The following is a 57,671-nucleotide window of genomic DNA, read 5'->3' as shown; positions in this document are numbered from 1 at the left end:
AGCGGAAAACGGTTTATTAAAACATTCACAACTACTAATTACTAAAAATTATCATGGTTCAGACATTAGGCGAGTTAAAGAAAAGCGGCTATCAATCAAAAAGCATTAAAGAAGAAGTAAGGCAAAACTTAATTGCGAAACTGAAACAGAACGAAAATGTTTTTCATGGCGTATTGGGTTATGAAGATTCGGTAATTCCGGATGTGGAGCGTGCCTTATTATCACGCCACAATATTTTATTTCTCGGGTTACGTGGGCAGGCCAAAACAAGGATGGCCCGTTTAATGACAGAGTTATTGGATGAATACATTCCTATTGTTGCAGGCAGTGAAGTGAATGATGATCCCTTTCATCCGATTTCGCATTACGCAAAAGAACTGATTGCAGCAAAAGGCGATGATACGCCCATTGAATGGATCAGCCGTACACAACGTTATGGCGAAAAGCTGGCCACACCTGATGTGAGCGTGGCCGATTTGATTGGCGATATCGATCCTATTAAAGCAGCCAATTTAAAACTGAGCTTTGCTGATGAACGGGTGATCCACTACGGTATTATTCCACGCAGCAACCGTTGTGTATTTGTTATTAACGAAATACCCGATCTGCAGGCACGTATACAGGTATCGCTCTTTAATATTTTAGAAGAAGGTGATGTGCAGATACGTGGCTTTAAACTGCGTTTGCCACTTGATATCTTGTTTGTGTTTACAGCTAATCCGGAAGATTATACCAATCGTGGATCGATTGTTACGCCGTTGAAAGACCGGATCGAAAGCCAGATATTAACGCACTACCCAAAAACAATTGAAACAGGGTTAGCCATTACCGAGCAGGAAGCGGTTATTCATCCTGAACAGGAAAAGATTGTTGAGGTTAGTGATCTTGTAAAACGCATTGTGGAGCAGGTTGCTTTTGAAGCACGTAACAGCGAATATGTAGATAAGAAAAGTGGTGTGAGTGCAAGGCTTACCATTTCTGCGTATGAAAACCTGATAAGTACAGCCGAGCTGCGTGCTATTCAAAACAAAGAAAAGAAAACGCAGGTGTGGATGAGCGATCTGATTGGTATAATTCCATCGATTACCGGTAAAATTGAGCTGGTGTACGAAGGTGAGCAGGAAGGTCCTTTTCAAGTAGCATTTCATTTGCTCGACAAAGCCATCCGTGCACAGTTTCTGCAGTACTTCCCCAATCCGGAACAAATAAAAAAACAACGCAGAGGCGATGCTGCAACCGATAATCCGTACAAGTCTATTACCAACTGGTTTGATAAAGGAAATAAGCTTACCCTTTTGATGAATACAAAAGATGAAGAAAAAATTCAGCAGTTGTACAGTGTAGATGGTTTGTATCCGTTGGTGAAAAAATACTTTAAAGGAGCCAACGAACAACAATCGGCATTGTTGATGGAGTTTGTGCTGCATGGGCTTTCGGCGTATTCTCTCATCAGTAAAAAAGTAGTGGAAGGCCGTATTGAGTTCAACGATCTTGTTGGCAGCATGATCAATCTTGGACCCACTGCACACGACGATGATGATGCAGAAGATTACAACGATGATGATCTGAATTAAAAGCTAAAAAGCAGAAATAAAAAACGGAATGCATTGCATTCCGTTTTTAGTTTAGTTGAATAGTTTGACTTAAAATTTGTAACCCAGCGATAGACCGCCATAGTAAGGCCAGAAAAAGTTTTGGCCAAAAATGGGGTTGATAGTTGCCCGGAAAAACAAACCACCTTTTTCGGGTTGAAAGCGGTAGCCAAAATTGAGGTGACCGGATGTGTTTTTAAATGGTCCCGATTCCACGGCAGATGAAGAAGGAACAAGCGTTGCGCCTGCACCAATTTCAAAATAATTGGCTTTGTCTTTACTAACAATGTAGTTTAATGTAAGCGGAACAAATACAGCGCCTTCACCATTAACGTTAAAACCACCAATACCAATACGGCCACCAATACCACCTTCTTTTCCGGAGAAACGGGTGTCGAAGTTGAACGATGCAAGACCCGGGCCGCCACCTTCAACAAAAACAGCTTTGGCCGATTGCGCATTACTTGTTTGCATAAAGAATAATGCAAATGGGATGATAAGGAATTTTTTCATAAAAAAGTTTTTGCAAAGATGCGGTAAACAGGAAATAATATTCATGAAGAGAATGTTAAAGCAATTCAGACCGTTAACGGATCTTGGTTCAGCACCACGCAAATAGCATCGTATAGTTTTGGATATTGCAGTTTAAGTTCTGCAGGTTTTTCAAAAAACAATTCAACCGATGTCGCCCAGAATTCATTTTTGTTCTTGAGTGCATTGTCATCAAAAAGGCGATTGCTTTTTAAACGTTCGTTTTGTTGCACCTCATCATCTAACCGGTCGTAATGTTCATAGTCTACTTTAAAATCGTTATGCCGGTTCGGTTTTCGAAAAAGATATTGTACCTGTAATGCATGTGCCATTTCATGCAAGCCCACATTCTTACCATCTGTTGGGTTCTGATAATCGTGCAGAAAATGTTTCCATGAGAGTGTAATCACATCGCCCTGTACATTACCCACTAATACACGCAATGGTTCGTACGCAAAATATTCTGCCGGATGGATAACGATGGTAGAGAAATGCGGTAACAGGTAATCTTCTAATCCAAATGTGATTTGTACTGCAGATGAAGAAACAAGAATGGGCATTTCTTTATAAGCCACAGGTGCATGAATATAGAAATCTTTACTGCGGATAAACTGTTGCAGCCGTTCAAGAAACAATTGCTGATTGTTTGGCGCAAGTTGGTTGTAGTACGCATTATACTTATTGCAGACGTTGTGCAGTTCAGCAGTACTAAAACGTAATTCTTTTCCCCTGTACACATAACAGGCAGGTGAGGTATTACTGTTGCTGTTATCTGCATCGGGATTAAACGGAGTTGAAGGCCTGTATTTTTCTTTTTTAAGATCTTTTATAATATGATAAAGAATGAGAATAATGATGGCTATAAACCAAAAGAATGCAAACGGCAAACCATCATCGTTTGTTTCGGTTGATGCTTGGAAAGAAGATTCGATAAGTTTACGTTCTTCCGGTCCGCCTTTTACAGAATCGGGCAGCAAATCATATTCCGCAAGGGAATAGATGGTGTACGTAGAATCTTTAAAGGTGATTACAACAGGAGTAGGGTCTTGCGGCATTTTAATCGTCGGTTAACAGATCGGTTGAATCTTCCAAAAGATTGATATTTACATCGCTGCCTGCAATACCTTCTACCGAGCCACGTATATGTGCTGCGTTCAGCAAAACTTTTTCCAATTGTTTCTCCCGTTGTTTCCAGAGTTTTTCCATCGCATCACGTTCTTTCTGAATGGAAATTTTCATACTCATAAAACCTTCACGAATGGCTTTCCATTGCTCGGCAAATTCATTACCGGTTAAATAGTCGTACAGCATCTGCATTTTTTCGCCTTTGTTTTCCTGGCCTTTTGTTGCCTGTGCAATACGCACAATACTGTCTCTTAAAACATGTGTGAGTGCTTTTACCTCGCTGAAGCTGCAGACCCACACACCGTCTTTTTCGCCAAAGCTGTCAAGGCCTTTGGGCATGGCTTGTGTAACAATCACAGCAATATCGGCCGATTGACTGCGCATATCGGCTTTCAGTTTTTCTATCCACTGCTCGGAGAAATCTTTGGTACGTTTACTTTCAAAAATAATTTTACCGCATTCCTGTCCAAACTTATTGCGTACAAGTAAAATACAATCGGCGCCCTTTACACCTTTGCCTACTTCTGCAATGGAATCGTAGGGGAACGATTGCTTTAACAAATCTTCCAGCAACAATTCCTGCACCTCACCCTGCAGCTGCATGGAGCCTTGCTCGGCTTTCCGTTTCATTTCTTCGGCCAGTTTTTTCTGGTCTTCCAGTTGCTTTTCCATTTCTTTTAACCGCAGCTGGTATTCGGTTTCTTTGGCGGCAATACGTTGCTCTTCCAGCTTGCGTATTTCGCCCGATAGTTTTTCCCGTTCTTCCTGCAATTTTTTCTGTACCGACAGTTCCAGTTCTGCTTCTTTGTTTTTCAGCTCCTGTTCACGCTTTAAAATTTCAACCTGTTGCTGTCGTGCTTCTTTCAGTTTTTCTTCGTTGTCTTTATTGTTCTGTTCCAGCAGGCGAAGTTTGTTTTCAAAATCGGAGGCAATGTTTTTGCGGATGAGTTCTTCGGTTTCTTTTTGTGTTTTCTTTTTCTCTTCCAGCAACTGCGCATCAAATTTCTGCTGCTGTTGCTTTTGCCATTCGGTCATTTTCGTACGCAATTCTTTCTGCACTTCCTCCCGTATGCTGTCGGTTGGTTCAAATTCGTGGCCACAGTTAGGGCATTTTATTTCGGTTGACATATTTAACAGTTCAAAAATTAAAGAAAAACAGGTATCCGGGCGCTCATCGTATTTACTTATAATGGCAGGTAAGGCAGGCTGTAGTAACGCCAGTGCTCTGCACATCGGAAAAATAGCAATGCGGTCCGAAATCCCGGACAAATTAATTAAATAAATCAGTAAAGAAAGCAGCGTTAAAAACAAAAACTCCCTTCGTAATCAGTACCTTTACCGGATTAAGAAACGTGCATTACCTGGATATCTTTAAACACTAAGCACATACAGAATATTACGTATGCAGTCTATTGCCGAAGCAAAACTTTTTCAAACATTATTCGATCATGCCAGCATTGGAATTATTCTTGTAAACGCCGAGGCAACCATTGTATCGGTTAACCAGTTTGGCGTTGCTCAATTCGGGTATGGATCGAAAGATGAAATACTGGGTAAAAAAATTGAAATACTTATACCTGCCCGTTTTCATCACCGCCATGTGCACCAGCGTGAGCATTATATGCACGAGCCTAAAAGCAGGCCGATGGGCATTGGTCTTGATTTGTTTGCTACCAAAAAAGACGGCACCGAGTTCCCGGTAGAGGTGAGCCTTGGTAATTACGAGGTGGAGAATGAATTTTTTGTGGTGGCCTTTGTAAACGATATTACCGCACGCAAAAAAGCAGAACAGGCATTGCTGCAGTTGAACGAAGAGTTGGAAGAAAAAGTGGAGGCCCGTACCATATCGCTGCAGGAAACAGTGCAGATACTGAACGAAAAGATTGATGAAATTGAAGAGAAAGATAAAGACCTGCGTGCAGCGTTGAACAAGGAGCGGGAGCTGGGCGAACTGAAGTCGAGATTTGTTTCGGTAGCATCGCATGAGTTCCGCACGCCGCTAAGTACCGTGCTGTCGTCGGTGTACCTGCTGCAGAAATATACCAGCAGCGAAGATCAGCCCAAACGGGAGAAGCATATTCAACGGATCATTTCATCGGTAAACCTGCTCACCGATATTCTGAACGACTTCCTCAATGTAGGCAAGATCGAAGAAGGAAAAATACAGGCCCGTTTCAGTGTGTTCGACCTGGAGAAAAATTTATCCGATACCATTTCCGAAATGCGCTCGATGTGTAAAGTGGGGCAGCAAATTACCTATAAGCACAGTGGCGAAACACAGGTAGAACTCGATCCCGGCATGTTCAAGCACATCAGCCTCAATTTACTTTCGAATGCCATTAAGTTTTCGCCTGAAAACAGCGAAATAAGTCTTGCTACAACCGTTACGCCTGCTGCAATTGAATTGCGGATAAAAGACAGCGGTATCGGTATTTCAAAAGAAGACCAGGAGCATTTGTTTGAGCGCTTTTTCCGTGCGGCCAATGCGATTAATATACAAGGCACCGGTTTAGGACTGCATATTGTATCGAAATACGCCGAATTAATGAATGGAAAAATAACCTGCCACAGCGAGGCTGATAAAGGCACCGAATTTATTATTACTTTTCAGAAACGTTCTGCACAATAAAACTCAACAGAAGAATGAAAAAAATTCTGCTTATTGAAGATAACGACGACATCAGGGAGAACACGGCCGAAATACTGGAACTGGCCAACTACAAAGTAGTAACTGCTCCCAACGGAAAAATTGGTATTGAAACAGCTTTGGCCGAACAGCCCGACCTGATTGTGTGCGATATTATGATGCCTGTGCTGGATGGTTATGGTGTGTTGCATGCATTGCATAAAAACGAAGCCGTAAAAAATATTCCTTTTATTTTTCTTACAGCCAAAACTGAACGCAGCGATTTGCGCAGGGGTATGGAGCTGGGTGCCGATGATTATATTACCAAACCTTTCAGCGGTACCGAATTGCTCAATGCCATTGAAGGCCGTATTAAAAAAGCCGATCTGTTGAAAGAAGAATACGGTTCGGGTCTGGAAGGTGTAAATAAACTGCTGGCTGCAGCAGGATCGAAAGATGCACTGGAATCGCTTACAGCCGACCGGGATATCAACAAATACAAGAAAAAGCAAACAGTTTATAACGAGGGTAACCGAGCTGCACGTTTGTTTTATATTGTAAAAGGAAAAGTAAAGACGTTTAAAACCAACGACGATGGTAAAGAACTGGTGGTTGGTTTGTATACCGAAGGCGATTTTCTGGGTTATGTTGCTTTGCTCGAAGGTGGATCTTACAAAGAAACGGCAGAGGCAATGGAAGACAGTGAACTGGCCATTATTCCCAAAGCTGATTTTGATGAACTGATGAACAGCAACAGCCAGGTGGCACAAAAATTTATTCAGCTGCTGGCAAAAAATGTTGCAGAAAAAGAAGAGCACCTGTTGGGGCTCGCTTACAATTCGCTGCGCAAAAAAGTTGCCGATGCACTGATTAGTCTGCAGCGGAAATACCAGGTAGGTGAGGGACAGTTCTCCATCAACATCAGCCGGGAAAACCTGGCAAGCATTGCCGGTACAGCTACTGAATCGTTGATACGTACATTGGGCGATTTCCGTTCGGAAAAACTTATCGATATTAAAGAAGGCAACATTGTTATTATTAACGAGAAGAAACTTGAAAACCTCATCAATTAATTACAATCGCTGAAACTTGTTCAACTAGAAAACGGGCTGCAACAATGCAGCCCGTTTTGTTTGACATACTTTTTTGCAACCTGCATAAAAAGGAACAGCACCTGAATGCTCCCTCGATGCACCAGATGCTGCTGTATTTCCTGCGAAAATTATTATAAGCTGTCTGCTAAGTACGTATTGAAATCAGTTTTCAGTTTGTTAAACTGGCGTTCAACAATCTCCATATCCTTGTTCATCTTCTTCAGCTTCTTCTGCAGTTCTTTTATAAGTGAAGAATCTTCCACTTTATCTTTCGACAGCATTTGATCAATTTCATGAATATCCTGCCGTAACATGTTCACAGTATCGTCTTCAGCAATAAACTTGCTTTGGAAGTACTCTGCACGTTCCAGGAACTCCTCATCTGTATCGTGTTGCAATACCTGCGAGAGACGTGTTTTCAAGTGGTTGTTCTCCTGCTGTATAAACTGCAGGTACCGCTTCCACGTATCACTTTCGTGACGGTATTGAAAAAGCTTTTTATTATTACCCATAACAATAGTGATCATTGTTTTTTTGTGTGAACAATTGAGTTCCACAAGTAAGCAAATCTACATTTTGCCTCAGCGGTTCTCTATAACAGTTGTCAATAGCGTTAATGATCCTCATCACTTGTACCTTTTTTAATGACATTGTACCGGAGCAGCTGTTGCGCCTGCCAAAACAGGACTTATAAACGGAATACCCAGGTTTAAACCACGTAAAATCAACAGTACAGCCATAACCGTCATAATGTACGGAACGGCTTTTCTTATCTTACTGCGTAACGAAAATGAAACGCTGTGCCCCAACACCGTTAACAGTAATAATAACGGTACAGTACCTGCTCCGAAGCTGCTCATGAACACAACACTGTTTTCTACTTCCCGGAAATTGAGTGCCGCTGCAAGCGCAACGTACACCATACCACAAGGAAGTAATCCGTTGACCATGCCAAACAGTAAATAGGTTTTAGCGGTTTTATTATTCAGCAGGCGAATCATCAGTTGCTGTACGGCTTGATTTAGTTTTACTGTAAATGCAGGTTGCCAGCTTTTACGTAACAGGTAGTAGTTCACGATAAAAAATAAAATAACTGCACCGCTGATGATGGATAGCCACTGCTGAAAACCGGCCAGTTGCAAACCACGTCCTGCAAAGCCAAATAATAAACCAAACAATGCGTACGTAACAATACGGCCAAGGTTATGCATAATGGCTGCAAAACGTTGCTGCCAAACAGGTAAATGCTGTACCGGTAACGCAAGAGCCAGCGGTCCGCACATGCCTATGCAATGCAAACTGCTGAATGCGCCCAGCAGCAAACCTCCTGTTATTGCTTCGAGCATCATTTTACTGTAAAAGGTTGTTCGTTGTAAAATGCAGTACCATCTGCTGTCCAGTTAATTTTAACTACATAGTTGCCCGCTGCAACACTTTTCCTGTTTAGCTGGTAGCGGGCAGCTGCATCGGCGGTAAAGGTTAACCGCTGATCCAGCTTGTCATTGGTTGGACAGTAAAGCCAGATGTTACCGCTTATTTTTTTGCCTTTCATTTCTTCGGGCAGCTGAATGGTAATGGCTTCGTTGCTTTGTGCCACACTTACTGTTGTACTTAATGCGTTGGCACGATTGGTGCCATCAATTACCTGCTGATAGGCAAGCTCATCTTTGTAATATTCTTTCGATACCAGTTGAAAATCGGTATGCACGCTTTTGTACACCATAAAAAACATGAATAGTACAAAAGCACTAAAGCCCAGTGTTACTTTATGTCCCCAGTTAAGTGTCATAGTGCATTGTTTTAATTGGTTGATGAAATGGGTCCGAGAAAATTTGTTTTCACAGTGGTGATTTTTTTATCGCCTTCGTACAAGCTTACATGTACTACTGTTTTACGTTGTTTAATTTGCTCCTTGGGAAGGATGATGAAGAATGATCCTGCACCTTGTCCTTCTTTCTTTACATGAATGGTATTACCTACCTGTTGAATTGTTCCGTTGTGGTCTTCAAGCTTAACAGTTAACGGAATATCGTTCATGGTTTTGTTAACGATCTTAATGTTGTACAGGTTTGAAATACTGTCTGTTCCTTTTTCCTGGAACAATAACCCTGGTGTACGCATTACGGTTGCTTTTACATCTTTCTGCGAAAGCAGGAGAGTAGTCAGTAAGCCGGTTAAAACAATCAACAAGCCGGTATACATTTTCATACGGCGTGTGTAGTGCAGCTTTTCATGATTGGCAATACCGTTTTCGCTGGCATAACGAATCAATCCTTTTTTAAAGCCTACACTTTCCATCATATGATCGCAGGCATCGATGCAGGCTGTACAACCTACACATTCCATTTGTGTACCGTTGCGGATATCGATACCGGTAGGACAAACTTTCACGCATTGATGACAGTCGATACAATCGCCTGCTGTGCGTTCTTCACTCTTGTTAATTTTTTTGCGCTCTTCGCCACGTTTGTAATCGTAAGCAACAATCATGGAGTTTTTATCGAGCAACACACCTTGTAAACGGCCATAAGGACAAACAACGGTACAAGCCTGTTCACGAAAGAACGCATACACCGCATAAAATACAGCAGAGAAAACCATCAATGCGGCAATGTTGCCCACATTGTCGGCCGGATGATGCATCATGGCCCACAACTCTTTTACACCAATAATATATGCCAGGAAAAAGTTGGCAATAATGAATGCCAACAGGTAAAACACAATGTGCTTGGTAGCCTTGCGTGCAATTTTTTCGCTGGTCCAAGGGCCCGCAGCCATCAGTTTTTGTTTGGCTGCATCGCCTTCAATGGCATATTCCAGTTTGCGGAACAGCATTTCCATAAAAATGGTTTGCGGACAAACCCAACCGCAGAACAATCGACCGAATGCTGCTGTAAACAATACAATGAACACGATAAACGTGATCATGATAATACCGAAGATGAAAAAGTCCTGCGGCCAGAACACTTTACCGAAGATGATGAATTTCGCCTGCGGTATATTAAACATAAACAGGGGCCTTCCGTTTACGTGAATAAACGGAAGGGTTACAAAAATGAGGAAGAAGAAAAAGCTTACATATGTGCGGATATTGTAAAACTTTCCTTTCGGTTTTTGCGCAAAGATCCATTTGCGTTTTCCCTGTGCATCAACTGTTGCAATCCGGTCACGGAAAGATTCCTTTTTTTGTTCCTGTTGTATATTTTCTTCGTTGTTCATAGTATCATCAATTCAACATCACTTAATAACTACATCTTTTTTTGCAGTACTGTCTGCTGCAGGTGCTGCACCATCTTCTTTATACAAATCGCCTTGTTTTTCTTTTGCATTTGGAGGGTTAGTGCCGTGCAGGGATTTAATATAGCTGGCGATCTGCGCAATCTGTACAGGTGAAAAATCATCCTGCCATGCTTTCATCCCTTTTTCGGGCCAGCCGTATTTAATGGTTTTAAATACATCTTTAATACTGCCGCCATGGATCCAGTAATCGTCTGTAAGATTGGGTCCAACACCACCTTCGCCGGCTTTACCGTGGCAGGCTGCACACATTTGTACAAAGGTTGCTTTGCCCGCATCGAGTGCAGCAGGTTCTTTTAAAATTGTAACGGTGTTTTCGTCAACGTTGTTTGCCGATTTTGCGAGGTAAGCGGCTTTTTCTTCATCCGCTTTTTTCATGGCAATTTCAAATTCCTGTTTGCTCAACGGAGCTGTTTCAGAAATGTGGTAACGCCATAAATAAATTGCACCAATAATGATGGTTACATAAAAGCCATACAACCACCATGGGGGTAAACGGTTATCCAGTTCACGGATACCATCGTAGTTGTGACCAAGATCGATGTCTGCTTCTTTTTCCATTGGTTTAAAGCTGTTGAGCTTATCCCACCACACTTTAAAGCCCGATGGTTTTGCTTCAGCAGCAATACCTGCTTCGGCAGCAATGGCAATTTTTTCTTTTGCAAGGAAACGTTTTACAAACAATCCCATTACAAGAATAACCAGCAACTCAACTGCAATCACACCTGCCAGTACCCAAAAGGTAAGCGGTGTTAAACCACCAATGGATGATGGTGCTGCAGCAGCTGCATCGGTTGCTGCATCCTGTGCATGCAGCAGAGAAGGTGCTAAAAACAAAAGCAGTACAGCAACAATTTTTGTTGCACTGTCACTTTTCTTTTGTTTATCGAAATGAAGTTTGGCAGTACCTAATACCACGTTGGCGAGTAATGCAATTACCAGCAATAATACCAGGCTGATGATGAGCATGGTTAACGCCAGTGCATTATCCCAGATGGAAGGGGCGGGTGCTCCTCCTGTTTGCTGTGCCGTTGCTGCTGTACCCAGCAATAACAGCGGTGCAGCTATGTACAATTTGCGTAAGAACGATGAAAGAAAATGTTTTTTGTATGTGAACATGGTTCGTTGTTTTAAAAGTTAGTCCAATGGAATACGACTTTGTTCATTCATATCACTCTTCTTTGCACTGATAACATAAATGAAAACAGCGCAGAAGAAGATGAAGAAGATGAGAAACGAGCTTAAGCCATATATGCTTACGTTGCTGATCTTTTCGAGGTAGTGTATAAATTTCATGACAGATATTTTAAGGAGCGGAACCGGGGTTCCGCTCCGGTTGATTAATTAGAGGCAGCAGTTTCTGTTTTCTTTTCTGCTTTAATATCCTTGCCCAAACGCTGCAGGTAAGCAATCAATGCGATGATTTCCTTGTTGGCAGGCGTTTCAATTTTATCCATCTTTAAACTGATGCGGATACCATTGGCCTGTGTCATTAAATCTTTGTTTGCTTTTGCATCGAAACCTTCTGCGTAAGGAACACCCAGCTTTTGCATCGCCCTGATTTTTGCAGGTGTTGATGCCGTATCCAGATCGTTATCTAATAACCAGGGATAGTTTGGCATAATAGAACCGGGCGACATACTGCGGGGGTCCATCATGTGGTTGTAATGCCAGCTGTCGGGATATTTTCCACCTTCACGTGCCAGATCCGGACCTGTACGTTTACTGCCCCATTGGAATGGATGATCGTAAATAAATTCACCTGCTTTTGAATACTCGCCGTAACGTGCAACCTCATCACGGAACGGACGGATCATTTGTGAGTGACAGGTATAACAACCTTCACGGATGTAAATATCACGACCCTGCAGTTCCAGCGGAGTGTACGGCTTAACGCTTGTAATTGTTGGTACGTTCGATTTAATAAGGAATGTAGGTACAATTTCAAGTATACCACCAATTGCTACAACAATTAAACTGAACACTAATAAGGTGGCAGGCTTTCTTTCAATCCAGCGGTGCCAGTATTCTTTTACATGCGATTCGTGTTTGGCAAGTGGAGCAGCTTCTGCTTCTTCATTTGCAATGAACGTACCTTGCTTCGCTGTTTTAATTAAATTATACACCATCATAAATGCGCCAATGAGGTACAGTGTACCACCTACACTACGTGTAATGTACATGGGTATGATGTTGGTAACAGTTTCCAGGAACTGGAATTTTAACTGACCTGATTCGGTAAACGTCTTCCACATTTCGGCTTGTGCAAAACCTGCCCAGTATAAAGGAATAGCATAAATAACGATACCGATTGTACCCAACCAGAAGTGGTTGGTTGCAAGTTTCTTTGAATACAAAGTAGTGCCCCACATTTTTGGTACCAGCCAGTACAGCATACCAAAGGCCATAAAACCATTCCAGCCTAAACCACCAATGTGTACGTGCCCGATAATCCAATCGGTAAAGTGTGCAATAGCATTTACACTTTTCAAACTCAACATCGGTCCTTCAAACGTGCTCATACCATAACAGGTAACAGCTACTACAAAAAATTTCAACACCGGTTCTTCACGCACTTTATCCCACGCACCACGCAGTGTAAACAAACCATTCAACATACCACCCCAACTTGGTGCAATCAACATTACACTAAACACCACACCCAGCGATTGTGCCCAATCGGGTAACGCTGTATATAATAAGTGGTGCGGGCCAGCCCAGATGTAAATGAAAATGAGTGCCCAGAAGTGAATGATGGATAAACGATACGAATAAACAGGACGGTTCGCTGCTTTTGGCAGGAAGTAATACATTAAACCGAGAATAGGAGTAGTTAAGAAGAAAGCAACGGCATTGTGACCATACCACCATTGTACCAACGCATCCTGCACACCTGCATACCAGCTGTAACTTTTAAACAGCGATACGGGCATTTCGAACGAGTTAACAATGTGCAACATTGCAACGGTGATCCAGGTAGCAATGTAAAACCAGATGGCAACATACAGGTGACTTTCTCTTCTTTTGAAGATGGTACCAAACATGTTAACACCAAACACCACCCAAATGAGTGTGATCATGATGTCGATGGGCCATTCCAGTTCTGCATATTCTTTACCGGTTGTAAAACCGAAGAATAAGGTAAGTGCAGCTGCAACAATAATGGATTGCCAGCCCCAGAAATGGATCCAGCTTAAGGTATCGCTGAACATCCTTGATTTACAAAGACGCTGCAACGAATAATAAATGCCGGTAAACATGCAGTTGCCAACAAAAGCAAAGATGACGGCATTGGTGTGAATGGGACGAAGGCGGCCAAACGTTGTACCTGCATAATCGAGCGATGAAGCAGGTAAATAAAACTGGATGGCAACCCACAAACCTACAATCATACCTACTACTCCCCAAAGCGCTGTGGCATTGGCAAAGTATTTTACAATCTTGTTGTCGTAATAAAACTTTTCGGTTTGCATAATTTCAATTTGTCTGTTGTTTATTGTTGGGTTGAATTGGTTTCGCTTGAAGTGCCGGAGGAAGAAGGCGGCGGCGGATCGAACAGCATACGCATAGGTGGAGATGTTTCATCGTCGTACTGACCACTTTTCACACTCCACAAAAATGCTCCCAAAAAAAGGGCAGCCACAGATACGCTGGCGATAAGCAACAGGAAGATGACACTCATAAAAGATTATTTTCGGCTGTAAAACTATCGGGAGGGTACGTAGTGAGAGATGACGCAAATCAGATAAATCATTGACTCTTGTCAAACTCCGGTGATCATGGTCAGGAAAAATTTAAAATGGAAGGTGGGAAGACCGGAAGACGGAAAGTCTGAAAGATTCGAGACCAGAAGTTAGAAGACCGAAAGTGCAGATACTCCCTATTCACTATTCACTATTCACCACTCACCACCACTCACCACCACTCACCACCACTCACCACCACTCACTCATCACTTCTTTCTTCCCATTCCAATCAAACGAGCATACAACGAAGAAGCGCCGAAGGTGAGCAAGATAATACTGAGCGAGCTGGAAGGCATTAAAATAGCTGCGATCATGGGCGATAAAGCTCCTTTCAACGCAAAGCTTAAACCAATAACATTGTACAAAATAGAAAGTACAAAGCTGGCCAATACCACACGTTTGTTGGCTTTGGTAAACTTCAAATAAGCAGTAAGCCGGCTGAGTTGTGTAGCTTCCAATATACCATCGCTGGCAGGTGTAAAATTGTTAGTGCTTTCGGTTACGGCAATACCCGCATCGGCTTGTTTCAAGGCACCGGCATCGTTCAGGCCATCACCAATCATAATCACTTTCTGACCTTTTTGCTGCAACTCCCGGATATAGTTGAGTTTATCGTGTGGTTGCTGGTTAAAGAACAACTTCACATCCATACCCAATTCTTTCTGCAGGTTTAACCGTTCGCTTTCATTATCGCCCGAAAGAATGGAAATGCGGTATTGCTTACGTAGTTTATTTATCTGATCGAAAATGTGTGTACGATAATGATTGCGTATGCTGAAGTAGCCAAGCAGGCTGCCATCAACCGAAACATACACGATGCTGCCTTCAAATTTTTGCGAAGCATAGCCGGTTACAAATTCGGCAGAGCCCATAGTAATGATGCGCTGGTTAACAATACCGCTGATGCCTTTGCCGGTAGTTTCCCTGTATTGCTTTACGTCGAACACACCGTTTTGCTTAAACTCTTTTGCCAGCAGTTTACTTAACGGGTGTGTGCTTTGTGCAGCTAATGCAGCAATGCTGCCTGCTATCTCGTCACTGAAGGGTTCGCCTGAAAATAAAATATCCTGTGCTTCAGTTGTGGTAAGCGTACCTGTTTTATCGAATACGATATGGTTGGCATCGGCAATTTCTTCAATGGTTTGTGCATTACGCAAGTAGAATTTGTTATTGCCGAGTATGCGTAACACATTGCCATTGGTAAAACTGTTGCTTAGCAACAATGCACAAGGACAAGCTACAATTAAAATGGTGGTTACCACATTCCATGCACGGCCTCCATCGTAGAAGCTCCAGTACAAGGCACCCGCTGCAGCCAGTGCAAAAACAATCCAGGTAAAGTAGCGGCTCAGCGCATCTACAAACGAAACCTTGACTGTTTTTTGCTGATCATCGTTGTTCCAGAGACGGGTTAAATAGCTCTGCGCCACTTCTTTCATTACCAGCAATTCAATATTGCTGCCGGTTTGTTTTCCACCTGCATACAACAGTTCGCCCATTTCCTTCAGCACAGGTAAGGATTCGCCGGTAACAAAACTATAATCGATCAACGCTTTGCCTTTGGTAAGTAATCCATCAATCGGAATCAGTTCTTCGTTGTGGATGAGAATGGTATCGCCTACTTTGATATCGGGCAAGGCAGTAGGAGTTTCTTTGTTGTCTTTGATAACGGTTACTGCAATGGGAAAATAAGAAGTGTAATCCCGCTCGAACGAAAGTTGCTGATAGGTTTTTTCCTGCAGCACACGACCCACCAGCATAAAGAACACAATGCCGCTCATGGAATCGAAATAGCCACTACCGGTGTTGCTCAGCACTTCGTATAAGCTGCGGCCAAAGGTCATGATGATGGCCAATGCAATCGGCGCATCAATATTGAGGTACTTGTGTTTTAAACTGCCCCATGCACTTTGGTAAAACGGAAGCGAGCTGTACAGCAGCACAGGCAGCGATAAAATCAGATTGAAATAACGAAACAGGTACTGCATGCTCTTTTCAGCTTCTTCGAGTCCGAGGTATTCGGGAAAGCTCATGAGCATGATGTTGGCAAAACAAAAACCAGCCACACCGAGTTGATAAATTAAACTGCGTTGGATGCGTGGTTTTGCCTGCTGCAGATTTTGTAAGCTGATGTAGGGTTCGTAACCGATACTGGTTAACAGCTCGGCAACAGTACGTAATGAAGTGCGGTTATGGTTGAACACAATTTCAACTTCCTTACGGGTAAAGTTTACTCTCGATGAAACAACATCACTGTTTAACCGGTGCAGGTTTTCCAGCAGCCACAAACAGGAGCTGCAATGGATTTGCGGCAGATAAAACGTTACATGTGTTTGCTCTTCGTTGCGGAAGGATACAATCTGCTGTTGAATTTTTTCGTCGTCGAGGAAAGAGAACTTGTCTTTGCGGACGGTGATGCGTTGTGTGGTGCCGGGGTTTTTGTTGAGTTCGTAGTAGTTGCACAGGTCGCTCTGGTTCAGCACCTGGTAAACGGTTTTGCAACCGTGGCAGCAGAACGTTTTATCGGCCAGCTGAATGGTTTCGGTTACACAATCTTCACCGCAGTGATAGCATTGAACGGTTGGTTGAACACTCGTACTCATAACAGGCTGCAAATTAGAAATGACCCGTTTGCTGCTTTCTGACCATCATCAGAAAATAAACTGACGATGCTCATGCATACAAAAAGCCCCGCCACAAATCTATTGCGGCAGGGCCCGGGTTACAATCCCGCCATCGGCGAGATTATTTTACAGCGATATGTTTGCCCGCTGCGAGCTTCTTCGCTTCCTCTTTTTTAGGAAGCATCAGTTTCAACACACCATCTTCGTATTTCGCTTCAATTTTTTCTTTGTTTACTTCATCTGGTAAAGTAAAACTGCGGCTGAAAGAAGAATAGTTGTATTCCTTACGGGTGTACTTATCTTCTTTTTCTTCTTTGCTTTCTTCTTTTTCGCTGCTGATGGTGAGCATGTTGCCTTCAACATCAATATTGAAATCATCTTTTTTCATTCCGGGTACAGCAAGAGATACCATGTAGTCCTCTTTGTTCTCAACAATGTTTACAGCAGGCATTGTCATAGTGCGGCCGAGGAAAGAACTGCTGTTGTCGAACCATTCGTTCCAGGGTTTAAAAAAATCATCGAACATTGTTGGTAACATGCCAGGTTTTGTAATAGCTCTTGTTGACATATACACCTCCTTGGTTTATGTGTGAGTAATTGTTTGAACGGTTTGAAGATACGTTTACAGCAACGCTTTTTTCAAGAACAAACATCAACGAATGCTGTGATTGAGGTCAGAAAAAAATGCTGTTGACGCAAGTGATTTTAACAATTGGATTTTTGAAAGCAGCAATGTTGTTTGCCGTTGCTTTTAAACAATCAAATAGCCACCCGGTTGGGGGCGGCTACTTGCAATTGCATACAGGGTTAGTCGGGCTTTATTTCTTTTTATGCATCCATTCGGCTACTTTTTCTTCGACTTTTTCAACGCCGATTTTTGTAAGCACAGCTGCCAGTTGCGATAAGGTTTCTGCCAAAGATGATTCGCCGTTTACTTTTTCTTTCTCGAACATACTTGCAAACACCTGCCCGGCTACATTCTTTGGGCGAATACTTTCTTTTACATCCAGCCAATCGTAACGGATGGCTTTTTCCAGCTCAGCCTTTCGTTGCTCCAGTTGTTTGCGCCTTGCTTTTAATTGTTTTATGTTTTTAATTTTCTTCATCGTCTTCCTCTTCGTTCCGGAACAACTGCTGCAGCAATGCATTCATAATGGGCAGTTGAATAATGCGGTCTTTCAATAGCCAGATAATAATGCCCAGCAACAGGTAAATGCCACCTACAATTAAAAAGCCCCAAGCAAGCGAACCGGTTGTTCTTGAAAAAACAAATGCCAAAGCCACGCTGGCAAAAAACAAGAAACTGAAAATAAATACTGCAACGGTTATAGCTGCGATAACGAATGCTGCCACTTTCGATGTTTTTTCAGCAGTATCAAGTTTCACCACATCCATACGGTTATGGATGTATTCCTTTACGTGTTCGGCCAGTTCTTCGGCTTTGGCAAATGTGTCTTGCATCATGAACAGTTTGTGTTATACCAGTTCACCCATTTCTTCTTTCATTGCTTCGGCTTTACCACGAACGTTCACCTTCAGCCCGTCGAATTTGCCTTTAACAGTGTCGGTTAGCTTTTTGCCGCTGTCCATAATTTTTTTACGTGTGTTTTCACCTTTATCGGGTGCTAACAAAATACCTGCAACTGCACCTGCAACAACACCTGCTGCTGCAGCGATGGCGATTTTACCAATTGTGTTCATAAAAAATATTTACAGGTGAATAAACTGTTATATCGGTTCTAAGTTACTGTTTACAAAAGCTGTTTGCAATGATGAGCATCATGCAGATCAATGAAGTTGGACTATTCTTTTTCGTAACGCCCCGTTTTTTCTGTAAGGAGAATGCGGTAAATAACCGGTTTGGCAGAACCGCTGTTGTGTGTGCGTTCAGGTTCCAGTTCGGGTGGATGTGCAGTAGTACTGATTTTTAATTTCAGCATACGGTCAACAAACAGTTTCATGGCATCGTACCGTTCACGTTCGCCGGTAAGTTCCATGTAAGTACCTTGTGCAATGACGCTTTGCCAGTTTTTATTATTGCTTACAGCGTCTACTTCAAAACAAACCGATGGATTCTTGCGCATGATCTGGATCTTCAATCCTTCTGTTGAATGTGCTATTACACTGCGGCCATCGTAAATATAATTAACCGGCACTACATAGGTTTTACCATTGTAGCTGCAACCAATACGACCGAGGGAACTGCTGTACAGCAGTTCCTCGATCTCTGTTTTACTGAGTATACCAAGCATGGCAATATCATTAACGGAACAATAAAGTTATTCAGCCTTTTGTTGTTTTGTAATGATAGGTGTCATTACCGGTTTTGATGCTGCTCATAGCTACCGGATAAAGCCGGGCAATTCATCAAACTGCTGCGCCTCTTGTTCGGTTAGTAACAGGTCTTTCACCGCAAGCAGCAGCGATTTGTAGGCCGTGTACAGCTCCCGGTTGTAATTGATGATGGTGGAGATTTCTGTTTCGTTTAAATGTTCAATACTGCTTTGCAGGTAGAGTTTTTTCAGCTCCTGCGTATATCGTTCAATGATGTGTTTGTAAAGTTGAATGAGATCTGCTGCTGTTTGTTCTGTTTTTTGCTGCAGCAGTATTTCGTTGAGCGTAGTAAGAATATGTTTGATCTGTTCCCTGCTTTCGGTATAGTAACTGTATTTTTTATCGTTCGATGAGTTGCGCAGGAGGATCGCATCAAGCGAAGCATCTTTAATACTCTTTGCTGCATACATGCCATTGCGTACTGCAGAAATAAAACGTTGCAGGCGCATTGCATCTTCCGGTTGCAACTGTGCAGCCTGTTGCTTTACATAAAAAGCAAGGATATCGCCATGCAGATGCTTAATGAATTCGTATTGCTCTTCTACCGGTTTTTTGTTGAAGGAAGTATTGTTGGCATTTTCAAGATGATTCAGCTCAAAAATCCGTTTGGCGTAATCCGTCACCAGCTGCAGAAAATAAGCCGCTTCTTTTTGCAGCGCTTGCGCTGCCAACTCTGTTTCGCCCGGTTTTATTTTGTGAATGAACAATGTTTCATCGTTACTGCTTTGAAAGCGGTCCGATAAAAATTTTCCAAACGGCTGCAGAAACGGGTAAAACAGTACAATGCTGAAGAGGTTGACGAATATTTGAAACACCACTAAGGCATACACAGGATCGGTAACGCCCAGTTGTTTTGTAATAAGCTTGTCGATTGGAGCGAGTACAAAAATCAACAGCAGCGAAACAAGCACGTTCATTAAAAAATTACCCAGCGCTACACGTTTTTTGGCCGCAATACCTTTTGCCGATGCAATAAAAAGTTTAATGGTGGTGCCAATTTCTGCACCAAGTACAATCGCCATAGCCGGTTGTAATTCGATGGCATGTGCATGTAATGCAGCAAGTACTAATGCAATGGTTGCAGAACTGGCCTGTATCAAAGCAGTGATCAAAACACCGATCAATAAAAACAGCAATACCGAATAATCGTTAAACCTGCTGAGATCGGTTTGCTGTACCATCGATTCTACAGCGGTTTTCATAAAGTTCAACCCCACAAACAGGAAGCTGAAGCCCAGGAAAAATTTACTCAGCTGAAACCATTTGCTGTGCTTGTTCAGCAACATCATAGCAATACCGGCAATGCCGGTGGCTGGCAGTGCAAGATTTTCTAAATTAAATTCAAAGCCAACTGTTGCCACAATCCAACTGGTAAATGTTGTACCGATGTTGCTGCCCAGCATCATGGCCAAACCATTTTCCATTTGTATAATGCCACTACCAACAAATGCCAGCAGCATCAGGTTTACAACGCTGCTGCTTTGCAATACAGCTGTAACAAGAGCTCCTGCACCAATGGCTTTTAATTTATGCGTAGTGTGTTTACGCAGAAATAATTTAAACGGCCTGCCCGCCAGCAATTGCAATGCTTCTTCCAGCATCATCATGCCTAACATAAAAATGGCAACACCGGCAAGCACTTTCCAAAAATCGAATAATGAGATCATGCGGAATTAAGGTAAGCAAAAACAGTTATAAAAAAGCCGGGCCAAAGCCCGGCGATAACCAGCTGTTCTGAAAGCAATTCAGCTCATCACTGTATTGAGGTATTGTAATATTTCGTGTGCAGGTACCACGCCGCTTTTACGCCAGATGACTTGTCCGTCTTTAAAAATCATAAGCGTTGGTACTGCCTGTACTCCATAGCGATGAGTAAAACCGGGATTCTTATCGATATCCATTTTCAAAACAGTTATACGGTCGCCTGCCGCATCTTTCACCTGTTGCAGTACGGGAGTCATCAACTTGCAGGGCCCACACCACTCTGCAAAAAAATCAACAACCACCGGCTTGCTGCCGTATATATGTGATTCGAAATTATTCATACACTAAATGTATTATTTAGAACTGCATTTTGCTATGAGATGTGTCAACAGAGCAATTGATGCTCATCAGCAACAGCCGGAAAAGGTAAAAGTAGATTTATAGAATCAACAATTCCTCACCCTTTAATATCGATTGCCATGCTGGGAAGTTTAAATGAGCAGCAGATGAACAATTTGCTCGCAAGCCAGGTTGTAGGCCGTTTGGCCTGTACCGATACGGTGCAACCTTATCTCGTGCCCGTTACCTATGCATTTGATGGTGTAACTATTTACGGACAAACAAACGAAGGCATGAAGTTGTCGTTGCTTCGCAAAAATCCAAACGTATGTTTTGAGGTGGATGTAATGCATGATATGGCCAACTGGCAAAGCGTAATTATCCGGGGCCGCTTTGAAGAGCTGAAAGATGAAGCTGCAGAAAAAGCACGCACAGTTTTGTTTAACCGTGTGTTTCCGCTAATGACGAGTGCTACAGTGCATGGCGAACATCATGAAGTGGATCATGAACTGGATGATGAAAACAGGATAAAGCCCATCATGTATAAAATTGTTATAGAAGAAAAAACAGGAAGGTTCGAAAAAAGATAATCTGTAAATTGGCTGCATGTCGGGTGGTAAACTATTTCCTGTTTCTTCAGCCTACAGTACCCATAACGAGGTGCAGTTAATCCGTGGCGGTACAGCTTATTTTACTACGCTTCTTCAACTTGTAAACAATGCACAACATACGGTGCATTTACAAACCTATATTTTTGATGCAGACGAAACAGGTACGTTGGTAGCTGATGCATTAATGGCTGCAGCAAAAAGAGGTGTGCAGGTTTTTTTATTACTGGATGGTTATGCATCGCAACATTTACCAGAAGCATTTATTCTGCAACTGAAACAGTCCGGTATTTTTTTCCGTTGGTTTGAACCGGTTTTTCGCAGCAGGCATTTTTATGTTGGCCGCAGACTGCATCATAAACTGCTGGTTGTTGATGCGGTGCACAGCATGGTGGCAGGTGTAAATATTTCCAACAGGTATAACGATATGCCCGGGCAGAAAGCATGGCTCGACTGGGCAGTTTATGCAAAAGGCGAAGTAAGCGCCGAGCTGTTTAATTTGTGTATAGAAGTATGGAACAAAGCAGGCTGGGGCAAAAAAAAGAAACAGCAGTTGCAGATTGAAGCGCAACTGCATTTGCGTGGCGAAGAATGTTTGGTGCGTGTGCGGCGTAACGATTGGGTGCGCAGAAAAAACCAGATCAGCCGCAGTTACCTCGAGATGTTCCGAAAAGCCAACTCGCATATAACCATGATGTCGAGTTATTTTTTGCCGGGTACTCCCTTTCGCCGTAACCTGGCGCAGGCTGCAAAACGTGGTGTTGTGATAAAAGTAATTACTGCAGGCACCAGCGATATATCGATGGCCAAACATGCCGAACGTTATTTGTATCGCTGGATGTTTCGCAACAATATTCAGCTGTACGAATACCAACCCAATGTATTGCATGGGAAACTCAGCACTTATGATGGCAAGTTCGTAACCATCGGTTCGTACAACATTAATAACATCAGCGCTTATGCAAGTATTGAATTAAATCTTGATGTACAGCATGCAGCTTTTGCCCAACAGGCCGAAAAAGTGTTGGACGAGATTATCCAAAATGATTGTGTACAGATTACCGAAAAAGAATTTGAAAAACACAACACCCTCATCAAACGTATCTGGCAACGGCTTTGCTACGAAATGATAAGGCTGATCTTTTTCCTGTTTACATTTTATTTCCGGCAAAGAAGCTGAGGATGGTCGATGGACGATAGTCGACAGACGACAGTGTTACGCTGCTTGCTTCAAGCTGTACGCTGTACCCATAACCAGAAACAATAAACTAAAAACAAGAAACCAGAAACCGGCAACAGTTTCCTCAATTCCCCCTTACTCTCTTCAACAAGTAGAGCACTTCTTCTTTGTTCCATCCGGTGAAGCGACCACGTTGTACAATCAGTTCGTTGTTGTCGGGATGTTGTAAAAAATAATGGAAGACGAATTTCTCCCTGGGATTACGCCAGCCGAGAATTTGTCCGAAGCGGAGATCGTTGAACACCAATGTATCGTTCCATTTTTCAACTGTATAAAACTGTTGCGAAAAGCGAATGAGTTGCTGCAGATCTTCATGATCGGCTACCGGCTTTAATAACGAATCGTTACGGGGAAAGAAAGTAAAATCAATTTTCGGATTGCTGTCGAACACCGAACGAAAACCAACATAGTATCCGTTATCATCACCACTTACTACATACCACAGCCAATTGTTCAGCGGTGATGGGGTAGTGAAGTAACGTTGATGCGGAATGTGCTGTTCTGCAAACTGCTGCCGTACATCTTTATCAATACTCAGCTTATTGGTTACGCAGTAAGCCAGATAAATGAAGGGAATAAACACGCCGATTTTCCATAATAACGAACGCAACCGATGATGACTGTGAATGATAAATAATACCAGAAATGCAATGCCTGGCCATATTGAAAAGAACGGATCGGCTACATACAAGGTATTGAACGAAAAACGCACATCGCTGAAAGGTACCAGCCAGCCTACACCATAATTATTGAAGCCATCGAGGAACAAATGCATCAACACTTCGGCTGTAAAAAACAACATCCACTTTTTAAACGTAATGTTATGCGGACGATGAATTTTCTCTGCTGTCATTGCCATAATGGGTACAATCAGTATCGCAAATAAAAGCGAATGGGTAAAACCCCGATGCGCCAGCAAATCATCTGCTGTACTCATCCAGAACGAAGCAACAAAATCAATATCGGGAATACTTTGCGCCAAGGCACCCCATAGCATAGCTTTTTTGCCGAAGCCTTTTTCAAAAAAAGCTTCGCCAATACAGGCACCCAGTGCAATGTGTGTAATTGAATCCATAGTACTGTTTACCCTGTGAAATTACAGGAAACTACGGTTACAAGTAGTTGCAGTATGGCTGGCTATTTTGTTTTTGTACTGCAGGTGTTTATACCAAAGAGTGTATACAGTGGACAAAAACTTACCAGGCTGGTTAATGCAAATACAGCAGCCACAACAAGTGCTACAATACCCCATGTATCGGTAATAATATTCTGGAACCAAAGGAAAGCCAATACACCTGCAATTACGAGGCGAATAATTCTGTCGGTATTACCCATGTTCTTTTTCATATACTTCTGTTTTTTATTTCAGTAAAACTATAGAGCAGAAAATCCAGTCTGTGTGAAGTTTGTCACAAACGATACTGATTCAGGTTGTGGCAAATACTGATCATCAACATAAAAAAAGAGGGGCCGATTGACATCGGCCCCGAACAATCACCAACCAAATTGCTATCTATCTGTGTTATCTGTGTGCAATAAATACCGGAAGCTTATGCTCGGTAATAACATCTTTCACCATGCTCTTTCTTACAAGTTCCGAGAGGGCAGAGCGGCCAAAACTTCCGGCAACCAGCATGGCTGCATCCCGGTTGTTCATCCACGTGCTGAAGTACCTGTCGGCACTCATATCCAGTTTCATCAATGTAAGATCACTGAAGTGTCTTGCAGTGAGCTCTTCGATGTTTACCTGTTGTGGAAGATCGTTTGTGCCATCTTTGTGTATGTACACCAGCAGTGTTGGTTTCTTCGCCAGATCGGGGAAGAGGTAGGCAAACTGCTTAATGGCATATACACTCGAATCGCTGCCATCGTAACAAAGAACATTGGTTTTTGGAAATTCATAGTTTTCCGGAACCACAATTACCGGGCACTCCGATTTGTGTAAAACATCGTGCAGATAATCGTTGAGCTTACCACTCAGTTTTTCATAAAACACTTCACTGCCTATAATCAACACATCGGCAAACCTGGTTTCTGCTTTAAGCTCAGGTAAAGCAAAATCAAACGTGTCTTCGTGAACACGGTATTCAATATTGTGTTTTTGACAAAGGGTTTCGAATTTTGAAATATTCGCCTTCATTACTTCGGTATCACGTTCTTCCACCAGCGGAACAAACATGGGGCCACTCATACCATCGGCATAACTCCACATATTTGCTGCCTGTGCTTGTGGTAAGAAAGCGCCGGTAACCAGTACAGGCTCTATCTCATTCAGCCAGCGGGCAAATTCAAATGCTCCGTTCGAAAAATGAGTGCCGTCGAAAGCCAGCAAAATCTTTTTCATAACGAATGATTTTGTTTGTTAAAGATGAGGTTGTTTGCTGCTACAGTTTATGACCCGCAACAGCGTATTTGCTGATTCCAGTCAGCAGCATTTTTTATTTAATATGTAGCTCCATTGGACAATTGTTTAGCCCGTTCAATTTCGCCTTGATTAACTCGTTGTTCGGGTGGTATATAATGTAAGCCCAGGTAATTGTACATTTCTTGTTCGGTTGCGCCGGCTACCCGTTTGCCTTGCTTGGTAAAAATGCCGTACTCGTTAATTTTTAATCCACGTTCTCTGGCAATGCTGCGCAGCTGAATGTTATGTTCTTTCGATCCGGTAAAATAAAGCATCGCTGCTCCAAACTCGTCATCCCTTACAATCCTTGCATCAACCTGTATATGCTTCGGCGCCAACACAATACTGATCTTGGTAGTTCCTGCAGCAATCACTTTTTCGATACCCGGCAATGCAATCAATTTGCGTACAATTTTTTTCCTGTCTTTTGCATCTGTTGTTATAACCAGGTCAATATCGCCGATCGTTTCTTTTCTTCTTCGCAAACTGCCTGCCAGTTCTGCACGTTGTACACCCGGTATGCTGCGCACTTGTTCAACAAGTTTATTTGCAATTTGCTCGGCTTCAGCTAAAGGAAGTCGTTGACGATCTTCTTTTTCCAGTTTTAAGGCCCGCAGCATATTGCTGATTTTTTTTGACCCGAAACCTTTCAAATGCTGTAACCTGTTTTGCTGCAGTGCTTCTGCTAATTCTTCGAGTGTGCCAATGTGCAGCTGCTTATGTAAAGTTCGTAAAGTTGCCGGACCAAAACCTGTGATGTTCATCAGTTCCAGCAATGCAAACGGTACTTTCTTTTTCAGCTGCTCATAAGTTTTAATGGTTCCTGTCTGTAAAAATTCAAGAATCTTTTCAGCAATACTTTCACCTACGCCCTGCAGTTCATCGAGCTTGGCAATGTTGTTGTACACTGCTACATCTTCGGGCATGTTGTAGAGCATTTTGGCTGCGTTTTCATACGCAAGGGCACGAAACCGCTCTTCCTTGCCAAGGTAGTTGTAACAATCGGCCATGCTGTGAAAGATGGCTGCGAGTTGCAGGTTATGTGCAGGATGTAACATGTATTCAACAAAGAAACTCTATTCTGCAGGCTGTTTACGATGAGTTGAATCAAAGAATTCTGTGATGTCAATCATTTTTATTGTAAATAATTGCAAGTAGCTTACCTCTCTTAAATACAGCGTTATGAATACAACAATTGCTCCCGAAATAAGAGAAGTATTAGAAGCGCTTCATTACAGGCCTGCCGTTTCTATCATTCTTCCGTTTGAACCCAAGATGGGTTTAAAAGCCGAACTGCAATACAGTCTTAAGCATGCTGCTAAAAAAGTACAGGATACTTTGCAAGCCGATTATCCACCTGAATTATCAGGACTTGTGATGCAGAAGTTGCAGCAGTTAATTGATAAGATCGATTACACTACTTATAAAAAAAGTATTGCGCTTTTTGTATCGCCTGTTTTTCAAAAACTGCTATACCTGGATGTGCCGGTTGAAGAGAAGATTATTGTTGATGAATCATTCGAAATACGTGATCTCATCTACAGTAAAAAACAATTGCATAAATACCTGGTGCTGCTGCTGAGCGGAAAAGAGATGCGGATGTACCTGGGTAATGGTGGCGAAATGGTACGCATTGTTTCCGACAAACCCGAGCATGTGGAAGCATACGAAAATGAAATGCCCGAACGTGTAGCTAATTTCTCTGATGTATCAGACCGGAAAGAAATTATGCTGGAGAAATTTCTGCGTCATGCCGATCAGTCATTAGATATGGTATTGAATGCATATCCTTTGCCTTTGTTTGTATTGGGTACCGAACGTGTAATCGGCAGATTTAGACAGTTAACCAAACATGAAAAATCAATTGTAGATGTACTGCATGGTAATTATGAAGAAGCTACAATGCCGGTGTTGGGTAAAGTGCTTGCGCCGGTAATTAGTGATTGGAAGAAAGTGACGGTGAAAGATCTGCTGAACCGTATTGAAGAAGCTGCCAATAAAAAGAAGCTGGCTGTGGGTATTAAAGCTGTCTGGCACGATGCTATCCGCAAAAAAGGACAGTTACTGATTGTAGAAAAAAACTACATGTACCCGGCACAGCACAGCGATACTGCAGAGCATATTGAAGGTACAGAAGGGCTGTATAATCGTTTCTCTTATATCAAAGATGCAGTGGATGATGTAATGGAAAAAATACTGGAGTATGGCGGCGATGTGGAGTTTGTAGATGAAGGAGTGTTGGATGCGTATGAGCACATTGTACTGATTAATTATTATTGATGGACGATACCGGATATCCAAGACAAATTTGTAAGCAGGTACTTGTTATCATCGGGTGCCTGCTTCCTTTTGTACAGTTTGCGCAAACCGCTGCAGAAATTGTACAGAAGGCCGATGCGAAGATGAGAGGTAAAACAGCAATTGTCGAAATTTCGATTAAAACCATTCGGCCGGGCTGGAGCAGAAGCATGGATGCAAAAGCATGGACCAAGGGAACAGATTATTCGCTTATACTCGTGCAGGCACCTGCAAAAGATAAGGGCATTGTTTTTCTGAAACGTAAAAAAGAAGTATGGAACTGGATGCCTTCGCTGGAGCGTACCATTAAACTGCCACCCTCGATGATGAGCCAGAGCTGGATGGGTACTGATTTTACCAACGACGACCTGGTAAAAGAATCGTCTGTTGTAAATGATTACGACCATACCCTCCTTGGCGATACAGTTATCAGCGGCCGCAACTGTTACATCATCCGTATGATTCCAAAAGCAACTGCCGCAGTGGTATGGGGAAAGCTGATTGTTTGTATTGATAAAACAGATTTCCTGGAACTGCACACCCGTTTTTACGATGAAGAAGGCGTACTCATCAACATCATGAATGGCTATGATATTAAGCTGATGGATGGGCGGTTGATTCCTACACGTTTTGAAATGATTCCGGTTGAAAAACGAAATCATAAAACAGAAATGATTTACCGTTCAGTACAGTTCGACCGTTCAATTGAGGATGGATTTTTTACAACCGAAAAAATGAAGACGATTCGTTGATGCCGAAGCATAAACAAACAACAAATGAAATGGCTGGCAAAACTGGCATGGAAGAATATCTGGCGCAACCGCAACCGAACGATTATCACAATGGCATCGGTTTTTTTTGCGGTCATTTTATCGGTTTTAGCAAACAGTCTGCAAACAGGCACATTCGATAACCTGGTGAAAAATGTAGTTAGTTTTTATACCGGTTACCTGCAGGTACACAAAGCCGGTTACTGGAACGAACAAATACTGGATAACAGTTTCGAAGTTTCTGCTTCAACCAAACAAAAAATTCTTTCACAACAAAACATCCGTGCAGTAGCTGCAAGGCTCGAATCGTTTGCATTGGCTTCGTCGGCCGATGTAACCAAGGGATGCCTTGTTGCAGGTATTGATGCTGAAGAAGAAAATAATGTAACAGGATTAAAACAAAAACTTATCGCCGGTTCTTATTTGCAAGCTGCAGATGCCGGTGTGTTACTTGCACAGGGACTTGCTGATCGACTTCAACTGAAAGTAAACGATACCATTGTATTAATTGCAAAGGGCTATCACGGTGCAACAGCTGCAGGTAAATATGCTGTAAAAGGAATTTTAAAATTCGGATCGCCCGATTTAAACGACAAAGCGCTGCTTATGGCACTCGTAACAGCACAGGATTTTTATGGTGCACCGGGTATGGTTACTTCGTATGTGCTTTCGTTAAACGAAACAAAATCATTACAGGCAACAGCAACAACCGTTCAACAGGCATTGGGCAGTAATTATGAGATAATGACCTGGGAGCAACTTATGCCCGATATTAAACAACACATCAAGGCCGATGCCGATAGTATGCGGTATGTGCTGGGTGTGTTGTATATGCTTATTTGTTTTGGTGTATTCAGTACACTGCTGATGATGATGGTTGAAAGGAAATATGAAATGGGGATGCTGGTAGCCATTGGTATGCATAAACGGTTGATGATGCTGTTACTGTTAATAGAATCGCTGCTAACAGTGCTCGCCGGTTGTGTGTTGGGTATTCTTACAAGTGTACCCATCGTGTACATCATGCAGAAGTATCCCATTCGTTTAAGTGGCGAAAGTGCAAAGGCCTACGAACGGTTTGGATTCGAAGCTATTTTTCCAACATCAACAGATGCTTCTATTTTCATCAGCCAGGGATTGATTGTGCTGGTGATTGGTTCGGTGCTATCGCTGTACCCCGTGTATAAAGTTTTTCGCTTGCACCCTGTTACAGCAATGAAACGATAAATAAAGTGCGTATGGTTTTACGTATGGCATGGCGGAATATCTGGCGCAACAAAATGCGTAGCCTGGTGATCATGTTCTCCATTGCTACCGGTTTGCTGGCAGGCATTGCCGTACTTTCTTTGTACGATGCCATGATGAACAGCCGTGTGCGTACAGTGATTGATTCAGAAGTGGCACATATTCAACTGCATCATACCAACTTTAAAAAAGATTACGATCCGAAGTATGTTATTGCCAATGGCGATGACGTGTTGCAGGCAATAAAAAAAATGCCGCAGGTAAAAGCAGCAACGGCACGAAGTATTACGACAGGTATGCTGGCAACTGCAACCGGTAGTGCAGGGGTAACCATTAACGGAATTATACCGGAAGAAGAATACAAGGTGTCGCAGTTAAAACAAAAGTTAACAGCCGGGAAGTTGTTCGATGAAAATAAAAAAAGCCAGGTGATGATCGGGAAAAAACTGGCAGTAAAAATGAAATTAAAGCCGGGATCAAAATTAGTGCTGACGTTTACCGATACATCAGGCGCCATTGTTTCAGCAGCATTTCGGGTTGCAGCCATTTATGAAAGTGCTAATGCGCCACTTGATGAACGCAATGTGTATGTGCGTATGAATGAGCTCAACGAATTGTTGTTAAGCAACGCTTCTTTTCATGAAATAGCGGTGTTGCTGAGCAAAGATGAAACGTTGAAAACTGTACAGCAAAACATGCAGCAGCTGTTCCCTTCTGTATTGGTTGAATCGTGGAAAGATATTTCGCCTGAAACAGATCTGATGGTTGATACGGTAGATCAGTATTCGTACATCATCATGATCATTATTATGCTGGCATTGGCCTTTGGCATTATCAATACCATGCTGATGGCTATTCTTGAACGCACTCGGGAAATAGGAATGATGATGGCGCTTGGCACCAATCGTTCAAAGCTTTTTATCCTGGTATTATGTGAAACATTGTTGCTTACGCTGGCAGGTACACCCATTGGAGTGCTGATGGGTTGGTTGCTTACTGCTTACTTTCATACAAAAGGGCTTGATCTTTCCGGCTGGGGAAAAGAGATGATGAGCAATTTTGGTTTTGGCACTATGATTTATCCCGAATTTCCTGCCGAACGATTACCGGCTGTACTGCTGATTGTAACAGCTACTGCACTTGTTTCCTGTTTGTTTCCTGCTGTAAAAGCATTGAAGCTGCAACCTGTTGAAGCATTAAGAAGATAAACTACAGAACATGAACAACACAGTCATTGATGTACATAATATCAGCCGGGTTTACAACCCCGATACCATACCTGTATATGCTGTAAACAATGTGCATCTGCATTTGCAACGTGGTGAGTTTACTGCGTTGGTTGGTCCTTCGGGTTCGGGTAAAACAACATTGCTGAACATGATTGGCGGATTAGATAAGCCCGATGCAGGCACCATTATCATCAACGGAATGAATATTACAGAACTGTCGCCTCGTGAGCTGGTTGATTTTCGTTTACACAATATTGGCTTTGTGTTTCAGTCGTACAATTTAATTCCTGTGTTAACAGCAAAAGAAAATGTGGAGTTTATTATGTTGCTGCAAGGGAAAAGCAAACAAGAACGGGACCAACGTGTACAACAGCTGTTTAAAGAAATTGGAATGGAAGATAAACTCAATGTACGTCCTGCACAATTATCCAGTGGTCAGCAGCAACGTGTAGCAGTTGCAAGAGCATTGGCTTCGAAACCACAGTTTATTTTAGCCGATGAGCCAACAGCTAATCTTGATTCAAAATCTGCTGCTAACCTATTAGATATTATGGCGCTGCTGAATGCAGACGAAAACATCACTTTTCTTTTTTCAACACACGATCAACGGGTTATTAACAGGGCAAGGCGTGTAATTACATTGGTTGATGGCAAGATTGCTTCCGATACTGCAGCAGTTGATATCAGTCAACCGCATAAGTTTGAAACGGTATAAATGAAAACGATATGTTTGATAGCAGTTGTTTGTCTTGCTGCAGTTTGTTACGGGCAGGATAGTGCTTCACAAAAATCAAAATGGGAAGTAAACGGCTATCTCAAAAATATGCAACACATCAGTTTCGATCATTTGTACAAACAGGATGTATCGGGTAACCTGCTGCACAACCGCATCAATCTGAAATGGATGCCTGCTGATGAAATAACTGTCGTAGCACAGTTGCGTAACCGTATGTTTTGGGGTGAGGAAATAAAACGTACGCCTCAGTTTGCAACCTTGCTCCGAAACAGCAATGAGAAACTGAACATGCAGGTGCTTTGGATCAACAGCCCGTCAGTAATAATGCACAGCAACACCGAGCGTTTGTATATCGACTACCGTAAAGAAAAGTGGAATGCACGGCTTGGAAGGCAACGCATCAACTGGGGTGTAAGCACTACCTGGAATCCGAATGATGTGTTTAACTCGTACAACTTTCTCGATTTTGATTATGAAGAACGTCCCGGAGTAGATGCCGCAAAACTGCAATACCAGTTCAGCGATTTTGGAACGGTGGAGTTGGCTTATGCTTCTTCTGCAGGAAAAAAAAGCGATATTGTAGCAACACGTTTTTCTGCAAACAAATGGAATTATGATTTGCATGCAATAACCGGAGTAGTGCAACAGCAAATAACCATTGGAGCAGGATGGGCCGGAAGTATAAAGGAGAGTGGATTTAAAGGCGAGTTACAATATTATTTTACGCATCATGCCCTGAAGGAGCGATTGAATATTGTGCTGGAATGGGACAGGGTGTTTAAAAAAGGCTGGTATACCAATGCAAGTGTTTTGTACAACAGCCTGGGTATCGATACAGTAGTTAATAATTTTTATACAATCGATCTCAAACTGTCACCACAAAACCTGATGCCTACCAAATGGAATCTGATTGCTACCGCTTCGAAAGAAATAACTCCGTTATTATCAGCGAATACAAGTGTGTTGTATACACCGGGTACCAATTTACTAATCCTGTTGCCTTCACTGCGTTACGATCTTGCAACCAATTTAACCGCCGATCTTATCGGGCAGAGTTTTTTTGCCCAACAGGAAAACAGGTTTCGTGCAATCAGCACCCGGTGCTTTTTACGGATCAAATGGAATTTTTAGAATCACTCGCTGCAAGTGTTTATTGTTGCAGCAGAATATTATTCTTCACAATGTCTGCAATAATCAATCTGCCGTATTCATGTCCCAGGCTTTCGGAATTTGCAGGGTCGAACGATTTTGTTTGTACCGAGTACAACAAGGATTGTGTGCTTACTTCGTACACATTGCTTTCCCAGAAATACCGTGTATCGGTTACATAATAGCCGGGTTCGTAAATACGATAGTTCAATGTACCGTAATATGGCCAGAAACGGTTATAGTACATCACATAAGGTGAGTAGTACATGCGGCCGGGCACATAGTTGCGTTCTTTTTGTTTGTCGAGTAGCACAATGGTTACCACTGCATCAATATTGCTTTGCTTTAGTCTTGCAAGCGCTTCTGCTTCGGTTACATTGCTGAATGCTTTTGGGCCAAACTCCTGCAAACTGCCCACAGCATTGTAGCCTTTGCTTTTCAAATCATCCACCAAATGTGCTTCCATTTTTTCCTGCAGGCTGCGGTCGCTGTCTTTAATTAACCCCAGCACCAGTATTTTGCTGTAGTGTTTGGGTTGAACATTGGCAGCCTTCCAGCTGCTGGTAATTTTTGTGGTGCTGCATGCTGTTACAAACAACGATGCCAGCAGCAACAAACCGATCTGTTGAATCGTTTTCATATAATTGCTTTTTAAATTGTTCTTCAGCAACTCAATTGGTGCAGGATTGTTCTAATACAATACAATACGCAGTTTTTGTTTGGGAGCAGATTCTTTTTCTTTTGGCAGGTATACATGCAGCATGCCGTTGTTGTAACTGGCAACAGCTAATTCAGGATTTGCATTTGGGGGTAACACAACCTGCCGGTTAAAGCAGGCATAGTTAAACTCGTGCAGCTGAAAGTGATTATCCTGTTCTTCCTCAGCAGTACATTTCATCAGCAATGCAATGGATAAAACATGATCTTCTGCTTCAATTAAAAAATGTTCCCGCCGGGCTCCGGGTACCGCTGCATCTATTACAACAGCAGTTTCATCTTCTTTCATATTAATGAGCGGCTGTAAAACAATTCCTTCCCGGTGTTTCCGTAATTCATCTGAAAGCAACTCCAGATCAGGAAGAAGTTTGTATTCGCCGGGGTAACAATAATGTACTTCTTGTTTGGGCGCATAGTATTCCATACCGTTGTTTTTAGTGGAGAGCAATTGCAAACCTGTATTTTCTTTTCAACGGACGGATTAACGCATCACTGATTGCTGTTTGTTTCGGTGTGTTGATAGATGTGCTCCATTTCGTTAAGGTAGTTGTTTACTTCTTCATCAGTTACTTGTGCAAAGTCGTCGTAAAACGCACCAACACCGGTAAAGTATTCGGCAATGTGCAGACACACTACTTCGTCGGCATCTTTTTGTAAATGTTGATACGCCTGCGATGAAGCTACCGGTACAGCTACCACAATTTTTAATGGCTCATCCTTTCGCAACAGTTGAATAGTAGCCAGTATGGTATTGCCGGTAGCAACTCCATCGTCGACGATTATTACGGTTTTTCCTTTTAAGCTGAATTTCGTTTTGCCTGTAATGAACTTATCCTGCATTTCCCGTAACCGTGTTTGTATGCGTTCTACTTCGGCTTTTACATAGTCTTCACTAACATGTTCATCGGCCCATACAAAGTAGCTGTGTAAACTGGCTGCACCAATGGCGTACTCTTTATTTACCGGGTGACCAATCTTTTTTGTTAGCACCAATTGCAAAGGAAAGTGCAGCGATGCTGCTACTTCAAATGCCACCGGTACGCCGCCACGTGGTATAGCACAAATCACGCAATCGTCCATTACAAACTTGCGTAACTGGAAAGCCAGTTTCAGCCCGGCATCTTTTCTGTCTGCATAGGTCATAAAGCTGATTTGTGAACATGATGATCGGCCATGAGCAAATGCTGTTCGAACCATTTACAGGCCAGCTTTTCTACTATTTCCATTTTACCGTCTTCTTCAAACAGGTGTGTTGCATTTTCAACAATATCCAGTCTTCTTCTGCAGGTGAGCATGTTGTAGGCATTGCGGTTCAGTGCCAGTACATCGGTATCGTAACTGCCAACAATCAGCAATACAGGAGCTTTTACCTGTGGAAGATCCTGCGCTGCAAGATCGGGTCGTCCGCCTCTGCAAACCACTGCTTCAATTTCGGACAGGCGTACCGATGCTTTTAATGCAGAAGCTGCACCTGTACTTGCACCAAAAAAACCGAGTGTGCAGTTGTGTGCAGCAGGTTGTTTCTGCAGCCATCTTGTTGCGCCATACAGGCGTTGGGCAAGTAAAGCAATATCAAAGCGGGTTTGGTATTGCAAGTCTTCATCCGGCGTAAGCAAATCGAACAGCAATGTGCCGATGTTATGCTGGTGCAGGTAAGACGCTACCATTTTATTACGTGGACTGTTTCTGCTGCTGCCGCTTCCATGCGAAAAAATAACAATGGCTTCTGCGGAAAGTGGAATCGTTAATTCACCTTTCAGCAATACATCGGCCAGTGGAATATCTACTTCGTTGTTGAATCTGAAATTCATAATAATGGGTTTAGGGCAATGTAATGGGTGCTTTTGCTCTGCTGTTGATTTCATACAGTGCGAGTTGCGATAACCTGTCGTCGATTTGTTTTTCGTTTACTTCGGCCTGGTGAAAAAACTGTGCAGCTTTTCCCATTTCCAGTGCATTGGCAAATGCAGCAGCCGTACCGTATGCACTTATTTTGTAATGATTAATAAGCTGAATACCTGCAAGCAAACAGGCATCCTTTACTTCAGGATCGCTGCAAACAAGCAGCGTTTCGTTGGTTTCATCAATATAGGCTTTCATCAGTCGGCTATTTAAACGAACCGACATGAGGCTTTCCTGTTTAATGAACTCATCCATCTGTTGCAGGTGGTTTTCAATGTCGTGCAGGTAACGCTGCAGTACAGCTTTCAGTTTTACAGAACTGGCTGTGTTGATCCATTGCTGCAGTTCACGGTGAAGTTGATGTTCTGCACTTGAAAATTTACCTGCTTCGTAATCGAGCAACTGATGCAGTGTGCTGATGGTTTGATTTTCCTGTACCATAATTTTTGGTTTTAGCATCCGTAAGTTAAACTGCAGAAGATGTGATTTCCAATGATGAGTGTCAGCCGTTGCAATACAACAACTCATAGAAATAACCCCAGGGCCTCACTTGTTTTGTATAATTTTTGTATTGTTCATCTAAATAGTACAGTTATGCGATGGCTTCTTTTTTTGCTGCTTGCTTTTACAGCACTTACAGCCAGCATTTCCGGGTTATTACTGGTGAGTTACCCCGATGGTTCGTTGCTGCAACTTTCAACAACATTGCTTAGCGGAACTCCATTCCGTTCTTTTCTTGTGCCGGGTATTATTTTGGCGGTAATTGTTGGTGGAATAAATCTTGTGGCAGCTGTTTTTAATATGCTGTCGCATCCGTTTCGTTACAGCTGGGCAATGGCTTCTTCTGTTGTTTTAATTGGCTGGATACTGGCACAGATGTTATTGATTAATACACTGCATTGGCTGCAGTTTGTGTACCTGTTTATTGCAATAATGATGTTGTTGCTTACCTGGCAGCTGAAAGGGAAATGGGCGGTGTAAAAAATAGATCTATCGTACTATCGAAATTACTTTTTCTTTTTCTCCAGTCTTTTAAAATATCCCCGAAACAGGAAATTACTTTTCAGTGCTTCCATGTTCTGGTTAAAGCCTTCTGTTCCTTTTTCAATATTCTGCAGACTGTTGTTCAGTTTTTTCACCAACGATGAATCTTTCAGCAGTGCATGGATGGTGCCCTTACCATTGTTGACATCGTTTTGAACAGAATGTGTCAATGCATTTAATTCATTCGCCAGCGAATCGGCTTCGTCGCCTACAGTTTTTATTTTGTCGATGGCTGTTGTAAGATGGTAAGCAATAGCAGTATCTCTCAGCAGTTGCCCCATTGATCCTTTACTAGCTTTTACATCAGCAATAATGGTATGCAGATCGTTTGCCAGCAGATTTGCTTTTGCTGTGGCTGCACGGATGTTTGCAGTTGATGCCAATAATTGCTGCGGCAGTAATTTATTGTTGAGCAGGTTCCACAATGCTTCGCTGTTGTTAAGTCGTATAACGGCTGCTTTTAATTCTTCCGATATTACAGCAATGTTCTGGTTACTCTTGTTCAATACCACAAGCATCTCATCAATATTAAGCATGGTTTTACTGCGGAGTACATCGCCTTCTTTTGCAAATGCAGAGCCATCTTTTGCTGCCGTAATCTGCAGCATTTTATTGCCCATCAAACCATCGGTTGAAATGATTACCTGGTCGTTTATTCTTATAAACTGCTGCATGCGTTTTTCAATCAACATGCTTACATCTATGAGCGTATCGTTCAGGATTTTTATTTTTTTAACGGTACCTACCTGTATGCCCGCATAACGTACATTGTTACCGGGAGTAAGCCCTTGTACATGTGCAAACTGTACGTGCAACGTATAGTTGCGGCCAAACAGATTACTGTCTCTGCCAATAAGATATAAGCCAATTATCAGCAGCAGTAAGCCGGCCAGTATAAACAGGCCCAGCTTTATATTATTGAATGTTTGCTTTGCCATTGTTCAAAAAATTGTTTTACAGATGCATCATTGTTTTGTTCCAGTTGGGTAAAGGTTCCCTGTGCATAACAGCAACCATCAATCAGCATTACAATACGGTCGGCGGTCATGCGTATGCAGTTCATGTCGTGCGATATGATGATGGAGGAGGTGTTGTATTTTTCACCGAGGTTCAGAATCAGCTCACTGATTTCTTTTGCAGTGATAGGGTCGAGGCCGGTGGTCGGTTCATCGTACAACATAATATCCGGATTCAAGATCAATGTACGGGCCAAGGCGATGCGTTTCCGCATACCACCCGAAAGTTCCGATGGCATCATATCAACTGTATGTTCCAGGCCAACATTGTGCAGCACTTCTTTCACCCGTTCATTGGTTTCTTCTGTACTCATTTTTATCCAGTGCCGGCGTAACGGAAATTCTAGATTTTCCCGCACCGTCATGCTATCATATAATGCATTGCTTTGAAAAAGAAAGCCCACTTTTGCACGCAGCTCATCGAGTTCTTTTTCATCTAAATTCTGCACATCACTTCCCAACACATCAATCGTTCCGCTGTCTTGTTCCAGTAAGCCAATGATGCATTTGATCAATACTGATTTACCCGAACCGGATTTGCCCAGCACAACCAGATTTTCACCTTTGTACAACTGCATGGTAAAATCTTTCAGCACGGCATTGTTGCCAAACGATTTGTACAGATGTTCAATACGAATGACAGGTATTGTATCATCTGTGTTGCTGTTGAATATGGTTTGATCACCTGTCATTTCTATTTTAATTAAGACCAAACAGATCGGTTATTTGTACTGCCAGCAAATCGAGTATGAAAACGGCCACGGAACTAATAACAACTGCAGAGTTGGCTGCACGTCCAACACCTTCCGTTCCTTTGTCTGCATTAAAACCTTTGTAACAACCAATCATACCCACTGCAAATCCAAAAAAGAACGATTTAATAACAGCCGGCATTACATCGCTGAAAGCAAGACCATCGAACACCATTTTAAAAAACAGTTGAAAGCTGGTAGTACCCCTGATATTTACACCCACGTACGAACCATACAGCGAAATGGCATCGCCGGTAATAACCAATAACGGCAGCATAACTGTTGCAGCCAATACTCTTGTTACCACCAAAAATTTATAAGGGTTGGTGCCACTTACTTCCATGGCATCAATTTGTTCGGTAACACGCATGCTTCCGAGTTCTGCACCAATACTGCTACCTATTTTTCCTGCAAAAATGAGTGCGGTAATAACAGGACCAATTTCACGCACAATGGCAATGCCTACCATTTCGGGCAGTTCGGTTGCAACACCGTAATCGAGTAAAGCAGGCCGCAGTTGCATGGTTAACACCAGGCCCATAATAAAACCTGTAAGCCCAACAAGTGGAAATGATTTGTAGCCGATGATATAGCATTGCCGTATAAACTCTGCAAGTTCAAAACGTGCCTGGAATGTTTGCGGAAAGAAGTGCGAAGCAAATCGTCCCAAGCGCCCTGTTTCGGTGAGAAGCTGTTTTAGATTGGCAAACATACACGGCTACTTGTACTCAAATGTGTACAAATATTCCTGACTGTGAAATGAAGACAGTCAGCAGTTGCTGTGATGCCCGTCAGAACTTAACAGGTAGTTGCTTAGCTTTCGCTGTGCAGGTTAATGAGGTAATCGAACAGGCTTACTTCCGATGCAATGCCGAGCTTTTTGCGCAGACGATAGCGGCTTATTTCTACCCCACGCACGGAAATGTTCATCAGTTGGGCAATTTCCTTCGTTGATAAATTCATACGCAGGTATGCACAAAGTTTAATTTCATTATTCGTAATGGATGGATGTTTTTCTTTGAGGCTAACCACAAAGTCGCTGTGCACTTTATCGAAGTGTTTGGTGAAGTTTTCCCATTCCTGGTCCATCTGGTCATCTTCGCTCAAAGTCTTGATCATTTTCTTCAGCTCCTGGATGGCTTTGGGATTATCGAGCCCCTTCATTACATGCTCCAGTTCCGATTTAATTTTTGTCAGCAACTCGCCTTTTTTTACCAGGTGCATGGCCGATGATGCTAACTCCGAGTTTTTGAAATTGATTTCTACTTCCAGTTTTTCGTTACGTAGTGTAACCAGTTCTGTTTCGGTTTTGCTGCGTTCCAGTTCGTGTATGTAGAGTAAACGTTTCTGCTCTTCTTCGTGCTTGGCCTGCTGCTCTTTAAATTTCTTTATCTGCCATTTGTACAACGTGTAAATACCAGCTGCAAAAAGCACAAAGTATAACAGGTAAGCCCAGGTAGTTTCGTACCAGGGTGGTAACATTTCAAAAGCATATACGGCAGCTGCACTTTCGTTGCCAAGGTTGTTGCGCACTTTCACTTCAAAAATGTAGTTGCCTGCAGGCAGGTTGGTGTATTCTTTTTCAGTTCGTTTGTTCCATTCGCTCCAGTTATTATCAAATCCTTTCAAACGGTAGCTGTATTCAAGATTAGGTTGCAAGCCAAAAAGAGGCGAAGCAAATTCAAAGCGGATTGTTTTAAAGCGGTTGGCTACGTTTGGTGCAGCAGCTGCATCCTGCTCCTGTTTTTCGTTTACATTGGTAAAGTAGCCGCCAAACAAAAGACTATCCTGATCGCTGATGATGCGTACAGTACGCACCTGTACACGCAGGTTGGAAACATGTTGTTTATATTTTTCGTAGTTGATGTGGTAGAATCCTTTTTCACCACCCAAAAAAATATTATTTTCATTAACCGGGTAAATAAATTCAAACCCGCTCAGCATCTTGTTATTCAACTCCGGCAAATAAATAATTACCGGTTGCTTACCCGACAGATCAATTACACCCAATGTTTTTTCGTGGATGAACCAGATGTTGCCGGCTGCATCTTCTTTCAGATAACGGATACTCTGATCGCCCAATATTTTTTTGTAGAAAGCAGAAGGCTCAAATTGTTTTTTTGTACGGTTGAAACTGTACACACCTTTTTCTGTAGCAACAACCACTTCGCTTTTTACATTGTACACATGGTTATTGAGGATAGAGGGTAAACCGTCTTTGTCTGTATAAATCTTATTGGTAAAACCATTTGCAGCAGGGCTAACCTCGTACACCCCATGATAGGGATGCGATACCCAGATATGATCGTTTTCATCAATGGTTACAAACCTGCACGACTCAATTAAATCGTTGACTTCACCTGCAGAAATAAACTGGCCATTCTTATAGTCGAAGAACTGCAGGTTACGGTAAGTACCCGATACTATTTTTTGTGTTGGAAAAGTGGTTGACAGGGGAATGAAATTCCAGAAGCCGGGTGTACTTGAAAAAGGAACGGCTGTATTGTCTTTAATAATGAATGCACCTTCGTGATGGCCCAGTAAAAGCTGGTTATTAATTTCTGTAAGGTTCCATGTTTGCCCTTTGGTATTGCTAACCGGTGTAAAATTTCCTTTACTGAAACTGAGATCCTGCATTTGCTGCAGGCTAACACTAAACACGCCGTTTGAGGTACCGGTGTATAGCCTATTGTTATAAATACGTGCCGTATAGCCCGAGCCATCCTGTCCGTAAGGGGTAAGATGTTTTACAGCGCTGTTGTAGGCAATAAAATCAATGCCATTATCGAGCCCCAGCCAGAGATTACTTTGGTTATCGAGAAAAATACTCAGCACATTGTTGTTCTGTAATCCTTCTGCTTTTGCAAAACTCTGGATGATGTTGCCCAACGCATCAATAATATATACACCGCTGTTGTTGGTAGCCAGGGCAATCCAGTCTTTATTAATGCGTGTTGCTGCATAAATACGTTCATTTTCGAACAGACTGTTATTGGGCGATGAAAATTTGTTGAGCGTAGTACCTGTAATGGTATAGATACCGTTTTTTAAAGTGGTAACAAGGATGTTGCCGTTTGCAGCCGGTAATACAGCTGTAACAGGATCGGTTTTCGGAAAACTGCCCGTAAGTACCAATGGCATCATTACGTTGTTTTCAAACTGCATCAACCCGCCCGAAAAATCGTGTGCGTACAGTTTGTTGTTGCAAATACCCAGGAACGACCATTCCGATGCGGCTTTAAATGTGGCCACGGCCTCATTGCTGAATTTGAAAATGCGGTTATTGGTACGGAAGAACACATCCTTTTTAAACGAAACAATATCCCACACATCGCCGAACGATTGATCTCTGGCCGGCAGTAACTGGTTCAACGGGTGGTAAACCAGCCGGCCATTTGTACCGGGGGCGAAATAACCGAGCTCATCCTGTCCGCCAACATAAATTCTGTTGTCGCTGCCAATTTCTATGGAGCGTACAATGGTGCGGTTGGGCAGGGGGTAAAGGTTCCAGTAGCGGCCATCGAAACTCAACAGTCCTTCGTTATTGGCAAAGTAAATAATGCCGTTTTTATCCTGTTTGATATCCCAGTTCTGCAATCCGGCACTGTACGATTGCTTGGAATAATTGATAACATCGGGCAGGCCAATGGTGTTTTGGGCACCAAGAGCAAGGGGTAATAATAATAACAGGAATAACTTTTTCATGGAAGGCAAGTATACGAATGATGAAAGTATAAAATATTGTTGATGTAGTAATGATGTAGTAGATAGTCATTGAAAATCAATGATTTGATTTTAATGATGTAGTAATGATGAAGGGCTTTTTTTCTTTGCTGTAGAGGTGGCGGCTAATTTTATGCCGTCAATCCCCATTGATTATTTATTAACTAAAACGATTGCTTTATGAAATGTAAGCACACAATTTTGTGTCTTGTTCTTTTCCTTGGCACTTTTCTGCAGCAGTCTTTCGCACAGAGTCTAACTGTGACCGGAAGCGTAAAAAACAAAGTAACAGGTGAAGCCTTATTTGGCGCAACTGTTCAGGTGGAGGGTAGTTCCTCCTCAACCCTTACAGACGTACAGGGTTCGTTCAGCATCTCAGCAACACAGGGTTCGGTACTGGTAATTTCCTACACAGGAATGACCACTTATCGGCATACTGTGACCGGAACTACACCCATTGCTATTTTGCTCGAAGAAAGTGCAGCCTCAAGCCTCGGTGAGGTAATTGTAGTAGGTTATGGTACGCAAAAGGTAACCAAGGTTTCCGGTGCTATTGCCACTATTAAAGCTGCCGACATCGAAAAATTGAAACCGGTTCGTACCGAAGAGGCATTGCAGGGCCGTGCTTCAGGTGTGAATGTGATCCAAAGCGGTTCACCCGGTTCAAAACCAACCGTACTCATCCGTGGTATTCCTTCTTTCTCCGGAACTGATCCGGTGGTGATTATTGATGGTGTGCCGCAAACTTTAACCGATTTCAACTCCATTAATGCAGCCGACATTGAATCCATCAGCGTATTAAAAGACGCTGCTACCACAGCCATTTATGGTGTAAAAGGTGGGAACGGTGTAATTGTGGTTACAACCAAGAGCGGTCGTAAAAATCAAAAGACCGACATTACTTTCAGCACCAATTATGGTGTGCAGCAGGTTATGAATACAATTGGTGTATTAAATGCAGCCGAGTATGCTGCTATGATCAACGAAGGAAGTGTTACCGCAGGTGGTAACCTCATCTTCCCCAACCTCAGCACATTGGGCGTTGGTACCAACTGGCAAAACGAAGTGTTTAAAAATGCAACGTTTCAAACGCACAATATTGCCGCAAGAGGTGGCAGCGATAAAATGTCGTACTTCCTCTCTGCAGGTTTTTTAAACCAGGGGGGTATTGTTGGTGGTAACGATAAGTCTCGTTTTAACCGTGGCAACTTCACGGCCAACCTCAACTTTAATCTTACCAATAAATTAAAGTTCATCGTTAATACTACAGCTGTACTGCTCGATTCGAAAGGTGTACAGGAGAACTCCTTCAACAGTGTGTTAGGTAGCGCTCTCAACTTCGATCCAACAGTACCTGTATATAATAATGTACCAAACACTGCAGGCAAGTATGGTTTCAGTAACCTGTTGTTATCTGAAATTTTCAACCCGTTAACTAAACTCGATAATACTTATAATAAGAACATAGGTAATAAACTGTATGGTAAGTTCGAGTTTCAGTACACTGTTATTAAAGACCTGGTGTTAACCAGCCGTTTTGGTTACACGAAGTACGATGGTAATGCCAAGAGCTTTACCCCGTTGGTATTCTATGGTCCATTGAACGTAGAGAATACCATGAATGCTGATGGTTCGCAGGTTGCAGGACGTTTTAACAGCGTAGCACACGAAAAAACCAGCAACTTCAATTACACATGGGAAACATTTGGTAACTACAATTTCAATATTGGCGATAAAAATAATTTTGAAACTGTACTTGGTTTTTCGTTGGCAAAAACAACCGGAAATGCAGCAGGTGCAACCCGCCAGGATGTACCTTTTAACAGCTGGGAGTTTGCAGATTTTACAGCAGCAACAGGAACCAACACAGCTACCAATACCAATGCAGTAACAGGTTACTATTACCAGTACTTCCGTCGTAACCTTTCTTACTTCAGCCGTATTAACTACGATTACGATAACAAATACCTGGCATCGTTTACCGCACGTCGTGATGGTTCGTATGCATTTGGTATTGATAACAAGTTTGCCAACTTCTTCTCCGGTTCAGTGGGTTGGGTTGTGTCAAACGAAGATTTTTTCAAACCGGGTTTTGTTGATTATTTAAAAATCCGTGGAAGCTATGGTTCAATCGGTAACGAAAATGTAAGTCCGCAGTTTGTGGGCATCATCACCGGCGGTCCAAGCTATGGCCCAACAGCCAACAGTAACGGTTATACATTTGGTGATGTATTTTATCCAGGTTCAACTGTAGGTTCTGCTGCCAACAATGCATTGCGTTGGGAAAAACAATTACAGGTAAACGCAGGATTCGACATTACCTTCTTTAAAAAGAAATTCAACTTAAGTGCTGATTATTTCCAGAAGAATGTGGATGGTTTGTTGTTTACACCTTCTGCTTCTTTATACCTCGGTACAGTTCCTATTCCTACTGCCAACATCGGTTCAACATCGAGCAGAGGTATTGATTTAACCTTAGGTTATAACGAAAACATTGGTAAAGATTTCCGTCTTTCAACTTCAATCACATTTACAACAGCGAAGAATGAAGTAACAGCAACTAACAGCGATGGTACAGCCAAGATTCTTGGTGGTTATTACTTCAATGGTCAGTCGCAAAGTGTAACTGTATTTGAAAAAGGACAAACCCCTGGTTATTTCTACGGTTATAAAACAAACGGTTTGTTCCAAAGCTTTGATGAAATTTCCAAAGCTCCCGCACAGGCAGGTGCACAACCCGGCGATATCCGTTTTGTAGATGTAAATAATGATGGTGTAATTAACGCCAGCGATCAAACCAAGATCGGCGATCCGTTCCCCGATTTTACTATGGGCTGGAACCTTACACTCGAATACAAAGGTTTCGACTTTAACATGTTTACGTATGCTTCTGTTGGTAACGATGTGTACAAAGCATTCGATCGTAATGCCAACTTCAGCAACAAGCCAAGAGAAATTTTAGGCCGTTGGACAGGTGCCGGTTCAACCAACGATGCACGTACACCACGTTACTCGTTTACCGATGCAAACAGCAACATCCGTGTATCGGAAAGATATGTGGAAGATGGTTCGTTTGTAAAGATCAAGAACCTGCAGTTGGGTTACACCTTCCCAGAAAAAATGACGAAGAAAGTTTTCAGCCGTGTACGCCTGTATGCACAGGTACGTAACGCATTCACCTTTACTAAATACACCGGTTTCGATCCTGAAATTTCAGGCGGTATTCTCGATACAGGTGTAGATCGTGGTGCGTATCCACAAGCCAGAACTTATTCACTTGGTCTCGATATTAAATTATAATTCTTCCATTAAAACTATATTACAATGAAGAAGACGTTATTCTATATATCAGGTGTGCTGCTGCTTACGCTTGCTTCCTGTAAAAAATGGGTGGACTATAATCCACGTGAAGATTTCAGAATTACAGAACTCGATTACCTGCAATCAGAATCAGATTACCGTACCATGGTGGTGAGTGTGTACACACCGCTGCAATGGATTAACCAGGTAGTACCGATTGGTGATATTGCTTCTGATAATGCAGTAAGCGGTGGCGAAAATGCATCGGATGTATTATCGCTGCAACAGATCGATGATTATACACATACTCCGGTAAACTCAACGCTTACCGAAATCTGGCAATCGGCTTACGAAGGTGTAAACCGTGCCAATTATATGACGCAGTACAAAGACAAAAACCTTGCAGGCAACGCCGTTGATTTTGCAGGTAAAGAAGCATTGTATGGCGAAGTATATTTCATTCGTGCCTATTACTATTTCACGTTGGTAAAAATGTTTGGCGATGTGCCTTTGTTTGTTGACAAACGTTTAAGCCTCAGCGACAGTAAATCGCTCACACGTGCTCCTAAAGCAGAAGTGTACAAGCAAATAGAAGCCGATTTAAATGCAGCTATTGCTGTACTGCCTGCAGTGCAACAACAGAAAGGCCGCATTACCAAATATGCAGCACAAGCGTTGCTGGGAAAAGTGTTACTGTATCAAAACAAATTTGATGCTGCAGCAACAGTACTCGAGAGTGTAATTACTGCCAATGCATTTTCATTGGTAACAAATTTTGCTTCGATGTACCTGTCGAGCGGCGAAAATGGTCCTGAATCTGTTTTCGAAATTCAATACTCTAACAACTCTCCTTATTACAACTGGGGTGGTGCTACAAGAGGCCAGGGTAACTACGCCGTGCAACAATGCGGTATCCGTGGATTGAATGGTTCTGCAGCAATGCCTTATGCAGCAGGATGGAGTACCAATTTGCCAACGCAAAACCTGGCAAATGCGTATGCAGCAGGCGATCAGCGTAAAGCAGTAACCGTGTTGGATATTGAAGCATACAAAGCAGCCAACCCATCGTTTGGTATTACTTACCAGGTTGCACCTTACAAGAATACAGGTTTATATAATCAAAAGTATTTACCACGTAAAGGTGAAACAAGTGGTCAGCTTGAATTGAACTACACCAACAACTTCCGCATCATCCGTTATGCAGAAGTATTGTTAATGGCAGCTGAAGCATTCAACCGTTCAACAACACCAAACGATACCAAAGCGCAAACGTATCTGAACCTTGTTCGCCGCCGTGCATTTGGCGATAACCTGCACGACATCAGTGCAACAGGTAACACACTGCGTCAGGCAATTTGGGATGAACGCCGTTTGGAATTAGGTATGGAAGGCGATCGCTTTTTTGATCTCGTTCGTACCGGACAGGCCGCATCAAAAATTACCGGCTTCGTTACAGGTAAACACGAAGTGTTCCCTATTCCGCAACGTGAAGTGGAAATTTCCGGATTAACACAAAACAACGGTTATTAATCTTCCTTAATTAAAAATTGAAGCATCATGCGTACAATTAAAAATATATTACAGGTTGCGGTTCTGCTGCTCGTGGTAACGGGTTGTAAGCCGGAGCTGAACGATGATCTCTCATTTCTTACAACGGTAACCAACTCTGCAAAGCTGTCGGCGTTGTTTGAAATTACACAAGACAATACAGGGAATGTTACCATTACACCAAATGGTGAAGGTGCTGTATCGTACGACATCTATTATGGTGATGGTACAGCGGTGCCTGCCAAAGTACAGGCGGGCAAAAACACTACACACAAGTATGCTGAGGGTGTGTACAATGTGAAAATTGTTGGTTACAACATAACCGGCAAAACAACCGAAGCAACACAACAGTTAACTGTATCGTTCCGTGCTCCTGAAAATTTAGAAGTAACAGCCGATGTGGATGTTGCCAATAACTTTAAGGTAAACGTAAGTGCCAAGGCTAAATACGAAACCATGTTTCGTGTGTATTTTGGCGATGTGCCTAACGAAGTACCGGTATCGTTTATGGAAGGTGAAACAGTTAGTCATACGTACGCTGCTGTTGGTACATATACTGTAAAAGTGGTTGCATTAAGCGGAGGCGCTGCAACAACGCAGTTTACAAAAACCATTACCATTGTTGATCCGGTGTTACTGCCATTAACATTTGAGTCTTCAACCTTACAATACAACTTTACCAACTTTGGTGGTGGTGTTGTTACTTTAATTGATAACCCGTTTAAAACAGGCATTAATACAAGTAATAAAGTAGGAAAGATGGTAAAGAACGCACCGGAGGTTTGGGGCGGCAGCGTAATTACATTAGGTGCACCTATTGATTTTTCTGCAAATAAAATCTTCCGCATGAAAGTGTATTCGCCACGTGCGGGTGCAAAGGTATTGTTGAAGGTAGAAAATGCAACTGACGGCAGTATTAACTTCGAAAAAGAAGTAAGTACAACCGTTGCGAATGGTTGGGAAGATCTTGTGTTCGATTACAGTGCCATCAATACAAGCAACAGTTATCAAAAAGTTGTACTCATTTTCGAATTGGGTACAGTTGGTGATGGTTCTGCAAACTTTACATTCTACTTTGATGATATCCGATTGACGAACAGTTTGCCATCTGCACAAATTGATTTACCAGTAACGTTTGATGCAGCAGGTGTAAATTATACAATGACAGATTTTGGTGGCAATGCTACTGTTGATGGTGTTGATCCGGATAACAATGCAAACAAAATAAAAGTAACTACCAAAACAAACGGAGCAGAAACATGGGCAGGTACAACCATTGGTACAGCTAACGGGTTTGCTACTAAAATTCCGTTTGCTGCCAATGCAACTAAAATGAGTATGCGTGTGTATTCGCCTGCTGCCGGAATTCCTGTACGTTTGAAAGTAGAAGACAGAGCAGATGGTACGAAATCGGTAGAAACACAGGTTAACACAACTGTTGCCAATGCATGGGAAACACTCACGTTTGATTTTACCAATAACGTAAGTGGTACACCAGCATTAAACCTTGCAACCAATTACCACAAAGCATCGGTATTCTTCGATTTTGGAAATGGAGGATCAGGTAAAGTCTTCCGTTGGGATGATGTGCAAATGGTAGCACCAAGTGCAGCCGGGATTGCTATTCCGCTGGATTTTGAATCAAGCTCGCCTTATACGATTACCGATTTCGACGGTGGTAACTTAACCATCATCAACAATCCGCAATCGGGTGGTATTAACACCAGTGCAAAAGTTGCACGCATGGTAAAAAATGGCGGACAACCATGGGGCGGTAGTTTTATTACACTTGACCAGGTTATTGATTTTTCTGTAAAGAAAACTTTTAAAATGAAAGTGTATTCGCCACGTGTAGGTGCAAAAGTGTTACTGAAAGTTGAAAACCTTACCAATGGGGCTCTCAACTTCGAAAAAGAAGTAAGCACAACCGTTGCCAATGGTTGGGAGGAACTAACTTTTGATTACAGTGCAATCAATACAGCTAACACTTATCAGAAAGTGGTACTCATTTTCGATTTAGGTACAGTGGGTGATGGTTCAGCCAACTTTACGTTCTTAATCGACGATATCCGTCTTCAATAACATTTTAAATCAAAGTATATGCAACTCTCAATAAAGTCATTTTTACTCATTGCTTTGTTTGCAGCATTTGTTGCAGCAGGATGTGAGAAAAAAGAATACACGCTTGGTGCTATTAAAACGCCGGTCGATCTTACGCTTACTGCAACCGTAGCAGGTGTAAATGCCAGTAATCCCGATGGAAATGGTACAGGTAATGTAACCGTTACAACAACGGCTACCAACGCCATTACATATAAAATTGATTTTGGTGATGGTAAGTCGTTGATTGTTCCGTCGGGTACAATCAATTATAAATACAACAACCCCGGAACATTTGAATATGTAATTACCGTGAATGCGATTGGTACAGGTGGTGTTACTTCTACCATCAGCAAAAAGGTAAAAGTATTTGTAGCATTTGAAATACCTGCCGATATTGTTCAGAATCTTACAGGTGGTTCTTCCAAAAAATGGGTAACCGATAACGAAGCACCTGGTCATGTGGGTGTAGGTCCGGCCAATGAGTTTTCTCCAATCTGGTATGCAGCAACACCAAACCAGCGTGATGCCTGTTTGTACGATGACGAGATCACTTTCTCAAAAGATGCCAACAATAACATTTATATGAGCATCGATAACAAAGGTCAGTCCTTTTCAATTGGTGCCGCATCTACATTTTATGGTTTTGGCGGCGGCGATGCCTGCTTGGGTATTAATACAGGCGGCAATAAAAAGCTGGCCTTTATGAATGCAACATCAGCATCAACACCAGCCATTTCAACGCGCATCCAGTTTGAAGTGCCGGGTAATGGAATTATTAACTTTGGTACCGGCGGTACTACGTACGAAATATTGTCGCTTACTGCAACAACAATTCATTTGCGTAACATCGGTATTGATGGAAACGCATGGTATCAAAAATTAAAATTGAAACCGTAATTCATGTTACGACAAATAGCTTTCATAGCAATCGTTACCGTGTTGTCGTCCCTTTCCTGCAAAAAGGGCGGCAATACCGGTAATACAGATGTAAGTCCGGTAAACCTTGCACTTAGTGCACTGGTTAGTACCGATAACAGTGGAAACGTAGAGTTTACTGCTACTGCAACCAATGCAACTACATACGAATTTGGTTATGGCAATGGTGTATTTGCTCTGGTGCCTTCGGGTAAGGTAACCTATAAGTATCCGGCAACAGGTACGTATACGGTTACAGTTGTTGCAAAAAGTGCATCCGGTAAAACCATTTCAAAGTCCATACAGGTAACGGTAACAGTTGGTTTGTCGCTCATCTTCAGCGATGAGTTTAATACCAACGGAGCGCCCGATCCTGCCAAGTGGGGTTACGATATTGGTAATGGTACCGATGGCTGGGGCAACCAGGAAAAGCAATACTATACCAACCGCACCGATAATGCTGTAGTACAAAACGGGGTACTGCGTATTGTGTTGAAGAAAGAAAATTTCAGCGGTTTTAATTACACATCGGCACGTTTGCTTACTGCCAATAAGTTTTCGTTCAAGTATGGTATTGTAGAAGCAAGAGCAAAGTTGCCTGCAGGTGGTGGTACATGGCCGGCTATCTGGTCGTTGGGTGCAAACATTGGTTCGGTGGGTTGGCCTGCTTGTGGCGAAATAGATATTATGGAGCACAAGGGTAATGATTTGAACCGCATATTTGGTACACTGCATTATCCCGGTCGTTCGGGTGGAAGTGCCGATGGCAGTTCACGTATCATCAGCAATGCATCTACTGAATTTCATCTTTATAAAGTTGAGTGGACAGCCGCAGCAATAAAAATTTATGTTGATGATGTGCTGTATCATACCGTTGCCAATTCCAATGCCATACCGTTCAATCATAATTTCTTTTTAATTATGAATGTAGCCATGGGTGGTACGTTTGGCGGTGCAATTGATCCAAATGTAACGGAAGCGGTAATGGAAGTAGATTATATCCGTGTTTATCAGTAAATCATTCATACAGCAGGAATGGTAAGGTCATTCCCATAATCAATAGCAAAAGCAGATCGTATTTCTTTCTTAAATCAAATATCTTCTGTTTTGCTTTTTGCTTGCCTTACGCCTTGCATGAATATCTTTTTTATGAAATGAGCCATCATAAAATGTTCATTTTCTTACCTACCTGAATGACTATTTTATTGTGGCGAATAACATGTGGCCGAAATCAAATAAAAATTAGCACATGAAAACAAGCACATTACAAGTTATGCTGCTGCTGTTGTTATGCATTGGCATAACAGATGCAAAGGCGCAGAAAAAGAGAAAACTGGTTTGGAGCGATGAGTTTACAACCAGTGGTTTGCCCGACAGTGCAAAATGGAGCTACGATCTTGGCCGTGGTTGCCCGAACAATTGCGGATGGGGCAATAACGAATTACAGTATTACACAGAGAAGCGAAAAGAAAATGCACGAGTAGAAAACGGTAAACTTATTATTGAAGCGCACAAAGAAAAAATGGGTGATGCTAATTATACATCTGCACGTTTAGTATCAAAAAATAAAGGCGACTGGAAGTACGGACGTATTGAAGTAAAAGCCAAGTTGCCTGCAGGTCGTGGTATATGGCCCGCCATCTGGATGTTGCCTACCAACTGGGAATACGGCGGATGGCCGCACAGTGGCGAAATTGATATTATGGAAAATGTAGGTTACTGGCCCGATTCGTTATTTGCAACAGTACATACGGGTGCATATAACCACGGACAGGGTACACAGGTGGGCAGAGCTGTATCAGTAAAAGATCTGTCAACTGCATTTCATGTGTATGCGATTGAATGGACAGCCGATAGAATTATTTTCTTACTCGATGGAAAAGAATACCACCGTTTCAATAATAAAAAAGCAGGCAGCGAAGCATGGCCTTTCGATAAAGAATTTCATTTGCTGCTGAATATTGCTGTTGGTGGTAACTGGGGCGGTAAGTTTGGTGTAGATGATGCCATCTTTTCGCAGCGTATGGAAATTGATTATGTTCGTGTGTATCAATAACGATTGTTTTAACTCTTAATCAACACAATTATGAAACGTGTTGCACTCTTACTCGTTTTTTCGTTAAGTACTGTACTTCTTTCTGCGCAAACAACCAATGTAGCCAAGATGAATCGTTTTCTCGATTCGTTACTACGGATAATGACATTGGAAGAAAAGATCGGACAGATGAACCAGTACAGCAGCGATTTTGCTGCAACAGGTCCTATTACAAAAGATGGCGATAAGCAAACACAGATACGTAAAGGACTCATCGGTTCTTACCTCAACGTTACCGGTGCCGAACGTACCCGTTCATTACAGGAAATTGCTATGCAGAGTCGCTTGAAAATTCCGTTACTGTTCGGGCAGGATGTGATTCATGGTTACCGCACCATCTTTCCTTTGCCCCTGGCAGAAGCTGCCAGCTGGGATATGGATGCTATAGAGTTGAGTGCACGCATTGCAGCTATTGAAGCAAGTGCAGCAGGTATACATTGGACGTTTGCGCCGATGGTTGATATCAGTCGTGATCCACGTTGGGGTCGTGTAATGGAAGGTGCAGGTGAAGATCCGTTGCTTGGTTCGTTTATTGCAAAAGCAAGAGTAAAAGGTTTCCAGGGAAAAGGTTTTGGTTATACCGATGCCGTGCTGGCCTGCGTAAAACATTTTGCAGCGTATGGTGCAGCAGTTGGTGGTAGAGATTATAATTCGGTTGACATGAGTAACCGTATGCTGTATGAAACATACCTCCCTCCGTTTAAAGCAGCAGCCGATGCAGGTGCTGCAACGTTTATGAATTCCTTTAACGATCTCAATGGCATACCGGCTACAGGTAATCGCTTTTTACAGCGTGATATTTTAAAAGGCCAGTGGAAGTTTACCGGTTTTGTAGTGAGCGATTGGGGAAGTGTTGGTGAAATGGTCAATCATGGTTACGCAAAAGATAATTACGAAGCAGCGATGCTTGCTGCAAATGCAGGCAGCGATATGGATATGGAAAGCCGTGCTTACATACAGCATCTTGCTCGTTTGGTAAAAGAAGGCAAGGTGAAGATGAGTGTTATTGATGATGCCGTGCGTCGTATTCTGCGGAAGAAATATGAGTTGGGTTTGTTTACCGATCCATATAAGTTCAGCAACGTAGAACGGGAGAAACAGCAATGGAATAATCCGCAGCATCTTGCAGCAGCAAAAGAAATTGCAGCAAAAAGTATTGTGTTGCTGAAGAACGAAAAGCAACTGTTACCCATTTCAAAACAGACAAAGAAGATCGCACTTATTGGTCCGCTGGTAAAAGCTGTAAAAGAACATCTCGGTTTCTGGAGCTACGATTGGGATGATGATTCCGTTCGTGTGCCTAGCCTTTACCAAGCCGTACAAAATAAAGTGAGCAGTGCAACACAATTGCTATATGCAAAAGGTTGTGAACTCACCGATACAAGTAGTACAGGATTTGCAGAAGCAGTAAACACTGCCGCTAATGCAGATGTGGTGGTAATGTATGTGGGTGAAAAAAGAGATATGAGTGGCGAAGCAAAAAGCCGCAGTAATATTCACATACCCGGTGTACAGGAAGAGTTGATCAAAGCAGTTGTTGCAACAGGAAAACCAGTTGTGGTATTAATTGCTGCCGGTCGTCCATTGGTGTTTAACTGGACGGCAGAAAATGTTCCTGCAATTCTTTATACCTGGTGGTTGGGTACAAAAGGCGCCGATGCCATTGCCGATGTGTTGTTTGGTGATTATAATCCTTCGGGTAAATTGCCCATGACGTTTCCCAGAAGCGAAGGACAGATTCCTGTTTACTACAATCATTACAATACCGGCCGTCCGGCAAAAAGCGAAACAGATGTTAACTATGTTTCGGCTTATACTGATCTGCTCAATAGTCCGCAGTATCCATTTGGTTTTGGCTTGAGCTATACACAATTTGAATACAGCGACATTCAGCTGAACAAGTCTTCTTTCAAAGCAGGCGAAACATTAACAGCAACTGTTACTGTGATCAACAACGGCAATTACGATGGTGAAGAAGTGGTACAGTTGTACACAAGAGATATTACCGGTTCGGTTGTTCGTCCGGTGAAGGAATTAAAAGCGTTTCAAAAAATTAAGCTGAAAAAAGGCGAAAGCAAGCAGGTACAGTTTACGCTTACCGCAAACGATCTGCGTTTTTACAACGGGCAGCTGCAATACATTTACGAGCCGGGCGAGTTTCACCTGTTCATCGGTGGTAACAGCCGGGATGGTAAAAAAGTAAAATTCGAATTGAAAAAATAACCGACTATTGATTTTGAACAAAACAAAACCCTTTCAGTAATGAAAGGGTTTGTTCTTTTATCGTTTCGCCAAATCGGCTTTTTTGAAAATGGAGCGTACCACTGCATCAATTTCTTTCGATGTAAGATTACGGCTGCTCACTTCATCTGTTGCCCATCCTTGCCAAACAGTCTTGCCGCTTCTTGCATCAATCATGCTAATGGTTACGGTACCCTCTTTAATACTGCGTTCACTTCTGTCGTAACCAATAAACTGCGAAGGGTAGTTTACAAAAAAGTAACGACGGTAATACGGACTGTAAAAGGCTCTTGTAAATGGTTGTGAGTAAACCGGATCATTGTTTTGTACGGTAGAACGTTCAACCAGTAAATCGTAACTGAGTAAAATATCGGGTCGGCGTTTTGTTTCCTCAAAGCCTGCTTTTTGTAACTGCTTGTTTACGGCTGTGCGAATATTGCTTTCCGTAATATCGTTACGGTTATTACGGTCTTTTCGTCCTTCACCATCTTTATCAACCCATGCAAAAGTTTTGTAACGGCTGAAATCGACAGACTTATCTTTTTCGATATGTGCCGATGGTCCGCAGCTCGAGAAAAGAAAGATAAGTGCCGGGACAAACATCCATCTGCTCCAATAGTTTTTCATATAACCTCCTTTGTTTAAGTAGTATGTTCAATTAACGTACCACTGACTGCGGCGGATTACTGTCGTTTATTAAAGCATTGTGAAAAACCTGATTTTTTGAACGGAATTTTAACTTTTCAGCCAGTTGAGGAAAGCGGACGCTTTTGTTTTATTAATGATGATTTCTTCTTCTGTTTTAACATGCAGTTTAATGAAGAGTTTACGTAAACTGTAATGTTCCACTTCTTTTACACTCTCTTTGTTGATAAGAAATTGCCTGTTGGCACGAAAAAATACATTGCCGCATAAATGCTCCAGCTCTTCCAATGTATAATTGGTGTGGTAGCGCTGATTTAGAATGGTTGTTAAAGAAGTGAGTTTATGCTCTACTTTAAAGCAGGCTACTTCGGTTGTTTTAACCGGTATAATTTTATTGCCATTGCTGATGAGTAATACAGGTACTTTGGTTTGCTGACCGGTAATGTTTGCCAACAACGCTTCGTAGTTAATTGCAGGCTGCTTACTGTTGTTCTGCACCAGCATTTTGTACTTACTGAGCGCATTTTTAATGCTTGTTCTGGAGTATGGCTTCAGTACATAAGCAATACCGTTGTAATCGAAAGCCTGCAATGCATGATCGTGATAAGCTGTGCAGTAAATAACCGGTATGGTTGGTTGTACAGTCTTGAAAATTTCAAAACTGTACCCATCGCCAAGCTGAATGTCGCTGAAAATTAAATCTGTATTTTGTGGGTGTTCAGAAAAATAGGAGAGTGCTTCTTTTACCGAACTGAGTACAGCCGTAATTGTAATTGACGGATCAATTTGCGTAAGCAGTTCGCAAAGCTCATCCGAAACCAGTTGCTCGTCTTCAATTAAAACAATACGCATGTGCAGTAGTGATTTAGTGTTATAGTTTTATCAGGAAAGTATTTTAATGGTTACAGCAAATTCCTTGTTGCTGGTTTGTACTACAACTGTTTCGTTGGCCAGCAAGCGGTAACGCTCAGCAAGGTTTTGCAGACCGATGCCGGTAGATTCTTCGGAATACGCTTTCGGCTGCCTGTTGTTTTTGATGCTGATGCTGTTTTTTTCTTGTTTATATTCAATCGAGATATGCAGAGGTTTTTCACTGGAAAGTGCATTGTGTTTAATAGCGTTTTCAACCAACGTCAATAAAGCATATACCGGTAATTTTCCTGATGCTTCATAGAGTTCGGAATTTGTAACTGCGTAGGTTAACATCGATTGAAACCTTGTTTGCTGCATATCGAGATAGGTAAGACAAAACCGCAGCTCATCATTTAAGTTTACCAACGAGTCGTGTGCGGTACTGGTGGAAAAGCGTAAAACATCGGCCAGCTGTAATAAATAATGTTCGGCTTTTTGCAGATCCTTTTTCATCAGTAACCTTAGTGTATTAAGTGAGTTGAACAGGAAATGCGGATGCAGCTGCATTTTTAACTGGTTGTTTCTTGCTTCAAGATTACTTTGACGCAAAGTCTGGTTTTCGAGTTCTATTTTTTGTTTGCGAAGTGTCAATAAAAAAAGTTCACACACAACAAGGATAATCATGTTGATGGTGAGTGCATGTATAAACTGCGGAAAGAAGAAGCCACGGTGATTGAGCCGGTCTTTTACATTAAGCAAACGCACTGTTTTAGTTTCATCTGACGATGTTACAGGTAAAGGCATTTGCATGTTTGAAAATCCGATCACTGATTTTTGATGTAAATCGGGTTTGACAAGTTTTCGATCTGCAAGTTTAATTTGTGGAGGAGGAAAGTAAGTGCGCATAATATCTGACAAACCCATTGCAATAAAAAACGAAAGACAAACACTGATTACCGAACGGACAATAATCTTTTGCAGAAACGGAATACGCTGCTCAAGTACCAGTAGTGTGATGTTTATAACCCAGAATAAAAAAGTAATACCTGTAATAAATGCGATACCCGGAATAAAAACCGAGAACCTGTTGAACTCAAAACGAACAAATGGAATACCTGCTAGTAAGCCAAATAAAGGAGTGGTGATGAGTATAGTGAGTAAAAGTTTGTTCCGTAGTTTTTTGTTTTTTAAAATTTCATTCATACACAGTAGCTAAAGCGGCAAAGTTGCAGGCTGCTGGTTGTTTTTTCAATATTGACAATGGGCTTTAACAATCTTTACTGTTAACAGTTTTAGGATTTGGTGTTCGTTTTTTTGCAGCAGAAATCACTATTTCTCTTTAACTGGTTTCGTGTACACTTTACTTCCGCTTTTGTCCATTTCAGCCCCTTTAACATTTTCTTTCGTACAGGTTTAAAAAATATTTGCCCATCAGAACAGGCTGCTGTGCCGTTGCAGGCAGCATACATCTTCACTAAACTTTTTCAGGAATGACAATTCAATTTATTGCAATGCACAAGAAGGTTTTTAGCACAGTTATGTACTTGTTTTTGCTGGCCGCACTCGTATCGCTTAATGCCTGCAGCAAAGCATCGAATGATGATGACGATGATGCAACAGGTAACTGGAAACGCAGTTACGAGTTTGAAGGCGTTGGCCGTACAGAAGCCGTAACATTCACCATTGCTAACAAAGTATTTGTTGGCTTAGGTTATGATGGAACCGATCGCCTGGTGGATTTCTGGGAATTCGATCAGGCAACAGGCACATGGTACAAACGTGCCGATTTTCCCGGAGTTGCACGCAACAGTGCAGTAGCATTTGCAGCAAACGGCAAGGGTTACGTTGGTACGGGTTATGATGGTATCAAAAAACTAAAAGATTTCTGGGAGTACGATCCTGTAACAAATACATGGAAGCAGGTAGCCGATTTTGGTGGCAGCGAACGTTATGGTGCTGTTGCTTTTACCATTGCCGATAAAGGGTATGTAGGTACAGGATACGATGGCAACTATTTAAAAGATCTGTGGCAGTACGATCCGTTAACCGATACATGGACACAGAAAGCAAGTTTGGCAGGAAGTAAACGTACCGATGCAGTAGCGTTTGTACATAACGATAAAGCGT

At 42.3% G+C, this 57,671-nt stretch carries 56 protein-coding genes (2 of these 56 running past the window's edge); 21 read left to right on the top strand and 35 right to left on the bottom strand.

Features of this window, described 5'->3' with window-relative positions; all coding sequences use genetic code 11:
• Both IQ13_RS18325 and IQ13_RS18320 read left to right on the top strand, forming a co-directional pair.
• A protein-coding gene (locus tag IQ13_RS18325; protein WP_144888083.1) for a vWA domain-containing protein crosses the window boundary here: on the top strand, positions 1-20 show its end. Its footprint begins 1,078 nt before the window's first position; the window shows 20 of its 1,098 coding nt (coding positions 1,079-1,098); its start codon lies off the left edge, out of view; it ends in the stop codon at positions 18-20.
• Positions 21-53: 33 nt separating this feature from the next.
• Positions 54-1,574 carry a magnesium chelatase ATPase subunit I gene (locus IQ13_RS18320; protein WP_144888082.1) on the top strand — a complete coding sequence of 507 codons (1,521 nt, stop codon included), beginning with the start codon at positions 54-56 and terminating at the stop codon, positions 1,572-1,574.
• 69 nt (positions 1,575-1,643) lie between these two features.
• Here the strand turns inward: IQ13_RS18320 and IQ13_RS18315 are convergent, their stop codons facing one another.
• The 3 genes from IQ13_RS18315 to IQ13_RS18305 all read right to left on the bottom strand — a co-directional run bounded on the left by IQ13_RS18315 (position 1,644) and on the right by IQ13_RS18305 (position 4,376).
• Positions 1,644-2,105, bottom strand: a complete 462-nt coding sequence (locus IQ13_RS18315) for a hypothetical protein (protein WP_144888081.1) — start codon at positions 2,103-2,105, stop codon at positions 1,644-1,646.
• A 65-nt stretch (positions 2,106-2,170) separates the two neighbouring features.
• Positions 2,171-3,178: a zinc-dependent peptidase gene (locus IQ13_RS18310; protein WP_144888080.1), complete on the bottom strand. Its 1,008-nt coding sequence runs from the start codon at positions 3,176-3,178 to the stop codon at positions 2,171-2,173.
• A 1-nt stretch (position 3,179) separates the two neighbouring features.
• A complete protein-coding gene (locus tag IQ13_RS18305; RefSeq protein WP_144888079.1) occupies positions 3,180-4,376 on the bottom strand; it encodes a DUF2130 domain-containing protein in 1,197 nt (398 codons plus the stop codon).
• A 274-nt stretch (positions 4,377-4,650) separates the two neighbouring features.
• Between IQ13_RS18305 and IQ13_RS18300 the strand changes: the two genes are divergently transcribed.
• On the top strand, positions 4,651-5,877 hold the full coding sequence (locus IQ13_RS18300; RefSeq protein WP_144888078.1) for a PAS domain-containing sensor histidine kinase: 1,227 nt from the start codon (positions 4,651-4,653) through the stop codon (positions 5,875-5,877).
• Between the two features lie 14 nt (positions 5,878-5,891).
• Positions 5,892-6,947, top strand: coding sequence for a response regulator (locus IQ13_RS18295; RefSeq protein WP_144888077.1), 1,056 nt, complete (start codon positions 5,892-5,894; stop codon positions 6,945-6,947).
• A gap of 152 nt (positions 6,948-7,099) precedes the next feature.
• Here the strand turns inward: IQ13_RS18295 and IQ13_RS18290 are convergent, their stop codons facing one another.
• The 16 genes from IQ13_RS18290 to trxA all read right to left on the bottom strand — a co-directional run bounded on the left by IQ13_RS18290 (position 7,100) and on the right by trxA (position 21,014).
• A complete protein-coding gene (locus tag IQ13_RS18290; RefSeq protein WP_144888076.1) occupies positions 7,100-7,495 on the bottom strand; it encodes a hypothetical protein in 396 nt (131 codons plus the stop codon).
• Between the two features lie 114 nt (positions 7,496-7,609).
• Positions 7,610-8,317, bottom strand: coding sequence for a sulfite exporter TauE/SafE family protein (locus tag IQ13_RS18285; protein ID WP_144888075.1), 708 nt, complete (start codon positions 8,315-8,317; stop codon positions 7,610-7,612).
• Positions 8,314-8,757 (bottom strand): FixH family protein, encoded by a 444-nt coding sequence (locus tag IQ13_RS18280; protein WP_144888074.1) that lies wholly within the window; start codon positions 8,755-8,757, stop codon positions 8,314-8,316. Before IQ13_RS18280 ends, IQ13_RS18285 begins: the two co-directional genes overlap by 4 nt.
• An 11-nt stretch (positions 8,758-8,768) precedes the next feature.
• Positions 8,769-10,187, bottom strand: coding sequence for a cytochrome c oxidase accessory protein CcoG (gene ccoG, locus IQ13_RS18275; protein WP_144888073.1), 1,419 nt, complete (start codon positions 10,185-10,187; stop codon positions 8,769-8,771).
• Between the two features lie 18 nt (positions 10,188-10,205).
• Complete coding sequence (locus IQ13_RS18270; protein ID WP_144888072.1) at positions 10,206-11,384, bottom strand: cbb3-type cytochrome c oxidase N-terminal domain-containing protein; 1,179 nt, start codon at positions 11,382-11,384, stop codon at positions 10,206-10,208.
• A gap of 18 nt (positions 11,385-11,402) precedes the next feature.
• Positions 11,403-11,561, bottom strand: coding sequence for a CcoQ/FixQ family Cbb3-type cytochrome c oxidase assembly chaperone (locus IQ13_RS18265; protein WP_144888071.1), 159 nt, complete (start codon positions 11,559-11,561; stop codon positions 11,403-11,405).
• 44 nt (positions 11,562-11,605) lie between these two features.
• On the bottom strand, positions 11,606-13,738 hold the full coding sequence (gene ccoN, locus IQ13_RS18260; RefSeq protein ID WP_144888070.1) for a cytochrome-c oxidase, cbb3-type subunit I: 2,133 nt from the start codon (positions 13,736-13,738) through the stop codon (positions 11,606-11,608).
• A gap of 20 nt (positions 13,739-13,758) precedes the next feature.
• Entirely contained in the window at positions 13,759-13,947 is a 189-nt protein-coding gene (ccoS, locus tag IQ13_RS18255; RefSeq protein WP_144888069.1) for a cbb3-type cytochrome oxidase assembly protein CcoS, read from the bottom strand.
• Positions 13,948-14,217: 270 nt separating this feature from the next.
• Positions 14,218-16,614, bottom strand: a complete 2,397-nt coding sequence (locus IQ13_RS18250; protein WP_144888068.1) for a heavy metal translocating P-type ATPase — start codon at positions 16,612-16,614, stop codon at positions 14,218-14,220.
• A gap of 142 nt (positions 16,615-16,756) precedes the next feature.
• The gene (locus tag IQ13_RS18245) at positions 16,757-17,173 is read right to left on the bottom strand and encodes an Hsp20/alpha crystallin family protein (protein WP_317129348.1); all 417 of its coding nucleotides are present in this window, start codon (positions 17,171-17,173) and stop codon (positions 16,757-16,759) included.
• Positions 17,174-17,453: 280 nt separating this feature from the next.
• Positions 17,454-17,741, bottom strand: coding sequence for a hypothetical protein (locus tag IQ13_RS18240; RefSeq protein WP_144888066.1), 288 nt, complete (start codon positions 17,739-17,741; stop codon positions 17,454-17,456).
• Entirely contained in the window at positions 17,728-18,099 is a 372-nt protein-coding gene (locus IQ13_RS18235) for a phage holin family protein (RefSeq protein ID WP_144888065.1), read from the bottom strand. The genes IQ13_RS18240 and IQ13_RS18235 overlap by 14 nt, the downstream gene beginning before the upstream one ends.
• 12 nt (positions 18,100-18,111) lie before the next feature.
• Positions 18,112-18,336 (bottom strand): YtxH domain-containing protein, encoded by a 225-nt coding sequence (locus IQ13_RS18230; RefSeq protein WP_144888064.1) that lies wholly within the window; start codon positions 18,334-18,336, stop codon positions 18,112-18,114.
• A gap of 101 nt (positions 18,337-18,437) precedes the next feature.
• The gene (locus IQ13_RS18225) at positions 18,438-18,887 is read right to left on the bottom strand and encodes a pyridoxamine 5'-phosphate oxidase family protein (protein ID WP_144888063.1); all 450 of its coding nucleotides are present in this window, start codon (positions 18,885-18,887) and stop codon (positions 18,438-18,440) included.
• A 90-nt stretch (positions 18,888-18,977) separates the two neighbouring features.
• Positions 18,978-20,636, bottom strand: a complete 1,659-nt coding sequence (locus IQ13_RS18220) for a Na/Pi cotransporter family protein (RefSeq protein WP_144888062.1) — start codon at positions 20,634-20,636, stop codon at positions 18,978-18,980.
• Between the two features lie 78 nt (positions 20,637-20,714).
• Positions 20,715-21,014 carry a thioredoxin gene (gene trxA, locus IQ13_RS18215; protein WP_144888061.1) on the bottom strand — a complete coding sequence of 100 codons (300 nt, stop codon included), beginning with the start codon at positions 21,012-21,014 and terminating at the stop codon, positions 20,715-20,717.
• Positions 21,015-21,179: 165 nt separating this feature from the next.
• Here trxA and IQ13_RS18210 point away from each other — a divergent pair, with 165 nt between their 5' ends.
• Positions 21,180-21,602 (top strand): pyridoxamine 5'-phosphate oxidase family protein, encoded by a 423-nt coding sequence (locus tag IQ13_RS18210; protein WP_158637439.1) that lies wholly within the window; start codon positions 21,180-21,182, stop codon positions 21,600-21,602.
• 16 nt (positions 21,603-21,618) lie between these two features.
• Positions 21,619-22,800 carry a phospholipase D-like domain-containing protein gene (locus IQ13_RS18205; RefSeq protein ID WP_144888059.1) on the top strand — a complete coding sequence of 394 codons (1,182 nt, stop codon included), beginning with the start codon at positions 21,619-21,621 and terminating at the stop codon, positions 22,798-22,800.
• 124 nt (positions 22,801-22,924) lie between these two features.
• Here IQ13_RS18205 and IQ13_RS18200 read toward each other — a convergent pair whose 3' ends face one another.
• The 4 genes from IQ13_RS18200 to IQ13_RS18185 all read right to left on the bottom strand — a co-directional run bounded on the left by IQ13_RS18200 (position 22,925) and on the right by IQ13_RS18185 (position 26,322).
• Positions 22,925-23,935, bottom strand: coding sequence for a metal-dependent hydrolase (locus tag IQ13_RS18200; RefSeq protein WP_144888058.1), 1,011 nt, complete (start codon positions 23,933-23,935; stop codon positions 22,925-22,927).
• A 62-nt stretch (positions 23,936-23,997) separates the two neighbouring features.
• Complete coding sequence (locus IQ13_RS18195) at positions 23,998-24,207, bottom strand: YgaP family membrane protein (RefSeq protein WP_144888057.1); 210 nt, start codon at positions 24,205-24,207, stop codon at positions 23,998-24,000.
• 175 nt (positions 24,208-24,382) lie between these two features.
• Positions 24,383-25,204 (bottom strand): universal stress protein, encoded by an 822-nt coding sequence (locus IQ13_RS18190; RefSeq protein ID WP_144888056.1) that lies wholly within the window; start codon positions 25,202-25,204, stop codon positions 24,383-24,385.
• A 98-nt stretch (positions 25,205-25,302) separates the two neighbouring features.
• The gene (locus tag IQ13_RS18185) at positions 25,303-26,322 is read right to left on the bottom strand and encodes a type-X family DNA polymerase (RefSeq protein ID WP_144888055.1); all 1,020 of its coding nucleotides are present in this window, start codon (positions 26,320-26,322) and stop codon (positions 25,303-25,305) included.
• A gap of 124 nt (positions 26,323-26,446) precedes the next feature.
• On the opposite strand from IQ13_RS18185, the gene IQ13_RS18180 reads away from it, so the two are divergent.
• Genes IQ13_RS18180 through IQ13_RS18155 form a run of 6 tightly spaced genes read left to right on the top strand, consistent with a single transcriptional unit; the run spans position 26,447 to position 32,673 of the window.
• Positions 26,447-27,544 carry a baeRF3 domain-containing protein gene (locus IQ13_RS18180; protein WP_144888054.1) on the top strand — a complete coding sequence of 366 codons (1,098 nt, stop codon included), beginning with the start codon at positions 26,447-26,449 and terminating at the stop codon, positions 27,542-27,544.
• The gene (locus tag IQ13_RS18175; RefSeq protein WP_144888053.1) at positions 27,544-28,314 is read left to right on the top strand and encodes an outer membrane lipoprotein-sorting protein; all 771 of its coding nucleotides are present in this window, start codon (positions 27,544-27,546) and stop codon (positions 28,312-28,314) included. The genes IQ13_RS18180 and IQ13_RS18175 overlap by 1 nt, the downstream gene beginning before the upstream one ends.
• Positions 28,315-28,338: 24 nt before the next feature.
• Positions 28,339-29,559 (top strand): ABC transporter permease, encoded by a 1,221-nt coding sequence (locus IQ13_RS18170; protein WP_144888052.1) that lies wholly within the window; start codon positions 28,339-28,341, stop codon positions 29,557-29,559.
• A gap of 11 nt (positions 29,560-29,570) precedes the next feature.
• Complete coding sequence (locus IQ13_RS18165) at positions 29,571-30,785, top strand: ABC transporter permease (protein WP_144888051.1); 1,215 nt, start codon at positions 29,571-29,573, stop codon at positions 30,783-30,785.
• A gap of 10 nt (positions 30,786-30,795) precedes the next feature.
• Entirely contained in the window at positions 30,796-31,521 is a 726-nt protein-coding gene (locus tag IQ13_RS18160; protein WP_144888050.1) for an ABC transporter ATP-binding protein, read from the top strand.
• Positions 31,522-32,673, top strand: a complete 1,152-nt coding sequence (locus IQ13_RS18155) for a hypothetical protein (RefSeq protein WP_144888049.1) — start codon at positions 31,522-31,524, stop codon at positions 32,671-32,673.
• Positions 32,674-32,692: 19 nt separating this feature from the next.
• Here the strand turns inward: IQ13_RS18155 and IQ13_RS18150 are convergent, their stop codons facing one another.
• From IQ13_RS18150 to IQ13_RS18130, 5 genes are all read right to left on the bottom strand, one after another.
• Positions 32,693-33,331, bottom strand: a complete 639-nt coding sequence (locus IQ13_RS18150; protein ID WP_144888048.1) for a hypothetical protein — start codon at positions 33,329-33,331, stop codon at positions 32,693-32,695.
• 51 nt (positions 33,332-33,382) lie between these two features.
• Positions 33,383-33,832 (bottom strand): Hsp20/alpha crystallin family protein, encoded by a 450-nt coding sequence (locus tag IQ13_RS18145; RefSeq protein WP_144888047.1) that lies wholly within the window; start codon positions 33,830-33,832, stop codon positions 33,383-33,385.
• 65 nt (positions 33,833-33,897) lie between these two features.
• A complete protein-coding gene (locus tag IQ13_RS18140) occupies positions 33,898-34,551 on the bottom strand; it encodes a phosphoribosyltransferase (protein WP_144888046.1) in 654 nt (217 codons plus the stop codon).
• On the bottom strand, positions 34,548-35,219 hold the full coding sequence (locus tag IQ13_RS18135) for a dienelactone hydrolase family protein (RefSeq protein ID WP_144888045.1): 672 nt from the start codon (positions 35,217-35,219) through the stop codon (positions 34,548-34,550). The genes IQ13_RS18140 and IQ13_RS18135 overlap by 4 nt, the downstream gene beginning before the upstream one ends.
• 10 nt (positions 35,220-35,229) lie before the next feature.
• Positions 35,230-35,751, bottom strand: a complete 522-nt coding sequence (locus IQ13_RS18130; RefSeq protein ID WP_144888044.1) for a YciE/YciF ferroxidase family protein — start codon at positions 35,749-35,751, stop codon at positions 35,230-35,232.
• A 153-nt stretch (positions 35,752-35,904) separates the two neighbouring features.
• Between IQ13_RS18130 and IQ13_RS18125 the strand changes: the two genes are divergently transcribed.
• Positions 35,905-36,291, top strand: a complete 387-nt coding sequence (locus tag IQ13_RS18125; RefSeq protein WP_144888043.1) for a hypothetical protein — start codon at positions 35,905-35,907, stop codon at positions 36,289-36,291.
• Between the two features lie 26 nt (positions 36,292-36,317).
• Here the strand turns inward: IQ13_RS18125 and IQ13_RS18120 are convergent, their stop codons facing one another.
• The 4 genes from IQ13_RS18120 to IQ13_RS18105 all read right to left on the bottom strand — a co-directional run bounded on the left by IQ13_RS18120 (position 36,318) and on the right by IQ13_RS18105 (position 41,827).
• The gene (locus IQ13_RS18120) at positions 36,318-37,292 is read right to left on the bottom strand and encodes an MlaD family protein (RefSeq protein ID WP_144888042.1); all 975 of its coding nucleotides are present in this window, start codon (positions 37,290-37,292) and stop codon (positions 36,318-36,320) included.
• Entirely contained in the window at positions 37,265-38,083 is an 819-nt protein-coding gene (locus tag IQ13_RS18115) for an ABC transporter ATP-binding protein (protein ID WP_317129347.1), read from the bottom strand. The genes IQ13_RS18120 and IQ13_RS18115 overlap by 28 nt, the downstream gene beginning before the upstream one ends.
• Positions 38,070-38,834 carry an MlaE family ABC transporter permease gene (locus IQ13_RS18110; protein WP_144888041.1) on the bottom strand — a complete coding sequence of 255 codons (765 nt, stop codon included), beginning with the start codon at positions 38,832-38,834 and terminating at the stop codon, positions 38,070-38,072. The genes IQ13_RS18115 and IQ13_RS18110 overlap by 14 nt, the downstream gene beginning before the upstream one ends.
• A 101-nt stretch (positions 38,835-38,935) precedes the next feature.
• Complete coding sequence (locus IQ13_RS18105; RefSeq protein WP_144888040.1) at positions 38,936-41,827, bottom strand: ligand-binding sensor domain-containing protein; 2,892 nt, start codon at positions 41,825-41,827, stop codon at positions 38,936-38,938.
• A gap of 279 nt (positions 41,828-42,106) precedes the next feature.
• Between IQ13_RS18105 and IQ13_RS18100 the strand changes: the two genes are divergently transcribed.
• The 7 genes from IQ13_RS18100 to IQ13_RS18070 all read left to right on the top strand — a co-directional run bounded on the left by IQ13_RS18100 (position 42,107) and on the right by IQ13_RS18070 (position 54,029).
• A complete protein-coding gene (locus IQ13_RS18100; protein WP_199758310.1) occupies positions 42,107-45,145 on the top strand; it encodes a SusC/RagA family TonB-linked outer membrane protein in 3,039 nt (1,012 codons plus the stop codon).
• A 24-nt stretch (positions 45,146-45,169) separates the two neighbouring features.
• Entirely contained in the window at positions 45,170-46,675 is a 1,506-nt protein-coding gene (locus tag IQ13_RS18095) for a RagB/SusD family nutrient uptake outer membrane protein (protein WP_144888038.1), read from the top strand.
• 27 nt (positions 46,676-46,702) lie between these two features.
• Positions 46,703-48,775 carry a PKD domain-containing protein gene (locus IQ13_RS18090; RefSeq protein ID WP_144888037.1) on the top strand — a complete coding sequence of 691 codons (2,073 nt, stop codon included), beginning with the start codon at positions 46,703-46,705 and terminating at the stop codon, positions 48,773-48,775.
• An 18-nt stretch (positions 48,776-48,793) separates the two neighbouring features.
• A complete protein-coding gene (locus IQ13_RS18085; RefSeq protein WP_144888036.1) occupies positions 48,794-49,693 on the top strand; it encodes a PKD domain-containing protein in 900 nt (299 codons plus the stop codon).
• A gap of 3 nt (positions 49,694-49,696) precedes the next feature.
• Positions 49,697-50,728 carry a family 16 glycosylhydrolase gene (locus IQ13_RS18080; protein WP_144888035.1) on the top strand — a complete coding sequence of 344 codons (1,032 nt, stop codon included), beginning with the start codon at positions 49,697-49,699 and terminating at the stop codon, positions 50,726-50,728.
• 232 nt (positions 50,729-50,960) lie between these two features.
• On the top strand, positions 50,961-51,767 hold the full coding sequence (locus IQ13_RS18075) for a glycoside hydrolase family 16 protein (RefSeq protein ID WP_144888034.1): 807 nt from the start codon (positions 50,961-50,963) through the stop codon (positions 51,765-51,767).
• Between the two features lie 30 nt (positions 51,768-51,797).
• Positions 51,798-54,029 carry a glycoside hydrolase family 3 N-terminal domain-containing protein gene (locus IQ13_RS18070; RefSeq protein WP_144888033.1) on the top strand — a complete coding sequence of 744 codons (2,232 nt, stop codon included), beginning with the start codon at positions 51,798-51,800 and terminating at the stop codon, positions 54,027-54,029.
• A gap of 57 nt (positions 54,030-54,086) precedes the next feature.
• On the opposite strand, the gene IQ13_RS18065 is transcribed toward IQ13_RS18070, so the two are convergent.
• From IQ13_RS18065 to IQ13_RS18055, 3 genes are all read right to left on the bottom strand, one after another.
• A complete protein-coding gene (locus IQ13_RS18065; RefSeq protein WP_144888032.1) occupies positions 54,087-54,674 on the bottom strand; it encodes a DUF4136 domain-containing protein in 588 nt (195 codons plus the stop codon).
• A 108-nt stretch (positions 54,675-54,782) separates the two neighbouring features.
• A complete protein-coding gene (locus IQ13_RS18060; RefSeq protein ID WP_144888031.1) occupies positions 54,783-55,544 on the bottom strand; it encodes a LytR/AlgR family response regulator transcription factor in 762 nt (253 codons plus the stop codon).
• 30 nt (positions 55,545-55,574) lie between these two features.
• Positions 55,575-56,747 (bottom strand): sensor histidine kinase, encoded by a 1,173-nt coding sequence (locus tag IQ13_RS18055; protein WP_144888030.1) that lies wholly within the window; start codon positions 56,745-56,747, stop codon positions 55,575-55,577.
• Positions 56,748-57,082: 335 nt separating this feature from the next.
• Between IQ13_RS18055 and IQ13_RS18050 the strand changes: the two genes are divergently transcribed.
• Positions 57,083-57,671 carry the 5' portion of a Kelch repeat-containing protein gene (locus IQ13_RS18050; protein ID WP_199758309.1) on the top strand. It continues 413 nt past the right edge of the window, so the window shows 589 of its 1,002 coding nt (coding positions 1-589); the start codon lies at positions 57,083-57,085; the stop codon falls past the right edge of the window.

It is taken from the genome of Lacibacter cauensis, assembly GCF_007830055.1.
Lineage (GTDB): Bacteria > Bacteroidota > Bacteroidia > Chitinophagales > Chitinophagaceae > Lacibacter > Lacibacter cauensis.
Note: the sequence above shows the minus strand (reverse complement) of the source record. Positions and strands in the feature narration are given on the sequence as shown.

Coding starts and splice junctions, on each gene's coding strand:
- IQ13_RS18285 (WP_144888075.1), bottom strand. CDS start 8,317: ATGATGCTCGAAGCAATAACAGGAGGTTTGCTGCTGGGCGCATTCAGC.
- IQ13_RS18150 (WP_144888048.1), bottom strand. CDS start 33,331: ATGAAAACGATTCAACAGATCGGTTTGTTGCTGCTGGCATCGTTGTTT.
- IQ13_RS18245 (WP_317129348.1), bottom strand. CDS start 17,173: ATGTTACCAACAATGTTCGATGATTTTTTTAAACCCTGGAACGAATGG.
- IQ13_RS18300 (WP_144888078.1), top strand. CDS start 4,651: ATGCAGTCTATTGCCGAAGCAAAACTTTTTCAAACATTATTCGATCAT.
- IQ13_RS18290 (WP_144888076.1), bottom strand. CDS start 7,495: ATGATCACTATTGTTATGGGTAATAATAAAAAGCTTTTTCAATACCGT.
- IQ13_RS18070 (WP_144888033.1), top strand. CDS start 51,798: ATGAAACGTGTTGCACTCTTACTCGTTTTTTCGTTAAGTACTGTACTT.
- IQ13_RS18235 (WP_144888065.1), bottom strand. CDS start 18,099: ATGATGCAAGACACATTTGCCAAAGCCGAAGAACTGGCCGAACACGTA.
- IQ13_RS18225 (WP_144888063.1), bottom strand. CDS start 18,887: ATGCTTGGTATACTCAGTAAAACAGAGATCGAGGAACTGCTGTACAGC.
- IQ13_RS18145 (WP_144888047.1), bottom strand. CDS start 33,832: ATGGAATACTATGCGCCCAAACAAGAAGTACATTATTGTTACCCCGGC.
- IQ13_RS18155 (WP_144888049.1), top strand. CDS start 31,522: ATGAAAACGATATGTTTGATAGCAGTTGTTTGTCTTGCTGCAGTTTGT.
- IQ13_RS18120 (WP_144888042.1), bottom strand. CDS start 37,292: ATGGCAAAGCAAACATTCAATAATATAAAGCTGGGCCTGTTTATACTG.
- IQ13_RS18170 (WP_144888052.1), top strand. CDS start 28,339: ATGAAATGGCTGGCAAAACTGGCATGGAAGAATATCTGGCGCAACCGC.
- IQ13_RS18220 (WP_144888062.1), bottom strand. CDS start 20,636: ATGATCTCATTATTCGATTTTTGGAAAGTGCTTGCCGGTGTTGCCATT.
- IQ13_RS18310 (WP_144888080.1), bottom strand. CDS start 3,178: ATGCCGCAAGACCCTACTCCTGTTGTAATCACCTTTAAAGATTCTACG.
- IQ13_RS18185 (WP_144888055.1), bottom strand. CDS start 26,322: ATGTTACATCCTGCACATAACCTGCAACTCGCAGCCATCTTTCACAGC.
- IQ13_RS18065 (WP_144888032.1), bottom strand. CDS start 54,674: ATGAAAAACTATTGGAGCAGATGGATGTTTGTCCCGGCACTTATCTTT.
- IQ13_RS18085 (WP_144888036.1), top strand. CDS start 48,794: ATGCAACTCTCAATAAAGTCATTTTTACTCATTGCTTTGTTTGCAGCA.
- ccoG (WP_144888073.1), bottom strand. CDS start 10,187: ATGAACAACGAAGAAAATATACAACAGGAACAAAAAAAGGAATCTTTC.
- IQ13_RS18060 (WP_144888031.1), bottom strand. CDS start 55,544: ATGCGTATTGTTTTAATTGAAGACGAGCAACTGGTTTCGGATGAGCTT.
- IQ13_RS18295 (WP_144888077.1), top strand. CDS start 5,892: ATGAAAAAAATTCTGCTTATTGAAGATAACGACGACATCAGGGAGAAC.
- ccoS (WP_144888069.1), bottom strand. CDS start 13,947: ATGAGTGTCATCTTCCTGTTGCTTATCGCCAGCGTATCTGTGGCTGCC.
- IQ13_RS18190 (WP_144888056.1), bottom strand. CDS start 25,204: ATGAAAAAGATTTTGCTGGCTTTCGACGGCACTCATTTTTCGAACGGA.
- IQ13_RS18205 (WP_144888059.1), top strand. CDS start 21,619: ATGTCGGGTGGTAAACTATTTCCTGTTTCTTCAGCCTACAGTACCCAT.
- IQ13_RS18165 (WP_144888051.1), top strand. CDS start 29,571: ATGGTTTTACGTATGGCATGGCGGAATATCTGGCGCAACAAAATGCGT.
- IQ13_RS18265 (WP_144888071.1), bottom strand. CDS start 11,561: ATGAAATTTATACACTACCTCGAAAAGATCAGCAACGTAAGCATATAT.
- IQ13_RS18320 (WP_144888082.1), top strand. CDS start 54: ATGGTTCAGACATTAGGCGAGTTAAAGAAAAGCGGCTATCAATCAAAA.
- IQ13_RS18180 (WP_144888054.1), top strand. CDS start 26,447: ATGAATACAACAATTGCTCCCGAAATAAGAGAAGTATTAGAAGCGCTT.
- IQ13_RS18240 (WP_144888066.1), bottom strand. CDS start 17,741: ATGAAGAAAATTAAAAACATAAAACAATTAAAAGCAAGGCGCAAACAA.
- ccoN (WP_144888070.1), bottom strand. CDS start 13,738: ATGCAAACCGAAAAGTTTTATTACGACAACAAGATTGTAAAATACTTT.
- IQ13_RS18315 (WP_144888081.1), bottom strand. CDS start 2,105: ATGAAAAAATTCCTTATCATCCCATTTGCATTATTCTTTATGCAAACA.
- IQ13_RS18230 (WP_144888064.1), bottom strand. CDS start 18,336: ATGAACACAATTGGTAAAATCGCCATCGCTGCAGCAGCAGGTGTTGTT.
- IQ13_RS18195 (WP_144888057.1), bottom strand. CDS start 24,207: ATGAAAAAGAACATGGGTAATACCGACAGAATTATTCGCCTCGTAATT.
- IQ13_RS18090 (WP_144888037.1), top strand. CDS start 46,703: ATGCGTACAATTAAAAATATATTACAGGTTGCGGTTCTGCTGCTCGTG.
- IQ13_RS18280 (WP_144888074.1), bottom strand. CDS start 8,757: ATGACACTTAACTGGGGACATAAAGTAACACTGGGCTTTAGTGCTTTT.
- IQ13_RS18055 (WP_144888030.1), bottom strand. CDS start 56,747: ATGAATGAAATTTTAAAAAACAAAAAACTACGGAACAAACTTTTACTC.
- IQ13_RS18250 (WP_144888068.1), bottom strand. CDS start 16,614: ATGAGTACGAGTGTTCAACCAACCGTTCAATGCTATCACTGCGGTGAA.
- IQ13_RS18160 (WP_144888050.1), top strand. CDS start 30,796: ATGAACAACACAGTCATTGATGTACATAATATCAGCCGGGTTTACAAC.
- IQ13_RS18140 (WP_144888046.1), bottom strand. CDS start 34,551: ATGACCTATGCAGACAGAAAAGATGCCGGGCTGAAACTGGCTTTCCAG.
- IQ13_RS18175 (WP_144888053.1), top strand. CDS start 27,544: ATGGACGATACCGGATATCCAAGACAAATTTGTAAGCAGGTACTTGTT.
- IQ13_RS18075 (WP_144888034.1), top strand. CDS start 50,961: ATGAAAACAAGCACATTACAAGTTATGCTGCTGCTGTTGTTATGCATT.
- IQ13_RS18080 (WP_144888035.1), top strand. CDS start 49,697: ATGTTACGACAAATAGCTTTCATAGCAATCGTTACCGTGTTGTCGTCC.
- IQ13_RS18135 (WP_144888045.1), bottom strand. CDS start 35,219: ATGAATTTCAGATTCAACAACGAAGTAGATATTCCACTGGCCGATGTA.
- IQ13_RS18200 (WP_144888058.1), bottom strand. CDS start 23,935: ATGGATTCAATTACACACATTGCACTGGGTGCCTGTATTGGCGAAGCT.
- IQ13_RS18210 (WP_158637439.1), top strand. CDS start 21,180: ATGAACAATTTGCTCGCAAGCCAGGTTGTAGGCCGTTTGGCCTGTACC.
- IQ13_RS18305 (WP_144888079.1), bottom strand. CDS start 4,376: ATGTCAACCGAAATAAAATGCCCTAACTGTGGCCACGAATTTGAACCA.
- IQ13_RS18110 (WP_144888041.1), bottom strand. CDS start 38,834: ATGTTTGCCAATCTAAAACAGCTTCTCACCGAAACAGGGCGCTTGGGA.
- IQ13_RS18095 (WP_144888038.1), top strand. CDS start 45,170: ATGAAGAAGACGTTATTCTATATATCAGGTGTGCTGCTGCTTACGCTT.
- IQ13_RS18105 (WP_144888040.1), bottom strand. CDS start 41,827: ATGAAAAAGTTATTCCTGTTATTATTATTACCCCTTGCTCTTGGTGCC.
- IQ13_RS18270 (WP_144888072.1), bottom strand. CDS start 11,384: ATGTTCACATACAAAAAACATTTTCTTTCATCGTTCTTACGCAAATTG.
- IQ13_RS18130 (WP_144888044.1), bottom strand. CDS start 35,751: ATGGTACAGGAAAATCAAACCATCAGCACACTGCATCAGTTGCTCGAT.
- trxA (WP_144888061.1), bottom strand. CDS start 21,014: ATGAATAATTTCGAATCACATATATACGGCAGCAAGCCGGTGGTTGTT.
- IQ13_RS18125 (WP_144888043.1), top strand. CDS start 35,905: ATGCGATGGCTTCTTTTTTTGCTGCTTGCTTTTACAGCACTTACAGCC.